This is a genomic window from Euzebya tangerina (genome assembly GCF_003074135.1).
Classification (GTDB): domain Bacteria; phylum Actinomycetota; class Nitriliruptoria; order Euzebyales; family Euzebyaceae; genus Euzebya; species Euzebya tangerina.
In genome coordinates this window covers 1-56,203 of sequence record NZ_PPDK01000003.1, presented here as the reverse complement: position 1 = coordinate 56,203, position 56,203 = coordinate 1, and the positions used below count along the sequence as shown (strand labels likewise).

Genomic DNA, 56,203 nt, shown 5'->3' with positions numbered 1-56,203 from the left:
CAACTCCACGCCCTTGAGGAACGAGCCGGTTGCGAACGTGGCCTGCAGCTGGTTGTCCGCGGCGGTCCAGCCCTCGGGGGCGGCAGCGCCGGCCTCCTCCTCGGTCATCGTGGCTCTGCTCATGATGTCTCCTGTTCGGCGGGTGTGGTGGTGCGCCGCGACCAATCCTCGAACACGGCGTCGTGGTCGAAACAGTAGGCCCAGTCATCATCGCGCTCCGCGCTCTTGATGATCGGATGATCCAGGTGCTCCGCGTGCGCTCGAGCATGTTGGCCGGGTGAGCTGTCACAGCACCCGGTGACGCCGCAGACCAGGCACTGGCGAAGCTCGACCCAGGCATCGCCCTTCTCCTCGCAGATCGTGCACACCGGCTCGCCGGCGAGCGGGTCCTCAGCCAGCAACAGGTCCTCACAGGCGTCGCCTGCCGTTGCGAGTTCCGCGTCCATGGTGCGTCTGATGGCCTTGTCGACCTTCTCGGCCACGATCACCTCCGCGGCGATCTGGACCAGCACGATCGCCGTTATCACACCGATCACCAGCGCGGCCGGCCCGGTGCCGAGCACCAACGGGACCGCGATCACGAGCGCCGCTCCAGCGAGTCGGGTCAGCGCCCGCTGGCGGCTGCCGACGGCGATGTGGGGACTGATCGTCACCCAGTCCAGCACGGCCGCTGCGATCAGGACGCCGGCGATGGATCCGACCAGCAACCAGACGTAATTCGCGGAGATGTCGCTGCCGAGCGAGTCCACCACGACGACCTTCTTCACGCCGACCCCCAAGGCAGTCAGTGCCATGGTCAAGGGCAGGTGGGCGTAGGCCCAGGTGAGGGCGCCGAATCGATACGTCGGGCGGATCGAGGAGTCCGCGATGTCGTCGAAGTAGGTCCACCACAGCGCGACGCTGAGGACCATTCCCATCGCACCCAGCACCTGACTGGTCACGCTGACACCCGTCTCGGACAGCTCGGTGAGGACCTTCACGAAGCTCTCGCCGAGCACGATGATGGTGAACAGTGCGTATCGTTCGCGGAAGTGCTCCGGGTGGGTGGGTGGCGGATCCGTCTTCTTCAGCGCCACGGCCGGAGCCGTCAACTCAACAGCCAGTGCTGCGCCCCAGACGACGTACCGCCACGGCTCCGGGACGGTGAGGGACAGCAGCCAGATCACCAGACTGGAACTGAACACCCGGATGTAGAGGCGTGAGAGGCCGGCCGAGGAGGGGATCTGCCGAGCGACCCGGGCGTACATCGCAAGGAGTGGCAGACGGGCGACGACGTAGGCGATGACGAGCCACGACGACCGGTTCTCCAAAGGTGCGACGGCGACCAGCGCCAAGTTGCCGACCGTGAACATCTGCGCGAAGACCAGCGCGCGATGGACCCCGTCGTCCACCGCAAACCGGTTCATGAAGGATGTCGTCCCGACCCACGTCCACCACAGCAGCACGAACATGCCGACAAACGCCAGCAAGCCGCCCCAACTGACGTCGTCGGACAATCCGTTGCCGAGCTGGATCAGCGCCGCGACGTAGATGAGGTCGAAGTACAGCTCCAACCACGACGCCTCGCCGGCATGGTCGACGCGGTGGCGGAGGATGAGCGGTTGCCGCTTCGTCAGGGCCATGGTCTTGATTCTTACATCTGGCGCAACCCCTCCGAATCCGTCCGGGCACGGCGAGCATCTACATTGCCGCCATGACGCCTGAGGAGTTCCGGAGCCACGGCAAGGATCTGATCGACTGGATCGCCGACTACTGGGACAGCGTCGGCCAGCGGCCGATCACGCCTGACATCACCCCGGGAGAGATCCGCGCGCTCCTGCCCGACCGGGCGCCGGAGCAGCCCGAGCCGTTCGACGCCGTCGTCGCCGACCTCGACCGTGTCGTCATGCCCGGACTCACGCACTGGCAGCATCCCGGGTGGTTCGCCTACTTCCCGGCGCAGGCCTCGTTCCCGGCGATCCTCGGTGAGCTGGCCGCCGCGGGGCTGGGACAGCAGGGGATGATGTGGTCCACCTCACCCGCAACCACCGAAGTCGAGGCACACGTCCTGGACTGGCTGGTCGACCTGCTCGGGTTGCCGCAGACCTGGAAGACGACCAGCACGGGCGGCGGCGCGCTGCAGATGAGCGCATCGGACTCCACCCACACGGCCCTCGTCGTCGCCCGTGAGCAGGCCGCACGGCGCGGCACTCCGATCGCGGAGATGGTGGTCTACACCTCGACCCAGGCGCACTCCTCGGTCGAGAAGGGCGCACGGGTGGCGGCGCTCCCGACGGTTCGGCTCGTCGACACCACCCCGGGCACCCACGCGATGTCCGCGGAGGCGTTCGAGGCCGCGGTCGAGAAGGACCTGGCCGCCGGGCTCACCCCGGTCGTGGTCTGCCCCAGCGTCGGCACCACCGGCACCACCGCGGTTGATCCGGTCCGCGACATCGCGACGGTGGCCAGGAGCCACGACATGTGGGTCCACGTCGACGCCGCCTACGCCGGCAGTGCGATGATCTGTCCCGAGTTCCGTCATCACCAGGACGGGCTCGAGCTGGTTGACTCCTACACCGTCAATCCGCACAAGTGGTTGCAGACCAACTTCGACTGCTCGGTCTTGTGGGTGGCTGACCGGCGGCCGTTGATCGAGACGATGTCGATCCTGCCGCCCTACCTGGTGGAGCAGGCCGCCTCCGGTGAGGGCGGTGCGGCGATCGACTACCGCGACTGGCACGTCCCGCTGGGCCGTCGGTTCCGGGCGCTCAAGCTCTGGTGGGTCCTTCGAAGCATCGGTGTCGAGGGGCTGAGGCGGCAGATCCGCGACCACTGCGAGTGGGCCGTCTGGCTGGCGAACCGGGTGGCGGATCACCCCGACCTCGAGCTGGTCGCCCCGACCCCGTTCGCCCTGGTCAGCTTCGCGCATCGCGGAGGGGACGAGGCCACCCAGGCCCTCGCCGACGCGGTGGTCGCGACCAGGGTCAACTACCTGGCGACCTCGGTGATCGACGGTCGTCGGTTCATCCGGGTCTCGATCGGCTCGACGACGACGCGGCGCGAGCACGTCGAGTCCCTCTGGGCGGTCATCGATGCAAGCTCCGGTAGCACGGCTGGCCGGGCTAGCCTTGGACCGTGATGATTCGTCGGCAGGGGCCGGTCAAGCGGCGCACACCTGGCAGGCAGCGTGGGCACGGGCGCCGATGGTGGCGACGGCTCATCGATGCTGTGGTCGACTTCGTGACGTTGCCGTTCTGAGGCGCCGTCACAGCGCCGCGCGCACCTCCCACAGCTCGTCGAACAGCACCACGTCCAAGCGACGCTTTAGGTACTGCACACCCGAGGTGCCACCGGTCCCCGTCTTGGACCCGATGATGCGCTCGACCGTTGTGACGTGGTTGAAGCGCCAGCGGCGGAAGTAGTCCTCCAGGTCGACCAGCTTCTCACCCAGCTCGTACACCGACCAGTGGGCCTGGGGGTCGGCGTACACGGCCTGCCAGGCCGCCAGCACCGCCGGGTCGCTGGACCGTGCCACCGTCCGGTCGGCCGACAGAACTTCCTCGGGGAGGTCGAAGCCGGCGTCGGACAGCACCTGGAGGGTGACGTCGTAGAGGCTGTCTGCGTGCAGGCGTCGCTCGAGCTCGGCGAGGACTGCAGGGTCGTGCTGATGGGCCCGCAGCATCTCGCGGTCCTTGTTGCCGCAGAGGAACTCGATCGCTCGGTACTGGTAGCTCTGGAAGCCCGAGGAGACACCCAGCTCATCCCGGAACCGTGCGTACTCCGACGGGGTCATCGTCCGCAGGACGTCCCAGGCGTTCTTGAGCTGTTCGAAGATCCGCGCCACGCGGGTGAGCATCTTGAAGGAGGGGCGGAGGCGACCCGCCGCGATCTCCACGATGGCCGCGTCCAGTTCGTGGATGGCCAGCTTCATCCACAGCTCCGAGGTCTGGTGCTGGATGATGAACAGCAACTCGTCATGGGCGTCGGTCAGCGGGTGGGCAGCCGAGAGGACCGGCGGCAGCCCCAGGTAGTCGCCGTAGGACATGGCGCTGGCGAAGTCCGTGTGGGCGTCGGCGGCATCGTGGGCGGCTGGGTCGGTAGACCGATCGTCTGCGTCCTCGACGTCGCTCACGTCACTGCCGCCCGCACCTTGAACGCGGCCCGGTCCCAGCGTCGCTCGTCCAGCACGGTGCGAAGCCGCTCGACCGCCTCCTCGACCTCGGCCAGACCCAGGTACAGCGGCGTGAACCCGAACCGCATGACGTCGGGGGCCCGGAAGTCACCGATGACATCGTCTGCGATCAGTGCCTGGACGACGGCGTAGGCGGCCGGGTGGGCGAAGGACACCTGGCTGCCCCGTCGGGCCGGATCTCGCGGGGTGACCAGCTGCAGATCATGGTCGCCGCACCGGTCCTCGACGCCCTCGATGAAGGCCGTCGTCAGCCCGACGGACGCCTCACGGACCGCCGCCATCTCGATGCCGTCCCAGACGTCGAGGGCGGCATCGAGCGCGCTGAGCGCCAGCACCGGAGGAGTCCCCACGCGCAGGCGCTCCACCCCCTCCGCGGGCTGGTAGTCCAGGTCGAAGGCGAAGGGGCTCGCGTGGCCCATCCAGCCGCTCAGCAACGGGGTCATCGTCGCGGCGTGCTGCGGAGCGGCGTAGGCGAAGCCGGGCGAGCCGGGACCACCGTTCAGGTACTTGTAGGTGCAGCCGACGGCGAAGTCGACGTCGTCGCCGGTCAGGTCGACCGGGACGGCACCAGCCGAGTGCGCCAGATCCCAGAGGCTCAGCGCACCGGCAGCGTGGGTGGCCGCCGTCACCGAGGGCATGTCGTGCATCCGTCCCGTGCGGTAGTCGACGTGGGTGAGCATGACCACGGCCAGGTCGTCTCCGGCATCGGTGATCGCCGCCTCCACCTCCTCCGGTGCCACGATCCGCAGCTCGTGGCCGGTCTTGCGTGCCCCCAGCAGCCCCTGGGCCATGTACAGGTCGGTGGGGAAGTTGCCCGAGTCGCTGAGCACCACCCGCCGCTGCGGCCGGAGATCGACCGCTGCGGAGAGGACCTTGGCGACGTTGAGTGAGGTTGAGTCGGTCACCATCACTGTGCCTAACCCGGCGCCGATCAGTCGGGCGATCCGGTCACCAACACGGCCCGGCATGCCGATCCAGCTGTGGTCGTTCCAGCCGCGGATGAGCGAGGCTCCCCACTCGGTCTGGATCACCTCGGCCATGCGCTGCGAAACCCCACGGGGAAGCGGGCCCAGCGAGTTCCCGTCCAGATAGATCAGATCGTCGGCCAACTCGAACCGGTCCCGGGCCAACGCCTCCATCGAGCGGATCGTAGCCGAGGTCAATGCCCTCAGGATCCCGCTGCGAGCAGATGACGCCGTCTCAGATCGTCCATGAAGGCTGCCATCGCGCTTTGACCCCCAGCCTCAAGCGTCTGGGCCGGTTCGGCCAAGGCGGGGTCCGCCGGGAGCCACGTCGATGCCCAGACGCCGACCGCCACCAGCGGCGGGACCAACTGGATCGACGCCTCGGTCAGCCGATAGTGGACCCTCTGCTTGTGGCGGGTATCATCGTGCTTGCTCAACAGGCCAGACGCGGTCAGTTTGTCGAGCCGCGCCGACAAGACGTTCGAGGCGATGCCCTCTTCGCAGCCGGCAAGCAACTCCCGGAACCCACTCCGGTCCGCGAACATGACGTCACGGATCACAACCAGACTCCAGCGGTCCCCGATCAACTCGGAGAACAGGTTGATCGGACAGCCCGATCGAGGCTCGTTAGCAAGCTGCAGAGAAACTGATTGCGACATGCAATCAGTGTACGGTACGGTGCAGACCGATCCCATTTAACAATCGGTTTGGAGGTCGTTGTGAGCAAGGCTGATTCGATCGGGCCGCAGCTCGTGCTCGTACCTGGTGCGTGGATGGGTTCCTGGATCTGGGACGAAACCGTCGCCCGGCTCAGGGTCGCGCGGGTTGGCGTGACCTCCGTCACGCTCCAGGGACTGGCCCACGACCTCCATGACGACGAGCGATCCTCCGTGACACTCCTCGACCACGTGCGACAACTCATGGACGTCGTTGTTGCCGACGGGCGAAGTGTCGTCTTGGTCGGGCACTCCTACTCCGGACTGGTGGTTGGCCAGGTCGCCGACCAGCTGGGCGAGTTGGTGCGTCGTTCCGTGCACGTCTCGTCCTTCCTACCCCGCGACGGTCGCTCGCTGATCGATGACTGGGGCCCCGATGAGCAAGCCCGTGAACAGGAGCGACAGGACATCCTGGCAGGCGACCTGCTCTGGGCACCCCCTCCACCCGGGGCGCTCGAGCACGAGGCTGCACTCTCCAGCCAGCAGCGACGGTGGCTGTCGCAGCGGTTCGTGCCTCATCCTGGTCGGACCGTCCTGGACCCGGCCGCGATGTCCGCCCCCATCACGGCCCAAGACGTCACGTTCGTCGCCTCGAGTGCCCCCGGGTCAGATCCGAGTGATGATCTCCCACCGGAGGTCGTCGACGGCCTCCCCGATGGCTGGGACGTCCGGACGATGAACGGCGGCCACTGGCCGATGCTGAGCGACCCCGATGGTCTGGCGCAGATCCTGATCGACTCGGCGACCCGTTCGGCCAACGCTGGAGCTTGATGACCCATGTCGAGTCGTTGGAGAGCAACCGCGTCCTGCAGCATGATATGCTGATGCTATGAGTACGCGCCTCCAGGTCGTGGTGTCGGAGCAGGAGCTGGCAGAGATGAAGGCCGTTGCCCGCAGCGCTCGGATGACTCTGTCGGAGTGGGTCCGCCAGGCGTTGCGTGAAGCGAGGGACGCAGGGCCTGCCGGACCGGACCGTCATGAGCTCGAGCGAGTGCTCGCGACGGCGGCCGGCCATGCGTTCCCGGCCCCCGACATCGGGCAGATCAACGCCGAGATCGAAGCCGGCTACCTCGAACGGTGATCCTGGTCGACAGCAACATCCCGATGTACCTCGTCGGCGCGGACGAGGCGCGCAAGTCCGCAGCGGCAGACGCAGTCCGACAAGCGGCCGCGGAAGGCCACGAGTTGGTCACCGATGCCGAGGTGTACCAAGAGATCCTGCATCGCTACCGGGCGATCCGACGGGACGATGCCATCGGACCGTGCACCGCCGTCCTGGACGGCCTGGTCAATCGGGTTCACCCGATCGACCGCGACACGGTCCGCGCCGCGACGTCGGTGCTTCGTGCGAACGCGGGTCTATCAGCCCGTGATGCGGTGCACATCGCCGTGATGCGCCATCATGACATCGGTGAGATCCTGAGCTTCGATCAGGGCTTTGGTCGGGTGCCGGGCGTGCGCCGCCGACCCTGACCGTCCTGGACGGCCGTGTCAGCGGTACCCGACGCCGGGATACCAACCCGCGGTGCTCGAGCACATCGATCACCGTGGTCAGGAGGGGGTGGACCGACAAGACTCGGCGAGCCAGCCCATCGCCGACCCACGAGAGTTGTCCAGGGGCAGCTTCAGGAGCGCGCCGAACTGCTGCGCCGTCAGGTCGTCGGCCTCCGCGGCCTGGATCCGGCCTCCCGCCGGTCGCTCTGGTCGGTGATGCGCGAGATCGTTTCGGATGGCACGACGCTGCTGCTCACCACGCAGTACCTGGAGGAGGCCGACGCGCTGGCGGATGAGATCCTCGTCATCGACCACGGTCGGGAGTTGGCACGCGGGACCGCCGACTCGTTGAAGAGCCGTGTCGGCGGTGAGCGGATCGAGTTGACGGTGTCCGATCCGAACCAAGGTCCGATTGCCGTTGACCTCGTGCGACCGTACGCCGTCGGGGAGGTCACCCTGGACGCGCCAAAGGGGGCCGTCTCCTTCCCGGTGGACGCCGATGCCGACCCGCTCCCAGCAACCGTCCGAGCTCTGGATGAGGCCGGTGTGCGACTGGCGGAGATGTCGCTGCGGCGAGCCTCGCTGGACGACGTGTTCCTCGCCCTCACCGGGCGGACCACCGAGGGCTCGGCCGAGCAGATGAAGGAGGCCACGTGACCGCGACGACCATCGAGCCCCCGACACCTGACATCCCCCGCTCCGGCGTGGTCGGGGGGTTGGTTGACGCCTGGGTGATCATGGGCCGCAACCTGCGCTTCTACGCCCGGCAACCGCAGATCGCGGTCTTCGTCATCATCCAACCGGTCATGTTCGTCCTGCTGTTCCGCTACGTCTTCGGTGGATCGATTCCAACTCCGGGTGTCGACTACGTGCAGTACCTGATGCCGGGCATCATCGTGCAGTCGATCGCCTTCTCGGTGGTCGGGACCGGGGTCGGGATCGCCCAGGACCTCAAGGCCGGCATGATGGATCGCTTCCGCTCGCTGCCGATGGCCAGATCGGCCGTCCTCGGTGGTCGGGTGCTGGCCGACACCGCCGTCTCACTGGTCACGCTGGTCGTGATGCTCGCCGTCGCCTACCTGGTTGGCTTCCGAATCACCACCTCGGCCGTCCAGGCGGTGGCAGCGCTGCTGTTGCTGCTGGCCTTCACCATGTCCTTCGCGTGGGTGGCGGCGTGGATCGGCCTGACCCTGCGCGAGCCGGAGGCAGTGCAGTCGGCGGGCTTCGTGTGGCTGTTCCCGGTCGCCTTCGCCTCGAGCATCTTCGTGCTGCCGGCCACCATGCCGTCGTGGTTGCAGGCCTTCGCGACGCACAACCCACTGTCGCGCCTGGCCAACGCCGCTCGGTCCCTCACCATCGGCGGCTACCCGTGTGGACCGACGCTTGAGCAGACCACGCTGTGCACCGGCGTGGCCGAGGACGCGCTCTGGTCACTGGCCTGGGCCGGGGCCCTGGTCTCGATCTTCCTCCCCCTGTCCGCCCGTGGATGGCAGCGACTGGACTGACCTGTGGCGGTCGCGTGGCTCCAGATGGACGCTGACGATTTCCAGGGTGTTGGATCGTCATCGTGGTGGAGGCGCAACCTGCGCACCACGACAACACAGGAGACGACCCATGCGCTACAGCCTGCTCATGCACCACCGGACGCCGGAGCCGGGAGAACTCGACGACGAACTCATCACGCAGACCCAGGAAGCGTTCGGCCGGTAAGGCCGGGCGTTGGCCGAAGCCGGAGTCGTCGTGGCCGGTTTGGTCCTGCAGGCCCCGACCGCGTCCACAGTCGTCTCGCGCCGTACCGGATCGCTCGAGGTCCAGGATGGACCCTTCGCCGAGACCCATGAAGCCCTTGCCGGTGTCTTCGTGGTCGATGTGACCGATCTGGACAGCGCCATCAGCGGGGCGGAGCGCTGCCCGGGCGCGGAGTTCGGCAGCATCGAGGTACGGCCCGCCGCAACGTCCCTGGTCGACGGAGGCTGGGTCCGCGCGTGACGGCTGCCCCGTCCGCTGCAGTTGCCGCCGAGCGGGCGGCCCGCGACAGCTACGGGCGACTGCTCGCGCTGCTGGCAGCTGGAACGGGAGACATCCAGCAGGCCGAGGATGCCCTTGGCGACGCGCTGGAACGTGCGCTGCGGCGCTGGCCCACTGACGGGGTCCCCGACTGCCCCGACGCGTGGCTCTTGGTAACGGCCCGCAATCGGCAGCGTGACGCGTGGCGATCAGCCGAGACTCAGCGGACGGTCGCCTTGGACGTTGTCGGACCATGGATCGACATCGACGCGCAAGCGAACCTGGATCGGAGCCCGAACCGTCGACTGGAACTGCTGTTCGTCTGTGCGCATCCCGCTATCGCAGCCACTGCGCGCAGTCCACTGATGCTTAACACGGTCCTTGGCTTCACTGCAGCCGTGATCGCCGGAGCGTGGGTGATTCCGACTCGAACCATGGCGACCCGACTCGTCCGGGCGAAGCGGCGGATCAAACAGGCTGGCATCCCGTTCCGAGCGCCGGACGCCGACGAGATCGAGGTTCGCATGGCGACGGTGCTCGAGGCGGTGTACGCCGCCAACACCATCGAGTGGGGGACTGCTGCCCCCGAGGCCAGACAGTTGCCGACGGAGGCCCAACACCTCGCCGAGGTGCTGGCGACCCTCGCCCCGGAGGACCCAGAGGTGCGTGGCCTCGCCGCCTTGGTGGCCCTGTCGGCCGCGCGACGATCCGCTCGGTGGGACGCCGCCGGTGGCTTCGTGGCCCTCGCAGACCAGGATCCTACCTCGTGGTCGGCAGATCTGATCCAGCAGGGCCACCGTCACCTGCGCGCCGCCCACCGAAAGCGAAGCCTCGGCCGGATGCAGTTGGAGGCTGCGATCCAGGCCCTTCACTGCGCTCGCCGGGCGGGGGGGCCGCCCGACTGGCCCACTCTCCTCGGGCTCCACGAGGACCTGCACGCCATCGCGCCGAGCCTGGCCAGTCAGGTGGCGTTGGCTGCCACCCGAGCCGAGGTGCAGGGGCCGGAGGTGGGCCTTGCGGCCCTTGACGATCTGCCGGAGAAGGCCAGCCGGTACCAGCCGGCCTGGGTGACCCGGGCGACCCTCCTCCGCCGGCTGGATGACCAGGAGGGCGCGGACGAGGCGTTCGCACGGGCCATCGCTCTCACACACGATCGGGCGCCCGGGATCACCTCGTCCGCCAGCGCGGAGCACGTGCGTGATGATCAGGTGAGCGGTCGCAGCTCGCGGAAGAAGGTGCGAACGTCGTCCACGAAGACATCCGGGACTTCCATGGCTGCGAAGTGACCGCCGACGTCGATGTCGCTCCAGTGGGTGATCGTGGGATTGGACCCCTCGGCGTAGCGGCGGATGGCGATGTCCTCGGCGAACACGGCAACGCCCAGCGGCACCGCACCTGCCTCACCGTCGCTGGCCTGATCGGCGTCGGCCTCCTCCCAACCGCTGTGGGCGTCCTCGTAGTAGGCGGCCGCCGAGGTGCCGCCGGTGTTCGTCAGCCAGTACAGCGTCACATGGGTCAGCAACGTGTCGCGCTCGATGGCCGCCTCCGGCAGGTCAGGTGCGGGGTGGGTCCAGGCTTGGAACTTCTCGATCATCCAGGCCAACTGCGCGACCGGTGAGTCGGCGAGGCCGTAGGACAACGTCTGCGGCTTGGTGTTCTGGAGGTGGAAGTAGCCCATGCCCTCGTCGGTCCAGCGTGCGAGTCGGTCCAGTCGTGCACGCTCCACCTCCGAGAGGGTGGCGCGTTCGTCGTCATCCACCGGCCCCCACGGGATGAACCCGTAGGTCGCTGCGTTGACGTGTGCGCCGACCACCCGGTCCGGGGCGGCCCGGCCGACAGCCGGAGCGATGAAGGCACCGAAGTCCCCGCCCTGCGTGCCGTAGTGGTCGTAGCCCAACCGGTCCATCAGGACCGCGTAGGCCGCGGCCATCCGATCGCTGGTCCATCCCGGCGTGGTCGGGGCGGGGGAGAACCCGAACCCCGGCATGGACGGGATCACCACGTCGAATGCGTCGGCCGGATTGCCGCCGTGGGACGCGGGATCGGTGAGCGGACCGATGACGTCGAGGAACTCGAGGAACGACCCCGGCCAGCCGTGGGTGAGCAGGAGCGGTAAGGCGTCCGGCTGATCGGAGCGGACGTGGACGAAGTGGATCGGCTGCGCCTCCACGGTGGTCGTGAAGTGCGGGAGCGCTGCGACCCGGGCCTCGTGGACGCGCCAGTCGTAGCCCGTGCGCCAGTACTCGGCGAGCTCGCGGAGGTAGGGCACGGGGACACCACGATCCCAGCCGTCCCCGGCGAGGGGCGTGGGCCAACGAGTCCGAGCCAGCCGGTCGGTCAGGTCGTCGAGGGCGGAGTCCGCGATGTCGATGGTGAATGGGGCGATGGAGTTGGGTTCTGTGTTCATGACGACAGCATCGAGATCATTGCGGCCAGATGCCGGCCGCAATGATGCGATGATGGTCGCGTGCCGGCCGACCCCACCGAACGAGCGCTGCGACTCCTGTCGCTCCTCCAGGCGCGCCGACATCGCACCGGTGCCGAGCTGACGTCGGCACTCGGCATCAGCGAGCGGACACTCCGGCGTGATGTGGACCGGCTCCGGGGCCTCGGGTATCCGGTCGTCTCCACCACCGGGGCAGCCGGTGGGTACCGCCTGGCCGCGGGGTCCTCCCTGCCGCCGCTGCTGCTGGACGATGACGAGGTCGTGGCGGTCGTCGTCGCTGTCCGCCTGTCCGCGCAGACGGCTGTCGCGGGGATCGAGGACATCGCTCCTGCCGCCCTGATCAAGCTGGAGCAGCTCCTGCCCGCCCGGCTGCGGCGTCGGGTCGATGCCCTCGGGGCGGTGACCGCCGGGCCGCTGTGGCACGACCCGTCAGCCGTGCCGGTCGATGTCGACCTGCTCTCGGTGTTGGCGCTGGCCAGCCGTGACGCGGAACGAGTGCGGTTCCGATACCGCCGCGCCGACGGCGCGATCGCGCGCCGGGACGTCGAGCCCCACGGGTTGGCCGCGATCGATCGCCGCTGGTACCTGGCCGCCTGGGATCTCGGCCGGTCTGCGTGGCGGACCTTCCGCCTCGACCGGATCGACCAGGTGCAGCCGCAGGGCCAGCGGTTCGTCCGTCGTCAGATGCCGGGCGGGGACGCCGCCGCGCTCGTCGAGCGTTCCATCGCCCGGATGCCTACTCCGCACGACATCGTCGTCGAGGTGGATGCCAGCCGGGCGGCCATCCAACAGGTCGTGAGCTGGGCTGAGATCGACGTCGTCCAGGAGGACCCAGGTGGGACCTGGACGCGCGTCCGGTTGCGCGAGGGCTCAGGGGACTGGCTTGCGCTCCAGCTCGCCGTCCTGGCCACGGTCGGTGAGGTGCGGCTGCAGGCCACAGCGTCCCAGAGCAGCATCGACGCGATCCGCAGGCTGTCGACTCGGCTGGCGGCGTCCGTCGGCGCCCTAGGCTGAGCGACATGAAGATCGAGGTCGTGCAGGGCGACATCACCACCCTCCAGGTCGATGCGATCGTCAACGCCGCCAACAGCTCGCTGCTGGGCGGCGGGGGCGTGGACGGCGCCATCCACCGGGCAGCCGGGCCGGACCTCCTCGCCGAGTGCCGGCTGCTGGGTGGCTGCGAGACGGGGGACGCGAAGGCAACCGGGGGCCACGACCTGCCAGCCGACCACGTCATCCACACCGTCGGACCCGTCTGGCGAGGCGGTGACGACGGGGAGCCTGAGTTGCTGTCCCGCTGCTACCGCCGCTCCCTGGAAGTGGCTGATGAGATCGGGGCACGCACGATCGCGTTTCCGGCCATCTCGACCGGCGTCTACGGCTACCCGAAGGACCAGGCCGCCCACGTCGCCATCGATACCCTGCGGGCTACCGACACCCGTGTCGACCGCGTGATTCTCTGCGCGTTCGACGCGGAGACGGCGGAGGGGTACACCGCCCTCCTGACCTGACCCGACCGCCTCAGGTTCCCCGCCGGACGGTCAGGTTCCCCACCGCGCGGTCAGGTTCCCCGCCGGACGGTCAGGTTCCCCACCGGGTCACCCGACCGCATCCGAACGTCAACAAACGGTCACGAGCGGAACGGCGGGGCGACACCCGCGTCAAGATGGTGGCGATGACCGCCCTGATCCCGACGTCGGCCGCCGCCACCCCGGCCACCAGTCGACGGATCACCGGGATCGACATGGCGCGGGCACTGGCCATCCTCGGCATGGTGATGGTCCACTTCGGACCGTTCAGCGCGCCGATCGACACGGTCGGCACGATGCTGTACCGCTTCAGCTACGGCCGGGCGTCCGTGCTGTTCGTCATGCTCGCCGGTGTCGGCATCAGCATGCTGTTCCGGACTCGAACGACCGACCAAGCCTGGCTGCAGGTGGTGTGGCGCGCGATCGTCTTCTTCCCCCTCGGCATGTTCCTCCAGGGCCTGGACACCCCCGTCGCCGTGATCCTGCAGTTCTACGCGGCGTACTACCTGGTGGGGGGCCTCGGGGCCATGCTGCCGACGCGGGTGCTGGCGGGGCTGACCGTGCTGTGGGCGGTACTCGGCCCGGTCCTGTTCACGGCGTTGGCCGACCCGTCACTGGCTGGCCGCGGGACCGCCACGGTCCTGACCGACCCGATCTCGGTCGTCTCCGACCTGGCGTGGAGTGGGTTCTACCCCCTGGTGACGTGGACGCCCCCACTGCTGGTCGGCCTCCTGATCGGTCGAGCCGACCTCCGCGACACCGCCACGCGGGTTGTGCTGGCGGTCGGCGGTGCGGGCGTGGCGGGCTTGGCCTACGGCGGTGCCGAGGTGGCCCGATCCAGCATCACGACGGCCGCGAACCAGGAGTGGCTGATCACCGAGGGGCACACGGGGACCCCGCTCAACGTCATCGGCGCGACCGCGGTCGCCGTGGCGGTCCTCGGCACCTGCCTGCTGCTGGCGGGCTGGCTGCCGCGGATCTGCTGGCCGCTGGTCGCCACCGGCCAGATGGCCCTGACGGTCTACGTCGGGCACCTCTTCCTGCTGGACTGGGCGCCCACCCTGTTCGAGGCGCGCTCCTCCTACGGCGAGGCCACGCTGAAGGTCGGCCGCTTCTACGTCGTGGCCGTGCTGTTCTGTGTCCTATGGCGCCACTGGTTCGCGCGTGGCCCCCTCGAGTATCTCCTCGGGCTACCCTTCTCACGGCGCACGCGTACGCGTGATGCCGGCCCGGCCGGGACAGGACCGCTCCATGGAGCACCCCCAGGACAGGGCCCGAGCCACCACACCACGCCGCAGACACCGACGACCGTCCAGGGAGAGGATCGATGGCAACCGGTCACACGCCCGCCGTCAGGGACGCCGCCGCCATCATCGAGACCTGCCCCGAGGCCTTCGTCGCCGTCGGCCCCGACCTCATCGTCCGCGTCTGGAACGAGGCCGCCGTCCAGCTGACGGGCTACACCAAGGAGCAGGCGATCGGCGGGCCCATCCCGACGCTCACCCCCGCCCAGATCGAGGGGATGGAGCGCTGGCTGGAGGACTGGGACTACTGGGCCTACAGCGTCCCCGTCATCCGTCCCGCACTCCACGCCGATGGGCGCCTGCGCCAGGTGCTGGTGAGCGAGGTGGTCCGCCTGGACGGGGCGCAGGAGGAGGGCCCCGGGCTGGGCATGTTCTTCCGGCAGGTCCGCCCCAGCGACATCCACACGCACGCCCGCAACGTCTTCTCGGGCCGGCTGGCTGCCAGTGTCCGGGTTGACGACGTCCTCGAGGCGCTGGACGCGGTGGTCGCGGACCTCTTCCCCGGCCATCGTGGCTTCTTCGTGCGGGGCTCGGCTGTCGGCTGGGAGGGGTGGCTCTCGGTCGGCGACTATCACGAGGTGGCGCAGAACCTGACCGTGGCCTCCCCGCAGGTGCTCGACTTCGTCGTGGACACCGGGGTGTGCGTCGACACGATGATCACGGTTGCCGGCCGCGAGTTGGACGCACTGGCCGTGCCAAGCGGTCCCACGAAGGCGAGGACCGTCCTGCTCCTCGCCCGTGACACCGAACTCGACGACCCCGATGAGGAGCAGTGGATCAGCGAGATCGACCACGAACTCGTCATGGCGCTCGCCAGTGAGGCGTGGGCCACCCTCGGCCGCGTGGAGGCTGTCGACGAACTGGAGGGCAAGGTCGAGATCCTCGAGGCGATCGCCGGCGTCGCCCAGACCGCCGGGCTGGACACGCAGGCCGTTGCAGATCACCTGGTCCGTCACACCTCCGTCGCCTTGTCCTGCGAGCGGGCCGCCCTGTACCTGTGGAACGACGACGGCAGTGATCTGGAGTTGGCGTCCTTCCACGCCACCGACATGCCACTGCCGCTCAGCGAGAAGGACCACAAGGCCGGCGTGTCGGCCGCCCATGACATGTTCGACTCGATCACGCCCTTCCTGACGCAGGACACCCGCACCTGTCCGTGGCTCGACGGTCCGTGGGATCACGACCGCGGCGCTCTCGCCGTCTACGCGATGCCACTGGGCATCGGCGACCAGAAGGTCGGTGTGCTCGTCGTGGCCCACACCACGGCGAACCCGCGCGGGTTCACCAGCCTCTGCACCCAGGTCGGAGAGGCCGTGTCCCGTCAGGCCTCGCTGGCACTGGCCAATGCCCAGCTGTTCAGCAAGCAGGAGGAGGCGACCGAGCGGTTCAAGCGCATGGACCGGCAGCGGGCCGACTGGATCGCCGGTGTCGTCCACGACCTGCGGTCACCGATGACGGCCATCAGCGGGTTCGTGGACACCATCATCCAGCGGGGGGACACCCTTCCGCCGGACAAGCGCGACGAGGCGCTCGACGCCATCAGCCGGCAGTCGACGCGGGTCAACCGCATGCTCGACGACATGATGGACTCGGCGATGGCCGAGGCGGGGGTCCTCAGTCCGGAACGGCAGGTGCCGCTGGTCTTGGCCGACGCCATCTCCGACGCGGTGGTCGTCGCGGCTCCCGATGATCAACATCGGATCTCGGTGGAGGCGAACCCGGACATCGAGGTGCTCGGGGATCTCGGGCAGATCACCCGCGTGGTCCAGAACCTGCTGGTCAACGCACTCCATCACACGCCCGCCGACACCGACGTGCGCATCACCCTGGCCGAGGAGGGCGACAACGCCGTTCTGAACGTCACCGACCGCGGTCCGGGGTTCCCCGAGGACGTCGACCCGTTCAGCCGGTTCGGACGGGGGAGCGGTGGTGGCACGGGACTGGGCCTGTACACCGTCAAGCGCATCGTCGAGCTGCACCGGGGGAGCATCGCCGTGCACGCCGCCGCCGGCGGGGGAACAACGCTCTCCGTGACCCTGCCCCTGCGACCCTAGGCGACACCCGCCTCCGCCCGTCGATGACCCAGACCCCCACGCCTGAGCACCTGCTCGACATCCCGGTCCCGCACGAGACGTTCGAGGCACCGCTGATGGACGGCCGTGTGCGCCGCTACGCCATCCCCTGGGAGTGGTTCGATGCCATCGGCATCTTCGTGATCTGGGCGGTCCTGCAGACGGTGGTCGGCGCCGTCCTGCTGGGCGTCAGCGACGGCGACGAGCCGCCGACGGAGCTCTCGATCCTCCTCGGGCTCCTGCTGCTGATCCTGACCACGCTGGGCTGGGTCGCCGTCCGATCGGCGGCCGCGGAGGTGCCTCGGGGCATCAGGCGCGCCTTCGGGGTCAAGCAGATCCGTCCGCGGGACTTCCTGGTCGGGATCGGCTACGGCCTGGCCGCCTTCGTGGTGATCCAGATCGGCTTCGGCACGCTGCTCACCGTGCTGATCGAGGCATCGGGTGGGGAGGTCCCCGAGGTGCAGCAGGAGGTCCAGACCTCGGTCGTCGGGGACGGGCTCCTGCCGTTGATCGTGGCGTTCAGCGTGGCGGTCCTGGCTCCGTTGGGCGAGGAGTTGTGGTTCCGCGGTGTGCTGTACCAGGCGCTGGCGAAGCGCGTGTCGGGGTGGCCGGCAATCGGACTGTCCGGCCTGGCGTTCGGCCTGACGCACGGCGAGCTGCTCGTGGTCGTGCTGACGTTCCCGCTGGGCATGCTGCTGGCCTGGATGCTGCGGCGGCACGGCACGCTGGTGGTCCCGATCATGGCGCACGCCGTGTTCAACCTCATCGGTGTGGCGCTGCTCCGGGCCGGGGTCGGGGCGGCATGACGGGCACCGTGACCGTCGATGCGGATCCCGGCTCGTTCGCCCAGATGATCGGGGGCCTGATCGATGCCAACCTGCGCGCCGATCCTGCCAAGGCGCGGGTCCTCACGCGCACGACCGGCCGTGTGGCCCTGGACATCACCGACCGCATGGAAGCTGTCGAGCTGCACGTCGACGGGATCGGCATCACCGTCAGCCACGCGGGCCGGCAGACCGAGGCTGCCGAGCTGCGGATCGTCGGCACGGCCGACGCGATCATGGGCCTGTCGACCGTGCCCCTGCGCTTCGGGCTGCCCGATCTGCTGTCCTCGAGCGGTCGCCGCGTCACCGGTCGCTGGGCCAGCGGGGGACTGGAGATCCACGGATTGCCGCAGGGCACGGCCCTCCTCCGAGTGGTGCTCGGCGTGATCAGTGTCGTAGCGTGACCGCCCGAGCCAGAGCGCGCCGGCCCCAGTAGAACAGGACGCGCACACCAGCAACGACAGGAACACACACGTGGAGCGGATCAACAACGTCGGCGTCGTCGGCTGCGGGACCATGGGTTCGGGAATCTGCGAGGTGGTTGCCCGTGGTGGCAAGGACATCACCTTCGTCGAGCTGACCGACGAGATGGTCGAGGGGGGCCTGAACCGGATCACCAACTCGCTCCAACGGGCCGTGGATCGGGAGCAGCTCACCCCGGAGGAGATGGATGAGATCCTCTCTCACATCGCCGGCAGCACCGACTTCGCCGCACTCGCCGACTGCGACCTGGTCGTCGAGGCCGTCCCCGAGGTCCTGTCGATCAAGCAGGACACGTTCCGCAAGCTGGATGGGGTGCTGCGCGACGACGCCATCGTCGCCACCAACACCTCCTCCCTCGGCGTGATCGACGTCGCCGTCCACACCAAGCGACCGGACCGGGTCCTCGGCTTCCACTTCTTCAACCCGGCTCCCGTGATGGAGCTGGTGGAGATGATCACCACGGTGGTGACCAACCCTGAGGTGGTCGCGCTGGCCACGACCTTCGCCGAGGAGCTCGGCAAGACCCCCGTCGTCGTCCGGGATCGAGCCGGGTTCATCGCCAACCTGCTGCTGTTCCCCTACCTCAACCAGGCCGTGGGCATGGTCGAGGAGGGCTACGCCACCCGCGAGGACATCGACGCGGCGATGAAGCTCGGGACCGGCCACCCGATCGGCCCCATCGGACTGGTCGACCTGATCGGGATCGACTCGACCAACTCGATCATGGAGCGGATGTACGAGCAGTTCGGCGACGTGCGCTACGCCCCCAAGCCGATCATCCGGCAGCTGAAGAGCGCCGGCTTCCTCGGGCGCAAGACCGGTCGTGGCTTCTACTCCTACATCAAGCGAAACACCTCCAAGGTGGCGCCGGGGGACGCCAGTGACGTCGAGCCGGTCGATGCCGGCGTCATCGACGGGTGGAGCACGATCGGGGTGCTCGGCTCGGGAACCATGGCAGCCGGGATCGCGGAGGTCTGTGCCAAGGCGGGGTACGACGTGGTCCTGCGTGGCCGGTCGGTGGAGAAGGCCCAGGCGGCCAAGGCATCCGTCGGGCGGTCCATGGCCAGGATGGTCGACAAGGGGCGGATGGAGCAGGCCGTCGCCGACGAGGCGCTGGCCCACATCACCCCCACCGACGGCATGGCCGCCTTCGCCGACTGCGACCTCGTCATCGAGGCGGTGGCCGAGCAGCTCGAGGTCAAGCAGCCGCTGTTCGAACAGCTCGACCAGATCACCGGGCCCGATTGTGTGCTGGCGACGACGACGTCGTCCCTGCCCGTGGTGGAGCTGGCCATGGCCACCGGCCGACCGGAGAAGGTCGTCGGACTCCACTTCTTCAACCCGGCGGCGATCATGAAGCTGGTCGAGGTGGTCCCGACGGTCCGCACCGACGACACCACGCTGATGCAGGCGAGGGCCATCACCGAAGCTCTCGGCAAGCACGCTGTGCTGTGTGGTGACCGGGCCGGCTTCATCGTCAACGCGCTGCTGTTCCCGTACCTCAACGACTCGATCCGGATGCTCGAGGACGGGTACGCGACGGTGACCGAGATCGACACCGCCATGAAGCTCGGCTGCGCACACCCGATGGGCCCCTTCGAGCTGATGGACATCGTCGGTCTCGACGTGACCCTGGAGATCTGTCGGGCCCTGCACGCCGAGTTCCGCGACCCCGGCTTCGCCCCCGTCGACCTGCTGGAGCAGATGGTCGGCGTCGGCTACCTGGGTCGCAAGGTCGGCCGAGGCTTCTACACCTACTGACGGTGCGGATGAGCGCGGACCACTAGAGTGGGGCCCGTTGATTGCAGACCCGCGGCGGGTGACGCCCATCTGATCGCCCCCCGCTCCGACGAGAGAAGTCGATGACATGAGCAAGGGTGCGCGTCGGAAGCGCAAGTCCCGGCCTTGGCAGAACCCCGAGGCCCTGCAGGACATGGCCGACATCCTGTCCCGGTCACAGGTCGACCACGACCTCCAACTGCCGGGGTATGAGGTCCAGCCGGTGCCCGAGCACCGCGCGGAGAAGAGCTACGTGTGCCCGGACTGCGGCAATACGATCCCCGAGGGGGAGAGCCACGTGGTGGTCTTCCCGACGGGTGACCCGGATCTGCGCCGGCACTGGCACACCTACTGCTGGCGGATCGAAGTCGGCCGCTCGGTCGACTCGGCTTGAGCGGCGACGACACTCGTCGCGTCGCACTGGTCACGGGGGCCTCACGGGGGATCGGCGCGGCAACCGCAGTCACGCTGGCGGCCGACGGACATGATGTTGCGCTGGCCGCGCGGACGGTCCCGGACCTCGAAGCGGTCGCCGCGCGCTGCGCCGACCACGGCGCGAGGACGTGGGTCGTCAAGACCGATGTGCTGGAGGAGGACCAGGTCCGCCACGCGGTGACCAGCACCGCAGAGGAGCTCGGTGGCCTCGACGTCCTCGTCAACAACGCAGGCTGGAACAGCTTCATGGCCCCGCTCGTCGACATGAAACCAGCCGGCTTCGCCAAGGGGCTCACGCTGAACCTCACCCAGGCGTTCTGGGCCATGCAGGAGGCTGGTCGGATCATGCTGGAGCAGGGCTCCGGCGCGGTGGTCAACGTGGCCTCGCTGGCGGGCGTCGCCTCCTCACCCGGCATGGTCCACTACGGTGCGGCCAAGGCCGGCCTGGTCAACCTCACCACCAATGCGGCCATCGAGTGGGGCAGCCGAGGTGTCCGCGTCAACGCGGTGGCGCCGGGCTGGGTGAAGACCGACCTCAACACCTTCGCGTGGACCGATCCGGAGAAGGAACAGGCCTTCATCGCCGGCGCCCCCCTTGGCCGTTGGGGTGAGCCCCAGGAGGTCGCGGACGCCATAGCCTTCCTTGCGTCGGACCGGTCCTCGTACATGACCGGCCAGACCCTGGTCATCGACGGCGGGCTCAGCCTCTAGCGGCTTCCCGCGCCCGCCTGCCGATAGGCCGTGCAGACCCGAGCCAAGGAACACACAGACCATTGAGTGGTAGTCAGAAGAAGAAGGCCGAGAAGGCACGCCGCAAGGCAGAGCGTGAGAAGGCGCGTCAGGAAGAGCGCCGTCGCAACGTCATGACCGGGATCGCCGCGGGCGTGGTGCTGCTGCTGGGCGGGATCATCGTCGCGGTCACCGTGCAAGGTGACAACGCCGAGCAGGAGCAGTTGGCCAGCGAGGCGGCGGCGTTGCAGTCCGAGGCCATCGCCAGCGCCTCGGAGGCCGCGGCCAGCGAGGCTGTGGACAGCCCGACCGACACCCCGACCGAGGTCACCGTCGACGATGACACCGTCGAGCCGGGGACCCCCGTGGACTCGGGGCTCGAGCCGGCGACCGATGACCGGCCGGTGGCCTGTGGCGCGGAGGAGCCGGCCAACGCCTTCGACACGCGCCCCCAGTTCCCCGGTGGTCCGGCAGACGTGCTGGAGGAGGGGGTCGACTACACCGCGGTCATCGAGACCTCGTGCGGAACGATCACCATGGACCTGCTCGAGGACGAAGCGCCGCTGACCGTCAACTCCTTCGTCTTCCTGGCCGAGGAGGGCTTCTTCGACGGCCTGGAGATCTTCCGCAATGCCACGGGCATCGGTGCGCTGCAGACGGGTGGCGGCGACCAGACCAACACCTGGCAGATCGGCTACAGCATCCCTGATGAGCTGGGCCTGGCCCGCGATCAGGGCTACCCCGTGGGGGCGGTGGCCATGGCGAACTCCGGGCCGAATAGCGCCGGCTCGCAGTTCTTCTTCGTCTACACCGACGCCTTCGACCAGGCCTTCACGGGCGACGCGATCACCTTCTCCGTGTTCGGTCAGATCACCGAGGGGCTCGATGTGGCCGAGGAGATCGGGGCGATCCCCGTCGATGGCGAGACCCCAACCGAACGTGTCTACATGGAATCCGTGACGATCCAGGAGAGCTGACAACCCATGGCAAGCATGCAATTCGACCGGCCCGACCAGGTACTCGACGACGCCACCACCCACGACGGGGTCATCACCACCTCGCTCGGGACCATCACCGTGCGGCTCTTCTCCAACGAAGCGCCGTTGGCGGCCAACAACTTCGCGTTCCTGGCCGGCAAGGAGTTCTGGGACGGCACGATCATCCACCGGGTCGTCCCGGGCTTCGTGATCCAGATGGGCGACCCGACCGGCACCGGAACGGGTGGGCCGGGCTATCGCTTCGAGGACGAGTTGGTCAGTGCCCGCAACCGCGGGTACAGCCGCGGCACGTTGGCGATGGCCAACGCCGGTCCGAACACCAACGGCAGCCAGTTCTTCATCTGCCTCGATGACGTCGGACTGCCGCCGAACTACACCGTCTTCGGGCAGGTCACCGACGGCATGGACGTCGTCGACGCCGTAGCTGCGGTCCCGCGTCGCGGCGAGAAGCCGACCGAGGACGTCGTCGTCGAGTCCGTCCGGATGGCGAGCTAGCGACGAATCGCTGCGCTACTGATCCCGTTCGGTGATGTTGTCGAGCGGGGGCAGGTCCTCGAGTGAGATGGCCTTGCGCTTGACGCCTCGCTCGTAGTCCTTCATGCGCTGCGGGTAGCCGACCTTCCGGGCCTCATAGAGCGGGATGCCATGCTCGTCGCAGAGCTTCGCGGCCTGCTTCTCGTGCTTGACGGGTCGTCGGAGGTACTCGCCGTCGCCTGCGACCAGCAGCAACGTCATGGCGTAGACGGCGGTCGGCGGCTCGATGAATCCCTCGACCCCGTCGCGGGCGGCCAGGAACGTCTTCAGGTCATCCATGGCCTGGGCGCTGGGGCCTCGGGCGGAAGACGGCTTGTCCGCGTCTGACTTGCGGCGGCGAAAGCGATCGAACAGGCCCACGAGGGCCGATACTACGACCGGCCGGAGTAGGGCGCACCGCGGAGCGCGGGATCCTCGACGAGTTCCACGAGCACACCCATCGCGTGCTTCGGGTGCAGGAAGGCCACGGTGCAGCCACGGCTGCCGGGTCGGGGATGGTCCTCCACCAGTCGGACGCCGAGCTCCTGCAGATCAGCGAAGGTCGCCTCGATGTCCGCCACGCCGTAGCCGACGTGATGCACCCCCTCGCCGTTCCGTTCGAGGAACCGCGCCACCGGTGAGTCGTCCCGCGTCGGGGTCAACAGCTGGATGAACGACGGGCCGACGGCCAGGAGCGCTTCGGCAACTCCGTCGGACTCGATGCGTTCGCGGTGAGCAACCTCGGCGCCGTACAGCCGCTCGTGGTAGCTGATCGCCGCCTCGAGATCTCCGACGGCGTACCCCACGTGGTCGATGCGCTGGAGGATCGGGGTTCGGTGAGTCAACGCTGGCGTTTTACCTCGTACAGGGCTTCATCAGCAAGCCGGTAGACGTCCGCGGTGCGCGCGGTCGAGGTCCCCACGCTCACATCTATCTCGAGGCCCTCGGCCAGCTGCGCCCAGTCGATGGTGCTGACCTCCGAGAGGATCCTGGTGGCGATTCGGTCCGCGAGTGCCTGTTCGGCGGTCGAGAGCACCACTGCGAACTCGTCTCCGCCGATCCGGCAGACCGTGTCTCGCTCCCTGGTCGCTGCGGTGATGGCGCTGGCGACCCGACGCAGGACCTCGTCGCCGACCTGGTGGCCGAAGCGGTCGTTCACCGTCTTGAAGCGGTCGATGTCGATCAGGAGCAGGGCGGTCTTCTTGCCAGCACGGAGGTCGAGGATCGCGTCGAACGCGCGTCGATTGGCCACGCCAGTCAGCGCATCCTCGGCCGACAGGCGCCGAAGCTCAGCCGTCTCCTCCTCCTGCTGCCGGGCTTCGATGCTGGCCAGCGCCATGGCCGAGAGGGCCTCGCGGATCTGCATGATCTCCTCGGACAGCTGGTTCACCTGGGTCATCACGCCATCGCGCGCAGACGGCTCGATGCCGTGTGCTGCGATCCGGGCCTCGAGCCAGCTGGCCAGCTTGGCAGCCATCGGCTCCTCGATCGGCACGGGGTAGCGGACGACGATGTCGAGCAGCGCCTCGGCCCGGTCCGGATCGTCGTTCTCGATGGCCATGGCACCCGTCAGCAGCGCGCCCAGGCGATGCCGGCTCGAGCCCAGGGCCTCCCAGGCGTCCACGTCGAACTCCGGCTCCGGCGGGTACACCAGCAAAGAGCGCAGAGCCCGCGGGATCCAGACGAGCTGGGGTTCCTCACCGGTCACGTGGGCCCTGCTGTGCAGTTGCTCCACCTCGAGCGCGACCCTGGCCCGCTCCTGAGCGTCCTTGAAGCTCCCGAGCCGGATGAGATCGGACGCCTCGTTGACGGCCAGTGAGAGCCGGTTCACCACCGTGCCGACCTGCATGGCCACGTCATCGATGGAATTGATGACCTGCTGGGTCCGGGCGAAGAACTCCTCCCCCAACTCCCACATCCGATCGGCCGAGTAGGCCAGCGCAACAGCGTTCAGCGCCCGTGCGTACGCCCGGCTCGGCCGCGCGTTGGCCATCAGGATGGCAACGGCCTCGGCGAGGGTTTCCAATCGGCCGGTGACGTGGGTGTGGTCGTGCCCGGAGACGGCGCTCAGCGCGAGCCCGGTCGCGTGCCACACTGGTCTGTTGAGCTCCAGGGTGCGACGGACCATGTGGTCCACGCGGTCCTGGACATCAGGCGAGCCGGTGAGGACGGATGCAACGACGTCGACGAACATCCAGGTGGCTTCGGCCTCGTCGTCCCCCGCGTCCTGCGCCAGCCGCAGCGAGCGGCTGATCTGGTCGGTGTAGTCGGCGGCATCATGGATCTGACAGGCGACCAGCACCTCGTACGCGGTGTCGGTCAGGGTGGAGTCAGCCACGGAGGACGAGTCTAGGTGTGGCCCGGTCATGGCCGGTGCCCGGTCCGTCGCAGCTCCACCGCTTCCACGAAGCCCGGATGGGCGTTGATCAGCCGCACACCGCCCTCCGGCGTGGGTCGACCGCGGGCGCCCAGCCTCCGGCTCACCCAGGCCATGCCGAGCGCCGCCGCATACAGCGCCAGCACCGCGCCCAGCACGACGACGCCGGCTGCGCGCGAGTCGAGCAGCCACAGGCCCACCGCGACCCAGGTCAGCAGCAGCGCGGTCAGGATCGTCCGCAGACGCCGTGACCGTAGTGACGCCTGCCGTTGCCTGAGCGTCGCATCCAGGGGGAGCCGGCCCCGGACACCGCGCGAGAACACCAAGGGCAAGACGACACCGCCCACGGCCCAGTAGGAGGTGAGGAGACGACCGTCACCCCGCCCGATCGCCAGCGCGATGACGGCGGCCAGTGGGATCCAGGTCCACCGTGCCGATCGGGCGAACCAGACGCCGACCATCCCGTCCGTCTGCTCCCCGGTTCGAGCGCAGACGAGTGGGAGATCCCCCTCCAGTTCGGTGGCCGTCAGCTCGAACTCCAACCGGGCTGGGTCCCCAGCAGTCGTCATCGGTGGACGTCAGGTCCCCGGTGCGGGGTCCACCGTGTCGGGTCGTCGGGGCGTGGATGCGGCCCGATCGGACAGCTCGTCGACCGTCTCCGGCAGGGCGAGCATGGGCTCCTGAGCGGGGCGGGACAGCCGCCGCTCGACCTCGGCCACGAAGGCAGCGCTGACCCGCGACAGCAGGATCCACTCGCCGGTGACGTCCTGTCTGACGTCGACGGTCAGCAGCAGGCCGAGACCAGCGGCGAGGAGGTGGACGGCGACGGCGGCCACGATCACCCAGTTGACCGCGGTGTTCACCAGGCCGTCCCCCGTGAGCAGCAGGACCAGCAGCGCGATCGGCAGCGTGGCGGCCGAGAGGTCCCGAGCGCGGCGCAGGAGCACATGCACCCGCTGCCAGCGCGGCAGCAGCGGCAGGACGATCCTCTCATGTGGCTGATCACGGTGAAGTGGCCACAGTCGGGTCCAGGCCAGCCACTCGAGCCACGCGGGCAGGAACGCCACATCGTGGGGGTACCGGCTGATCACGCGCCGCCCCGAACGGGCACAGCGAGCTGGGAGACTGCCGCGCTGCGCGTCATCACGTCGTATCCAGACGGCTGACATTGCTTCTGCATGGTATCCAGGGCAAGAATGAGTTTCTCGCTCGCGCCAACGGAAGTGGAGCCCTCATGCAGGACGTAGTGATCGTCGGATACGCACGGACGCCGATCGGCAAGTTCTTGGGAGGGTACGCCTCTCTCACCGCGATGGACCTGGGTGGTCGCGCCATCGCTGGCGCGCTGGACCGGGCCGGCGTCGACCCCGGACAGGTGGATCAGGTCTACATGGGTCACGTGCTGCAGGCTGGTCAGGGACAGATCACGGCGCGCCAGGCAGCCACCATCGGCGGGATCGGCATGGAGGTCCCCGCCGTCACGATCAACAAGGTGTGCCCGTCCGGCATGGCCGCGATCGGCCTGGCCCGGCAGACGCTGCTGCTCGGCGAGGCCGACGTGATCGTGGCCGGCGGCATGGAGTCCATGACGGGCGCCCCCTACGTCCTGCCCGCTGCTCGCCAGGGGGCGCGGATGGGGAACACCACGGCCGTGGACGCCATGATCCACGACGGGCTGTGGTGCGCCTTCGAGAACAGCCACATGGGGGAGGGGTCGGACGCCAAGAACGACGAGTACGGGATCTCGCGGGAAGCGCAGGACGAGTGGGCGGCGATGTCACACGAGCGGGCCGTGGAGGCGTGGAAGGACGGCCGCTTCGACGGCGAGGTGGTGCCGGTCGAGGTCCCGCAGCGCAAGGGCGACCCGGTCCTGGTCGAGCAGGACGAGGGCATGCGGCCGGGAACCACCGCTGAGTCCCTGGCGCGACTGCGCCCTGCCTTCACCAAGGAGGGGACGATCACCGCCGGCAACGCCTCGCAGGTGTCCGACGGCGGCGCGGCGGTGGTCATGACCACCGCGTTGAGGGCCGCCGAGTTGGGCGTGCAGCCGCTCGGCCGGATCCTGTCCTACGGCACGGTAGCCGGCCCCGATCCGTCCCTGCACCACCAGCCGGCCGAGGCCATCCGGGCGGCCGCCGCCAAGGTCGACGTCGAGCCGGGTGGCCTGGACCTGTACGAGATGAACGAGGCGTTCGCGTCGGTCGCCATCCACTCCGCCGAGCTCCTCGGCGTGGAGAAGGAGCGGGTCAACGTCAACGGCGGTGCGGTCGCGATCGGCCACCCGATCGGCTGCACCGGCGCCCGGATCACGGTGACGCTCTTGCACGAGTTGCGCAATCGCGGGGGCGGGCGTGGTGCGGCCTCGCTGTGTGGCGGTGGCGGCCAGGGAGATGCGCTGATCCTGGAGACGATGTAGGCCGTCCCGCCTGGGCGGAAATCGGGGCCTGCCCGGTCGGGTGGTGGGTGGACTTCCCACCCACGCCGGGTGGGAAGTCCACCCACATGGCCAGGCCGGCACCGACCTGGCGCCTGAGGTGCCCGTGACCCCCACCTCGGCTGGCCGGGCGCGATGAGGTCGTCCAGCCCCCACGACCGCGAGATCGCCCGACTGGCTGTCCCAGCACTGGGGGCGCTGGTCGCCGAACCCCTCTACGTCCTCGCTGACACGGCCGTGGTCGGGCGGATCTCCACGGAGGCCCTCGCCGGACTGGCCATCGCCTCCGCCGCCCTGCTGAGCGGCTTCGCCATCTTCATCTTCCTGGCGTACGGGACCACCGCGGCCGTCTCGCGCCTCCTCGGGGCGGACCGACCGGACGAGGCCGCCCACCAGGCGGTGCAGTCCTTGTGGCTGGCGGTCCTCATCGGCGTCGCGGTCACCGCCGTGGGCGCGGCCTTCGCCGGTCCGATCATCCGCGGGCTGGCCGGTGACGCCGCCCCCGCCGTCATCGACCAGGCGCTGACCTACTTCCGCGTCTCGTTGGCGGGTGTGCCGTTCCAGCTGCTGGTGTTCTCCGGGACCGGCTACCTCCGTGGCCTGCAGGACACCGTCACGCCGTTGGTGGTCGCGGTCGTTGCTGCAGTCGGCAATCTGGTGCTCGAACTGGTCCTCGTCGTGGGCCTGGACTTCGGGATCGGGGCGTCGGCGCTCTCGACCGTCATTGCGCAGGGCGGCAGCGCCGCGGTGTTCGTCGGACTGATCCTGCGCGCCACCGGTGCCCTCCACGTATCCCGGCGGCCCGATCCGCGCACCATCCTGCGGCTGGCGAGGGTTGGTGGCGACCTGCTGGTCCGCACCATCGCCCTGCGGGCTGCGGTCACCGTCAGCACCGCGGTGGCGGCACGGATCGGGACCGTCGAGGTCGCGGCCCACGAGGTCGTGTTCGCCATCTGGGCGTTGCTCGCGCTGGCGCTCGACGCCCTGGCGATCGCCGGTCAGGCCCTGGTCGGGCGCTTCCTGGGTGCGGGCGACGGGCGGGCAGCTCGCGAAGTCGGACAGCGGATGCTGGTGCTCGGCGCCGCGTTCGGGGTGCTCCTGGGTGGTGTGCTCGCCGTGGCCAGTCCGGTCCTCCCGCAGCTGTTCACCGAAGACGATGCGGTGGCTGCGACCGCGACGACGTTGTTGTTGGTGGCCGCCGTCAGCCAGCCGGTCAACGGTCTCGCCTTCGTCCTCGACGGGCTGCTGATCGGCGCGGGTGACCTGGCGTTCCTCGCCAAGGCCATGGTCGGGGCCGCTGCGATCATGGCCGTCCTGGCAGCGGTGGTCCTCGCTGCAGACGCGGGCATCGTGTGGCTGTGGGTCGCCATCGGCGCGTTCATGGCCGCCCGGGCCGCTCCGCTGTGGTTGCGGTGGCGCACCGGCGCCTGGGCCGTGACCGGGGCATGACCGGGACGTGACCGCGGCACGGCGCTACCGTGCGCCCTCGTCATGGACATCACCACGCTGATCGAGGGGGCCCGGCAGGGGAGCCGTCGTGACCTGGCGCGCGTGCTCTCCCTGGTCGAGGCAGGGCGCGACGAGGATGTCCGGGCCATCGTCGGGGCAACCCACACCTCCACCACCCAGGCACACACGATCGGCATCACCGGCGCCCCGGGGGTCGGCAAGTCCACGCTCACCGCGGCGTTGGTGACCGAGTGGCGGACGCGCGGTCGGACCGTCGCCGTGCTGGCCGTCGACCCCTCCTCGCCCTTCACGGGGGGTGCCCTGCTCGGCGACCGGGTCCGGATGGCGGATCACGCAACCGACGATGGGGTGTTCATCCGATCCATGGCCAGCCGCGGTCACCTGGGTGGCCTCTCCTGGGCTGCGCCTCCGGCCATCGGGGTCCTCGCCGCGGCCGGCTTCGACGTGATCCTCGTCGAGACGGTCGGCGTCGGTCAGGCCGAGGTCGAGGTCGCCGCGTTGGCCGAGACCACCCTGGTGGTTCTGGCTCCCGGCATGGGCGACACCATCCAGGCTGCCAAGGCCGGCATCTTGGAGGTGGCCGACGTCTTCGTGGTCAACAAGGCAGACCGCGAGGGCGCCGACCGGACGGTCCGAGAACTGCGCAGCGCACTCGAGTTGGCGCCGGTCGAGCGCGAGTGGTCACCCCCCGTGCTGTCCACCAGCGCCGATCGCGGCGTCGGCGTCGAGGCGCTGATCGACGCCGCGGAGGCGCATCGGACGTGGACTCGAGGGTCCGGTCACGACGCAGCCAGTCACCGGTTGGCCGCCACCGTGCAGATCAGGGAGATCGTCCTCGCGACCGTGCGTCGACGGCTGACCACCGACCCGCTGGCGGGCGAGCTAGCCGGGTTGGGTGAGGCCGTGGCCGACGGCCGCGTCGACCCCTACGACGCGGCCGACCGACTCCTCGGCGACCTGGGGACGTGAGGCATCACGATGCCGCTCGACCGGAGGTCCTGACGCCACCAGCTGCCCGGCCACGGACCTGAACAGCCAGGCGGACAGCGCCGTGGCCACACCGAGCAGCCACGGCGTGGCCACGCCGGCGACGTAGGGAAGCTGGATGCGGATCGTCGTCCTGGTCCAGTTGCCGCTGTCCTCGGCGAAGACCCCCCAGATCAGGGAGAGGTCGACGATCAGCAGCAGCCCTGCGACCACGGCTACGGCGACGCCGGACCACCGGGGCAGCGAGCTGAGCCAGACCACCGCAGCGATCACGACGACCGCGTGACCGGCCAGGACGTATCGACCGTGCAGCGAGCCACCGCTGGCGTGGAACAGCAGTGCCGCGACGGCCAGGCTGATCGGCACGGCCGACAGCAGCGCCCAGGTGGCACGCAGGACGTGTCGCGTGTGTCGCACGGACCCTGACCGGGGGGGCTGGTCATGCCGGGCCCGTAGGGTCAGCAGCAGCCACCACAGCCCGGCGCCGAAGAGCAACGTCAGGACGAGTTGGACCGTGTCGCGACGCAGCCCGACATTCCAGTGCCCGGTGGTCAGATCCGCCACCATCCGTGTGGCAAGACGAAGCCACGAGTCGCTGCTGACGAGGGTCTCGACGGCCCCGGCGTTGACGTCCCGTTCGAACTTGTCCAGCAGGTAGGAGGACGCGGTCACGCTGCCGTAGAGCGCCGCGTTGCGCAGCGCCCACACAGCCGCAGGGGTCAGAGCCACAGCGGCGACCAGCGCAGGCCCGATCAGACCGCGGAGATCGGGCCAGGTCCGCCTCCTCGATCTGTCTGCCAGCGCGTCCGTCTCGCCGCGCCGGGCCCCCCACCAGCCGTAGAGACCCAGCAACCCGGCGATCCCGGCGGCCGGCAGGCTGGTCGTCCGCACCGCCACGGCGAGGCCGATCGCGGGGCCGAGCAGGTACAGGCGCAGCGGCGTCGGCCCCTCCAGCGCGATCCTGGCACCGAGGAGCAGGCACAGGGTGGAGGTGGTGAAGGCGGGGACGTCCGTGAACGCTACGCCGGCCAGGTGGCTGAGGGTTGGCGTCACCGCCACGAGCAGCCCGGCAGCCAGGCCGATCTGATCAGGGCTCAGCCGTCGGCGATCTCTGGCAGGTGAGGCTCCGGCCAGGAGTGTGGCCAGTGCCATGGTGGCCCAGACGCCCACCGCCATCCACACCACCGAGGTGGCACGTGCCAGCGTGACGGCCAGCGTTCCACCTGCCAGCGCGCGCCCGGCGTGGAAGGCGACCCCCTGGATCAGGTAGGCAGCGGGTGGATGGTTGGAGAGCCAGATGTCCTGCCGGCCGTCCCGGTTCTGGTCCTGCTCCCAGCGGAGCCGTTCCGTCAGGCCGGGGATCGCCCGGGCGTCAACTCCCTGGGGGAGGGGGTCGTCGATGTGTGGCGGTGTACCGGTCCGCACCAGCGACTCGGCGTAGGCGATGTGTGCGGTCTCATCGACCGGCCACATCGACGGGGTGGCCAGGAGGTGGCCCAGCCCGAGGACCGTCGCCAAGGCCACAACGACCCACCGAGCGCGACGTCCCTCCACCCGCAAGATCGTATGGCGGACCTACGCTGGAAACCCGGGGCGGCCCTGACCGGTCGGGCAAGGGCCCCGGTGCCGCTAGAGCCGATGGCGGCCGTGGGTCACCTTGAGCAGTTGGTCGGCGACCGTGAACAGCCAGTCCGGCCGGGCGAAGCTCGCGAACTCCGGCGCGAAGCCCAGCCGCTTCCGGGTGATGGCCCGGGCCTGGACGAACTCCTTGAAGCCGTCCTCGCCGTGGATCCGGCCGAAGCCCGACTCGCCCCGCCCGCCGAAGGGAAGTGCCGGGACCGAGGCGAAGCGCAGGACGCTGTTCACGCTGACCATGCCGCTGTTCAGGGCTCGTGCCAGGGCCAGACCACGTCGCCGGGAGAAGACGGTGTTGCCCAGGCCGTAGGGCGAGGCGTTGGCCAGCCGGACTGCCTCGTCCATGTCCGGCACCCGGACCAGTGGGACGACCGGGCCGAAGGTCTCCTCGGTCATGATCGCGGCATCCGCCGGCACGTCGGTGAGGACGATCGGGTCGACGAAGGCCCCTCGGATCGAGTCGAGGCCGCCCACGATGGCGTGGGCACCACGATCGAGCGCCTCCCGGAGGTGCGAGGCGATGATCTCGATCTGGGACGGCATGGTGATGGGGCCGTAGTCGGCCTCGGCGTCCTGGCCGGCCCGGACCCCCTCGGCCTGTCGGGTTATCTCCGCCACGAACTCGTCGTAGACCTGGTCGTGGATGTAGACCCGTTCCACGCCGGCACAGGTCTGGCCGGCGTTGGCACAGCCGGCCCACAGCGTCGCCTCGGCCGCGGCTCGGATGTCGGCGTCGCTGTCGACCAGCAGCGCGTCCTTGCCGCCGCACTCCATCACGACCTTGGTGAGGTTCTGCGCGCACGCGGTCATGACCTTGCGGCCCGTTGCAGCCGAGCCGGTGAAGGCCAGGACGTCGATGCCAGGGCTCGAGCACAAGGCCGCACCCGTCTCACCGAAGCCGGTGATGAGCTGGAGCACGGGCTCCTCGTCGACGACCTCGGCGAAGAGCTCGACCATGCGGGTGCCGATGCCGGGCGTGTACTCCGACGGCTTGAAGACGACGGCGTTCCCGGCCGCGAGGGCGTAGGAGATCGAGCCCATCGGCGTGTGCACCGGGTAGTTCCACGGCCCGATCACCCCCACGACCCCCATGGGGTCGTACTGCAGGTAGCCGGCGTGGTCCTTGGTCAGCGGCGGCATCGAGACCCGTCGTGGCTTCATGATGCGCTGGGCATTCCGTGCGGCCCAGTCGAGGTGATCCACGCACAGCAGGATCTCGATGAAGGCATCGTCCAGCGGCTTGCCGTTCTCGACGTGGATCAGCTGGACCAGCTCGTCGGACTTGCGGGCGATCAGGCCCTTGTACGCCAGGAGCCGGTGCTTGCGTCCGTCGAAGCCGAGGTCCCGCCACCACGAGGCGGCCGCCCGCGCCCGGATCACGGCGTTCTCCACGTCTGCAGCGGTGTGAACCGGGTAGGTCGCCAGCGGCTCGTCGGTCGCGGGATTGAGGGACTGGAAGGTCTGCCCCTCAGCTACGCGGGACGTGTCGGTGCTGGACATGTGGCCTCCAAGGGCGGCAGGACGGTGGGTGGCTGGGCCGTCCCACCGTACTCCGAGCGGTCATCAGCCCGTCAGGTGGGCTCAGGCAGGCGAGGACAGCGGTTCGGGGGTCGGCTCCGGTGGCTCCAGCGGCTCGGGGGTCGCGGGGGAGGTGGGCTCCACGGTGGGTTGGGGGTCGGGCGCTGGCTCGGCCGGCTGCGTCGGGGCCGGCTCGCCGGTCGGCTGCGGCTGGGTGGCTGTGGGAACTGGCTGGACGGGGTCGGGCTCCGCCGTCGCGTCGGTGGTTGGTGCTGGTGCGGCGGGAGCCGCGTCGGTGGGCGGCTCGGACGTGGGTGTGGCTGTCGGGGAGACCGTCGGTGTGGCCGTCGGTGTGGCCGGCACGTCCGGCTCGGTGCCGGTGTCGACCAGGGTGGTGTAGGCGACCGCCGCGGCTGCGATGAGCAGGACCACCAGCAGGATGAGACCGGGGGCGTTCCGGCGGCGGGGTGGCCGCTGCGCGGCGCTCGGCCGGTCCCCCGACCTCGGGGGAGGGTTGCTGCCACCCGCACCGGGCGCCGCCGTCTGCTGCGGCTGCGGCATCGCCACGGTGGCCTGATCCGGGTCGACGGTGGGCGGCACGTCCGGGTCGACGATCGACACCCGGGGCAGGGCGGCCGTCGGTGCGGTGGCGGCAGCCAGCGCGACGGTGTCGCCGGACAGGCCGGCCTTGAGCAGCGCGGTGAACCCTGCGGCGTGGTCGGGTCGGTCGGTCGGCTCCTTGGCCAGTCCGGCTTCGATCGCGGCGATCAGGGCGGCAGGCAGGTCGGGGCGGCGCTCGCCCAGGGCGGGCAGATCGTCGGTCTGGTGCATCATCGCCAGGGCCAGCGCGTTGTCGTGCTCGAACGGCGGGGCGCCGGCCAGCATCTCCCACAGCACCACGGCGGTGGAGTACAGATCGGATTGGGGTGTGGCCGGGAAGCCCGTTGCGACCTCGGGTGCGGTGTACTTGGGGGTTCCCAGGAACTGGTTGGTCTGGGTCAGGTCGCCACCGCCCTGCAGGCTCTTGGCGATCCCGAAGTCGCTGAGCTGCGCCCGACCGTTGACCAAGACGTTGGAGGGCTTGATGTCCCGGTGGACGATGCCAGCCTCGTGGGCGGCACCCAGGCCGGCGAGGACCTGCTCGACCAGCTCCAAGGATCGTCCGACGGGCATCTGACCGGAGTCGGTCATCTCGTCACGCAGGGAGCGCCCCTCGACCAGTTCCATCGCCATCCACGGCACGTCCTCGTCGATGCCGGTGTCGTAGACGCGGACGATGTTCTCGTGGGTCAGGCGGGCGGCCAGCTTGGCCTCGCGGAGGAACCGCTCGCGCAGGACCTCGTCCTGTCCGATGTCGCTGCGGAGCAGCTTGAGGGCCACCTGGCGGTCGAGCACCTGGTCCCGGGCCAGGTGCACCTGCGCCATCCCTCCCTCGCCGAGCAGGCGAAGGAGCTCGTAGCGGCCGGCAATACGTTGCATCAGGCCAGTGTGACGTACCGGGGCTCCCTTGCCCCGTGGCCGTTCGACGCTCCGCGACAGGTGTGCGGTTCGATCCGACTCAGACGGCGGCGGCCAGGTCCCGTATGGCTTGCTCGTCCAGCAGGCCGGGGATGAGGGTCCGGCTGGCCAGGACGACGGGAACCCCGCCGACCCCCTCTCGCCGGTGGGTTCCCATCTCTCGACGACGGGACGCCAGGGCCACACGGTCGGCCAGCAGGTCGGCAACGGTGTCGGGGTTCGCACCCGCAGCGGCGGCCACCTCGGTCAGGACGGCGGCGTCGCCGATGTCGGCATCGTCCTCCCAGTAGGCCTGGTACACGGCGTGCCGGACCGGGTGAGCGACCGGGGTGCCCTCGGTCCGGTGCATGAGCACGTGGGCCAGCGCGCTCGGTGGACGTCCCGAGGGCCGGTTGAGCACGATGCCCTCGGCCGCGGCCTCCTCCTGCAGTCGGCCGATCAGCGCAAGCATCCCCAGGTCGACGGGCATGGCGAGGTCCAGCCCGAGGGCGTCGAACCCCTCGAACTCGATGGGGACCCCCTCCTCCGCCAAGCGGGTGCAGCGGGCCACGGCCACGGCGGAGGCCGGGTCCGTCGGGTCGTGGAACAGGGTCAGCACCCGCACACCGTAGCCAGGGTGGTGGTGCGGCGGTGCGGGACACGTGACGTCCTCCGCTGCGCCGGCGGTGTACTCGTCACTGAGGAGTGGATTGAGTGCAGGGCATGCCCGGGGAGGGCGACCGAGTCCTCAGTCGAGGATGATCTGGGCGACCCGCTCGCGGTGGAACGACGCGGTCCCGAACGCGCCCTCCAGCGCCTTGCCGCGCTTCAGCCACAGGTGCAGGTCGTGCTCCCAGGTGAAGCCGATCCCGCCGTGAGCCTGCAGCGAGTTGGTGTTGGCCAGCCGCTCGGCGTCTGAGGCGAAGGCCTTGGCGACACTCGCCGCCTCGACCCGATCCTCCAGATCGTGCTGCACCGCGTAGGCGGCGTACCAGGTCGCGGCCCGTGAGGTCTCGACGTCCAGGACGGTCTCGGCCAACAGGTGCTTGACCGCCTGGAAGGACCCGACCGGCCGGCCGAACTGCTCGCGCTCCTTGACGTAGGCCACGCTCATCTCGAGGACCTGCTGCCCGATGCCGTTCAGCCACGCGGCCGTCGCCACGGCGCCACGGTCGAAGGTGCGGGCGATGGCGTCGGCGTCGTCGGTCACCAGCGTGTCGGGGCCGGTGGTGACCTCCACCGTGAACATGCGCCGGGAGAGGTCGATCGAGCCCGTCGGTTTGGCGCTCACGCCGTCCGCCGGGACCAGGTGCAGGGCACCGTCGGTCTCGACCAGCAGGGCAGCCGCGACATCGGCGTCGGCCACGGCCGGGGCGTCGCCCAGCTTGACGGCGATGATGGCCTCCCCAGCGGCGACCAGCGGCAGCCACTCCTTCTGCATCGCCTCCGGCGCGTAGTCGGCCAGGGTCGGTGCGGCGACGGCGGCTGTCTCGAGGAGCGGCTCGGTCAGGTTGGCCCGGCCGGCCTCCTCGAGCAGCAGGGCCATCTCCACATCGCCCATGCCCAGGCCGCCGTGCTCCTCTGCGATGGCGACGCCGACGAAGCCCGTCTCGGCCAGCTGCTGCCACTTGGCCGGATCGCGAGGTTCGTCGGAGTCCCACACGCTGCGGACGTAGGAGGGGGAGTACTCGCCGGTCAGGAACTCCCGCGCGCCGGCGGCGAGGTCCTTGGCGTCATCGGTGAAGTCGAAGTACATGGTCTGATTCCTCTACTTCGCAGCCATCTTGGGCTCTTTGGGGAGCCCCAGGACTCGTTCGGAGATGATGTTCTTCTGGATCTGGCTGGTCCCCGCGTAGATGCAGGCGGCCCGCGAGTACCAGTAGGTCTTGTGCCAGGCCTTGGCGTCGACGCCGTCCAGACCCGGGTCCTCCAGCTCGGCGTACGGGCCGAGGACGTCCATGCCGGTCTCGAAGATGTCGCGTTCCATGGTCGACCAGAACAGCTTGTTGAGGCTGGCCTCGGGGCCGAGTTCGTTCCCGTTGGTCAGGGAGGTGAGCGTGCGGGCCCCGTTGTGGCGGAAGACCTGGTTGCGGATGTGCAGCTCGGCAACCTTGTCGCGCACCCGCGGGTCGTCGGCGACGCCGCGCGCCTTCACGAGCGTGGCCAGATCGTCCAGGTTCCTCTGGAACCGGACGTGTGAGCCGAGGCCGGTGCCCCGCTCGAACGACAGCGTGGTCATCGCGACCGACCAGCCGTCGTCCACTCCTCCCACGACGTTGGCGGCCGGGACCCGGACATCGTCGAAGAACACCTCGGCGAACCCGGCGTCGTTGTTGATCTGGACGATGTTGCGGACCTCGATGCCCGGGGAGGCCATGTCGATCATGATGAACGTGATCCCCTTGTGCTTGGGCACGTCGGGGTTGGTCCGCACGAGCGCGAACATCCAGTCGGCGTAGCGACCCTGCGAGGTCCAGATCTTCTGGCCGTTGATGATGTAGGTGTCGTCCTCGAGCACCGCCGTGGTGCGGATGGCGGCGAGGTCGGAGCCGGCGTCCGGCTCGCTGAACCCCTGGCACCAGATGTCGTCGCAGGAGAGGATGCCGGGCAACCACTGGGCCTGCTGCTCCTGCGTTCCGCGCGCCATGAGCGTTGGGCCGGCAAGTCCCAGACCGAGGACGTTGATGCGCGTGGGGGCGCCGGCGCGGGCGTACTCCTCGGCGAAGATGGCCTGGGTCATCAGGTCGGCGTCGCGCCCGCCGAACTCCTTCGGCCAGGAGATCGCGGCGTAGCCGGCCTCGTACAGCTTCCGCTCCCATGCTTGGTAGAGCGGCAGCTCCTCCTTGGATTCCAGGGGCGGCAGGTCGGTGGGCACGTTGGCCTCGAGCCACTCTCGGACCTCTTCTCTGAAGGTGACCTGTTCGGGTGTCGGGGTTAGGTCCATCGGCAGTCCTCAGGGTGGGGGGAGTGGTGCGGTGGCTGGCCGGCTTCGCGGCCGTGCGCAACATGACTCCAGTCAGTTTGTCCTCCGCACGTTCTAGCTTGCCCAGCTGCGCTACGCCAGTTGAGGCGTGCAAGCGCTGGCACACTGTCGGCCATGCCGGTCATGGTCACGGGGGTCGAGGACGTCGTCGGCCGACGGGCTGTCGACCAGTTGCTGGCCGGTGGCGGTGAGGTCCGTGTGTTCATCCAGGCAGCGGCTCCCGAGGCCGGCCCGGCCGAGCAGGCTCGGGTCCATGAGCTCCGCGAGGACCTGCGGGCGTCGCGCTGCAAGGTGGCCCACGGGTTCTTGGACGATGAGGCGCACGTCGAGACGGCGCTCGAGCAGGTCCACACGGTCCTGCACCTGCTGGGTCGGCCGGGGGACGACCCGGACACCTACGTCGAACAGACCGCGACGGTCGTCGGCGCGGCGATCGGCGCCGGCTGCAAGCGGCTGGTGCTGCTGAGCGACCTGGCCGTGACCGACCCGGCTGGCCACCCGTGGCTGGAGGCGCTGGCCGAGGCCGAGGACATGGCCGCCGATGCCCCACTGGAGAGCGTCATCCTGCGGGCGGCCCTCACCGTCGACCCCGCGGATCGGCTGACCAGGGCACTGGCCGGCACCGCGGAGGGGACCCTGCCCGAGGAGGGCGAGCACTGGCCGATTCCGGCGGGCGCTGTTGCCGCCACCGCGGTGATGGCTGACGCGGAGCGTGACGTCGACACCTCCCTGCACGTCGTGGTGCCGCTGGCCGGGCCTGATCAGGTGCGGACCCGTGATCTGTCGGTGTACGCCACGTCGGTCGTGGAGGGCGGGGCGGCTGGTAGCGAGGCGGAGGGCCTGCCCAACGTGGGGGCGGGGTCGCCGGCGCCGCACGCTGATCGGCTGCTCGACCCCGAGGTTCGGTCGCTGCTGGCGCGTGTGGTCGGCCGCCCCGAGGACGCCATCGGCACGCAGATCGCCGGGTCATCGTGAATGCGCCCCCTCGGCCTGCCGTGGTCAGTCGGCCTGGTGTGGTCAGTCGGCCTGGCGCGGTCAGTCGGCCTGCCGTGGTCAGTCGGCCTGGCGTGGTCTGTCGGCTTGGTGTGGTCAGTCGGCCTGGTGTGGTCAGTCGGCTTGGTGTGGTCAGTCGGCCTGGTGTGGTCAAACTGCCTCCGGCGAACCCAGATCGGCCGCGAGGCGGAGGCAGGATGGCCCACTGGGCCGCAGCAGCACCGAGAAGCCCGACAACGGGGGAGGCGAATTGACCGCGAGTGGAGGCAAGACGGCCCAGCAGTCAGGCGGACTCCAGCCCCGCCGCGGTCGAACCACAGGCGATGCAGGTCCACCACCCTCCGGGCGTCCCCGACCCTCGTGGCGGGTTCTCGGCCTGGCCGCGCTGATGGGCGGAGCCGGCATCACCCACTTCCTGGCTCCGGCGGCCTACGACATGGTCATGCCACGAGCCATCCCGGAGGAGCTGCACCGCCCGCTGACGTACGGCTCGGGCGTGGTCGAGGTCCTCTGTGCTGGTCTGTTGCTGAACCGCAGGACCCGTCGGTTCGGGGGGACCCTCACTGCGGCGACGCTGATCGCGGTCTTCCCGGCCAACATCGACACCGTGCTGTCGGGTGGCCTACCGGTCGACGGCTGGTTGGGATCTCGGACGGCGGCGATCCTGCGCCTCCCCCTCCAGCTCCCGCTGATCTGGTGGGCGCTGCGGATCCGGCGCGACGGCGGCTGATCCAGGGTCCCGAACGACTCTCGGTACACGCCGTCAGGGTCCGGCCGACTCTCAGTAGACGCCGTCGTGATCCCGAACGACTCTCGGTACACGATCTCGGCCTAACCGTGAAGACGAGTGTGCCGAGAGTTGTACCTGGCCAGGTGGGAGCCGACTCTCAGCACATGGTCGCGGCCAGCGCTGCCCGGCGTGCACCGAGAGTGGGAGGCCCGGCCGCGGTGTACCGAGAGTCGACGGCCTCGGACGGCACCGCTCCCAGGGCTGTAGGCGCGCCGCTATCGAAGCCAGAGGCCGAGGGCGGCCAGCGCCACCACCACCAGCACCACGAGGACCGCGAGCACGATCCGCCTCACCTGCCGGTCAGCTCCGGGGGAGGGGGCCGGGACGTTGGTCGGCGGCAGTTGACCGGCGTGCTCCTGAGGGGCCACGGGGCCTGACCTGGCGGCACCAGCATCTCCGGCTCCCGCGACAGGATCGGTCGTCGAGGGGTACGGCTGCCCCGGCGACACCGGATCGGCACCCAGCGGGACCGGAGGAAGGTCTGCCGGCGCGGACTGTGGAAGGTCACCCAGCGGCACCGGGGGGAGGTCCGCCAGCGATGGAGGGGTCACCGACCCATCGCGCCTGACCCCATCGCGCCTGGCCCGATCGTCATCCTGGTGCCGTCGCTCGAGCTCAGCCGTCGTGTTGACGGCCGCGAGCGGCGGAGCAGGCTCCACGCGCGGCGCGCTCGCGCCAAGCCCCAGGGCCCGCGTCGCGTGGTCCACGAACTCCGTACAGGTCGCAAAGCGCTCCGACGGGTCCTTCGCCAGTGCCCGCCGGAACACGGCGTCGGCTGCCGCAGGCAACATCCCGCCGGACTGTTGTGAGATGGAGGGCGGATCCGCGGTCAGGTGGGCCTTGATCAGCGACAGCACCGAGTTCCCGGTCGGCCGGAACGCGTAGTCGCCGGTCAGGCACTCCCACATGACACAGGCCAACGAGTACTGGTCACTCGCCGGGACGGCCGCGGAGTTGATCTGCTCCGGCGACATGTACAGCAGGGTGCCCACGAACTGGCCGGTCTTGGTCAGCGTCGCCTGCGCCGAGGACTTGAGCAGCCCGAAGTCGGTCAGGTACACGTGCGGGCGCCGTCGTCGGCCGCCGTACCGCTCGGGCTCCCAGCCCTCCAACATGATGTTCGCCGGCTTGACATCGCGATGGGCCAGGCCGACCGCGCCGGCAGCGTCGAGCGCCGCCGCGATGGCCGCACAGATCAGCACGGTCTCGGCCGGCTCCAGCTTGCCGCCACGGTCGAAGAGGACCTGCTCGAGGTCGGGTCCGGTCACGTACGTCATCACCAGGTACGGGGCGCCCTCGTGCTCACCGGCGTCGAAGACGTTGATGATGTTGGGGTGGTCGAAGCGGGCGGCACCCTCGGCCTCGCGGAGGAAGCGCGCCCGGTAGGTCTCCTCGCCGACCAGCTGCGAGTTCAGCGTCTTGATCGCGACGCGCCGGTCGAGCTGTTCGTGATCGGCGGCGTAGACCACGCCGACCGCACCGCGGCCGGCCACGCTGCGGATCACGTACGGGCCGATTCGTGCGCCGGGGGCCAGGTCACTCACGGGCAACCCCCGCGGCAGCTGGCCGCTTGCGGATCAGGCGCACTCCCGAGACGACCAGCAGGCCGGCGAAGGCGATCTGCAACTCCCGCGCCGGGAGCAGCTGTGCCAGGCCGGCGCCGGCCAACCCGCCGAGGACCCCTCCGGCGCCGACCAGGAGGCCGATGGACCACCGGGTGTAGCCACGACGGGTGTGGCGCCACGCCCCGATCACGGCGGTCGGCACGATGACGGCCAGGGAGGTGCCCTGGGCCAGGTGCTGATCGAAGCCGAAGCCGATCACCATTGCCGGCACCATCACGATGCCGCCCCCCACACCCATCAGCGCACTCAGCAGGCCGGTGACCAGCCCGGTGACCGCGAGACCGACGATGGCCCCCGTGGTCACCGCCAGCGCGGCCTCCTCTGCCGCGCCGGTTCCCGAGGCCGACGCCACCAGTCGCGCGGCGACCAGGAGCATGAACCCGCCGAAGATCCGGCGGAGCGTCCCGGCGGGGATCCGGCTCATCACACCGGCACCTCCCACGGCTCCGAGGACCGCGCCGGCTGCCAGCGCGGCCGCTGCCGGCCAGGCCACGTCCCCCTCGGCGGCGAACGGGGCGAGCGCAGCGGGCGCGGTGACGATGATCGCGGCCAGGCTGGTCGCATGGGCCTGGTGTTGGGGCAGCCGTGCCAGCCAGACCAGGCCGGGCACCAGGATGACGCCCCCACCCACGCCGAAGAGCCCGGCGAGGACCCCGGCCACCACGCCGAGCAGGAGGGAACGGCTGCGGGACAGCGGGTTGTCGTGCTGCGCCGATGAGTCCTGGCTGAGCTGCTCCACGGTTCCTCGGGATCGTCCACCACTGCCGTCCAGGGGCCATGCTTGCACGCGGGCGCGTCTGCCCCAACCACCGCGGGATCGGCTGGCTGGGCCGTCGTCCTACACTGCACCCCCAACCAGCAGGGTCCCACCCACCAGATCTCGAGGAGTCGACCATGGGTGAGTTCGTTTCCGTCACGACCGACGACCACGGCGTCGCCACCATCCGCCTCGACCGTCCGCCGGTCAACGCCCTCAACTTCGAGGCCTGGGACGAGTTCGCCCAGGCCGGGACGCAGGTCACCGACGACGACGCCGTCAAGGCGGTTGTGATCTGGGGCGGTCCGAAGGTGTTCGCGGCGGGGGCCGACATCAAGGCGATGCGGCAGATGAGCTACCAGGTCGCGATCTCCCAGGCCCGCAAGCTGCAGGACGCCTTCGAGATCCTGTCGAGCATCCCCAAGGTCACCATCGCCGCGGTCAACGGCTATGCCCTTGGCGGCGGGTGTGAGCTGGCCATGACGGCCGACTTCCGCTACGCCGCCGATAACGCGAAGTTCGGGCAGCCCGAGATCAATCTGGGGCTGATACCTGGCGCTGGCGGCACCCAGCGGCTCACGCGACTCATCGGCCTGTCCGCAGCCAAGGAGTGGGTCTACGGCGGCGAGATGTACGACGCCCAGACCTGCGCCGAGCTGGGCCTGGTCGACCGGGTCTACCCCGCCGATGAGGTGTACGACCGAGCCATCGAGGCTGCCCGCCGGTACGCCGCCGGGCCCTTCGCCCTCCGCCTGGCCAAGAAGGCCATCGACGAGGGGTACGCCCTGGACCTCTCTGCCGCCTTGCGCCTGGAGACCGAGCTCTTCGCCTCCTGCTTCGCCACCGAGGATCAGAAGATCGGGATGGACGCCTTCATCGAGAAGGGGACGGCGACGTTCACCCAGCAGTGACGTCCACCCAGCAGTGACGTCCACCCAGCAGTAGGGCCACCCCAGCTGCACCGGCCATCACGCCGCACCACACCCCACCGCAGGAGCCGAATCCATGTCCGCCCACGTCATCCCGCAGGACCGCGAGCCACTCGACCCGAAGCTGGCCAACATCGTCTACCACGACTGGGAGGCCGATTCCTACGACGAGAAGTGGTCGATCAGCTACGACGACCGCTGCGTCGAGTACGCGGTGGGCCGATTTGCGAAGGCGCTGGGCGGTACGCCACGACACTTCGAGATGGTGCTCGAGGTTGGCGCGGGCACCGGCTTCTTCCTGCTCAACGTCGCCCAGGCCGGCTACATCGGCCAAGCATTCGCAACCGACATCTCCGAGCAGATGGTCAAGACCTGCGTCGCCAACGGCCGCCGGCTGGGCATCGACGTCATCGGGGAGGCCTGCGAAGCCGAGTCGCTCCCGTTCCCGGACAACTCCTTCGACCTGGTCATGGGCCACGCGTTCATCCATCACGTCCCTGACCTCGAGACGGCCTTCAGCGAGTTCCACCGGGTCCTCAAGCCCGGCGGTCGGCTGATCATCGCCGGCGAGCCGACGCTCCTGGGTGATGCGATCGCGAGCCACTTCAAGCGCCTCACGCGCCTCGGGATCAAGGCGGCCGCGGCCACGTTGGGGCGCGAGCGGGTCCTGGCCACCGCGCACCACGCCCCCGAGGACGCCGAGGCGGCGGCGCTCGAGGCCCACGTCGACCTCCACATCTTCACCCCGGTCGAGCTCGAGCGGTTGGCTCTCGGCTGCAACTTCACGGAGGTCGAGACCTTCACGGAGGAGTTGACGGCCAACTGGTTCGGTTGGGTCACCCGGACGGCTGAGGCCATGCTGGCCGAGGGGATCGTGCCCGATGGCTACCGCCTGGTCGCCTACCGGATCTGGAAGTCGCTGTTCTGGCTGGACAACGCCGTCCTGACCCGCCTGCTGCCGAAGGACATCTTCTACAACGCGATCCTCACCGCGGTTCGTCCGCTCCGCTAGCGCCGACCTGCACAACCGACCAGACAGGCCCGATGAGCACACCGCCCGACACGACACCAGAGCAGGTACTGGCTACCGTGCAGGAGGCCGCCCGGGCTCACGCCGAGGTGGCCGCCAAGCGCGACGTGGCCCGGGCCGTGACCCAGCGAGCTGCCCTGCTCGGTGCGGACCACCAGGTGCCGGGAGCGGTCGTCCCGGCCCTGCCACGACCGCAGCGGTGGGGCATCCGTCGCACCATCGAGTTCGCCCGGGCCCGACGCATGTACACCCCCGAGTACCTGGCGCTGTACGCCCGCTATCTGTGGCAACGCGCCCGAAACCCCCACGTCGTCATGCCCGGCATGGTCTTCTTCGGCCGTGGGGTCGAGTTGAAGGCCCGCCGCGGCCACGGGAACCTGGAGCTGGGCCCCTGGTGCTGGATCGGCAACACCAACAAGCTGCGGGCCCACGAGGGCAACCTCCGCCTGGGGCCGAAGGTCGTCATGGGACGCGACAACGTCATCAACACCTACCTCGACATCGAGATCGGGACCAACGCGCTGCTGGGTGACTGGATCTACGTCTGCGACTTCGACCACGTCTACGAGCGGCTGGACATCCCCATCAAGTCCCAGGGCCTGGTCAAGACCCCCGTCCGCATCGGCGCCGATGTCTGGGTCGGTGAGAAGGCATCGATCCTCCGGGGCGCCGACGTCGGCTCCGGGTCGGTCATCGCCAGTCAGGCGCTGGTCAAGGGGCCGATCCCACCCTTCTCGATCGTGGTCGGCACACCAGCCCGGGTGATCCGCTCCCGGCTGCCTGCCGGCATGACCGTGGAGGAGGGGTTGGCCCTCCAACGTGCCGGACATCCCATTCCCGGCGATCCGCTGGACGTCTGAGTCTGCTCGCCCGTCCATCAGCGCAGTGCCTCTTGTGGTGCGATCCGCAGAGCCTGTACCGTGGTGGACCTTCCCCCGACACCTCCGAGCTATTCGGTAGGCTCATACGGGTTGTCCTGTGCCCACACACCTGAGGTGTGCGAGTGGCAGCCAGCGCCAGACCAGCCAGACTGGATCCGATCATGAAGAAGCTCCTGCTCGTCGTCGCCGTCGCTGCTCTTGCGGTGCTGATGGCCGTGCCGGCCAGCGCGCAGTACCCACCGCCCGTGGGCGTTCCCGGCGACATCGATGGTGACGGCATCCCGGACACCGAGGACGACGATGCGGACGGCGACGGCATCCCCAACGCCCAGGACCCTGACGCGGACGGCAACGGCGTACCGGACACCGAGCAGCCGGACAGCGACGGAGACGGCCTGATCGACGTGCTCGATGGCACCGACGACAACGACACCGGTGGCGACGTCGACGGTGACGATGACGGTGACGGTGCGGCTGGTGGCGATGACGGTGCGGCTGGTGGCGACACTGGATCGCCGCAGCCGGGTGACAGCGGGTTGGCCACGACGGGTATCGACTCCGCGACGATCGCCATGGTCGCAGCCACGCTGCTGCTGATCGGTACCGTCCTCGTGGTCGGCTACCGCCGCCGCGGGACAGCGGCCGCAGCATGACGTGAAGCGACGGACTCCGAAGGACGTCACCGAGCTCACCGCGAAGGGCGACCAACGGATCTGGGTGCGTCCGATCCGTGAGGATGATCGTGCCCAACTGCTGGACGGCTGGAGTCGGCTGTCGGAGCGCTCCCGCTACATGCGGTTCCACAGCCCCGTCAAGACGCTGTCAGAGGCGACGCTCGACTATCTGCTGAACATCGACCACCACGACCACGAGGCGCTGGTCGCGCTGGACCCCGACGCGCCGGATGAGCCGGGGGTCGGCGTGGCTCGCTACATCCGCCTGGAGGAGGACCCGACGATCGCCGAGGCTGCGATCACCGTCATCGACGAGTACCAGGGACGTGGTATCGGGACCGCGCTGATCGGCATGTTGGAGCAGTTGGCCCACGCGCGCGGCATCCGCACGTTCCGCAACTACGTCCTGGCGGAGAACCGGACCATGCTGGAGATCTTCCGCCAGCTGGACGGTGAGATCCAGCCTGAGGGCTCCACTGTGTTCCGCGTCGACGTGCCCGTGCGAGGCCCGGAGGAGGCGCAGCCTGACACGCCGGCCGGCCGCTGGGTCGCCTCGGTTGGACGTCAGACGGAGTCCGAGGCCGACGAGTGGGCCTACCCGTTGCTGTGGCTGTATCGGAAGGTGGCGGACATCGGTGAGGTGGTCGCCGATGCCAGTCCCTCACGGTTGCTGAAGGGCTGGGCGGAGGATCAACTGCGGCAACGGGGGTCCGACGAGGAGGAGTAGCTCACCGGGTGACGAGCCGCGTCTCGGGGCGGAACGCGAACTGCACGAACCAGAAGGTGTCGTCGCTGGGCAGGCGCGTGAGTTGTGACCCGGCGAGGCTGCCGCTCGTCGCCTGACCCAGCACGTTCCAGGTCGAGCCCGTCTCGACGTCGGTGAAGTCCTGATCGTCACCTGGTTCGAACGTGAGCGTCCGGCCGTCCACGACGCGGACGAACACACCGGTGGCTCCGACATCGGTGCCCTCGGCGATGGCCCGACTGTCGAGCGCGCTGCTCGTTCCCGGTGTCCACCACGCCACCACTGGTTGACCGGCGATGTCGGTGTTGATGGCCAGCTCGGAGCGGAGTGCGTCCAGTGGCACAGCCGTGGGGTCCTCCGCGCCTCCGGTGGCGACGACCCGGGCCATCTGGGGCAGCGTGTCGTCGGTGGGACCGGAGAACAGGAACGGGTCGGCGGAGCTGTCATACCCGACGTACGGGTTGGTCCCGTAGTCACGTGAGTGGCCCGTGTCGCGGCTCAACACATCTCCGTCGGGATGTGCCGCGATGAAGTCCTGCCACGCGACGAGGCCGAGGGGGAGCCGCTCCAACTCCTCCTCGATCAGTGGTCCGGTGACGGCCTGACCGGTGAACTGGGACCACAGCGATTGGGTCTGGCGGTCGTACATGATCAGGTTGGACTGGAAGAGCCGGCCGGAGGTGCCGAAGTCGAGGGTCTCGCCTCGGATCGTCGGGTCGAAGGCCAACCCGGAGTTGCACAGCGGGCAGTACGTCACCAGGACGGGTTGACCGGCCAGCACGTCGTTGACGATCTCGTGGAAGGTCAGGATCTGGATGGGATAGGCGCGAGCGGTCCCGTCGATCTCGAGGACGAGGACGGGTTCCTGATCTTCCAACCACTCATCGGCCTCGGCGATGCTGGTGTACTGCGGCTGGTCGATCGGCGGGATGCCATCCGGTGGAGGTCCGCCGGGGATGATCTCGTCCAGACTGATGAGCGACGGCGCATCCGGGTTCCCGTCAGGCTCCCAGAAGAACGGCTCGGCCGGGGGCAGTCCATCCGGCTGCGGAGTCGCCTCGTCAGCCGCGGTCTCGCCGCCCGTCGACCCATCGTCCTCAGCTGGGACGCCGGCTTGCTCGGCCTCGCCCTCACCATCCGCGGTGCCGCAAGCGGCGACGACGAGGGCGAGGGCCATCAGCAGGGGGACGAGGTGGCGAGCACGATGGAGTGAGGAGATGGTCACACCCGCCCGAACGGACGGCCTCGACCTACAGTTCCGCCAGGCTGATCGAGTACCGGCCGTACCGGGTCCCGAAGGAGGTCACCACCACGGTGTAGGTGCCGTCGGCCGGGATGGTGAACTCGAGCAGCGAGTCGAGTCCATCTCCGCCGTCATCGTCACGGGCGATCTCGTTCCCCGCGTCGTCCTCGATGAAGACGATCGGGTCCATCATGTCGTCCACGCTGCGGACGTTGATGACGATCTGTTGTCCGGCGGTGCCGACGTAGTCATAGGCGATCTCCTGCACGGACTCGGTGATCTCATCCGTCGCAGTCAGCACCGAGGGGAACTCGAGCGTGATCTCGAATGGGCCGGTGCTGGTCGAGAAGCCGGCCGCCTCGACCCGGTACTCACCGGTCGTGGGGAGGGCGCTCATGATCTGGGCATCTCGAACGGACGGCAGCGCGTCGTTGCGGGCGTCGTCGTTGCGGGCGAGTTCTGAGCCATCCGGAGCGAACAGCGTCAGGACCGGGTCCAGACCGTCCAGGCCGATCATGGTCAGCAGGATCTCCTGGCCCGACTCGCCGTCGAAGAAGAAGTCGACGGTGTCGCCGCCGGCTGCGATCTCACCGGTCGCCGCCTCGTTCATCGCCATGGACTGGCCGCCCCCAGGGGGTGGCGGCGGTGGCGGTGGCGGTGGTGGGGGAGGAGGTGGCGGTAGTGGAGGTGGAGGAGGTGGTGACGAGTCAGCGCCACCACCGGGCTCCGGTGGGGCCGCCGGCATGGTTCCGGCCGGGTCGGGACCGCCGGTGGCCGGTGTCTCGCTGCCCGGTCCGTCCGATGTCGCGGGGGTTGGTGTTGCGGCCGGTGTCGCGGGGTCGGTCGGTTCGTCTGAGGGCGGTGCGATCGTCGTGGGCGTGGCCTGGATCGCAACGGCGCCGTCATCGTCGCCGCTGATCAGCAGGAACCCACCGACGGCACCGCCGAGGATGAGCACTCCCGCGATGATCCCGACGATCAGCGGTGCCTTGCTCTTCTTCGGGGGACCGCCGAAGCCGCCGGGGGGAGGTCCGCCGTAGCCCGGTGGACCGCCGTAGCCGCCGGGGGGTGGGCCGCCGTAGCCGCCCGGGGGTTGGCCGCCGTAGCCGCCCGGGGGTGGGCCGCCGTAGCCGCCGGGTGGTTGGCCGCCTTGCGGGGGGAAGGGTTGTGTCGGGTTCGGCTGCTGGTACCCCCCGGGGCCGCCCAGAGGTGGAGGTGGCTGGTCTGACACTGACGACGTCCTGTCTGTCGCGGATGGCCTGCTCGGGCGGCAGGCCGCATCTCATCGGCCGGTCAGACCCTCATCTGACCGGTGCCAACCCTGCACGACGACGATCATGACGGCAAGCCACCTCGCCGATCTGTACGCAATTCGTCAGTCCCGGATGCATCAGGCGGGCCGTGTGTGAGAGGCGGGGGGTGTGTGGGCCGCCGCCAGGTCCGTATCAGGGTCCAGCGTCCCACGGCAGGCCTGCTCGAAGCGGGCCAGGTGGGTCTTCACGCGCTCGACGGCGTACTGTGCCGACTGCTCTCGGGCGATCATGAACGGCCAGTCCGACGCCTGGAGCAAGGTCAGTTGCCGCCACGCCGCCCGCCGGCTGGGTCCACCCGGGAGCATGGAGAAGCGCTCCTCCGCCCGCCGGATCTCCCGCCAGATCCAGCGAGTCTCCTCCGTCACCCAGGCGGCGTGGCCCTTGCCCCAGCCCCAGGAGGACTCGGGCAGCGCCAGGGATGTGGACGGCGGATGCTGACGAAGGGAGGACGCCAGGGTGGTCGTGCCGACATCGGCCTGCGCCGCCAACCCGCGGACCACGGCATCCAGCCACTGCGGTCCCTCATACCACCAGTGGCCGAAGAGCTCGGTGTCGTAGGCGGCCACCACACAGGTGTCGTCCGGCCGGGGCGCGATGTGCTCGCTGAGCAGTCCGATGAAGTCGGCGGCGTGGTCAGCCACCCGGGCGGTCGCGGCAGCAGGGTCGTAGGGCTCCTTGATCAGGCTCGTGGTGTCGGTGACCCGCCAGGACTTGTAGCCGCCCTCCATGTCGATGGCGTGGAAGTCCCGGTACCAGACGTCGGCGGGGTAGCCACCGGTCGGGTTCCACACGGCGTAGGCCACCGCCAGATTCCGGCCGAAGGCCGCGACGTCGGAGTCGCCGATCAGCACGGGCCGGTCCAGCACGTCCATGGGTGTCCCGACGCGGGGCAGGTCACGAGCGGTGGACCCCCAGTCAGTGGGCGGTGCGCCGGCTGCCCGTGCCAGCGTCGGCCCGTCCAGTACCAGGTGGGAGACCCCCGCCTCGGCCCAGAAGGCCTCGATCCCTGGCAGGTCGGTGGTGCTGACCGGCAGCGTGGGCGTTCCGTCGTCGGCGACGTGGAGCGGGATCTCCGACGGATCGGCGACCCGGCCGGCGGGCCGATAGCCACACTCGGGTGTCCAGACACCCGTCGGGCGGATCCCGGTGAGGGACTGCGTGATGGCCAGACCGTCGGCGATCTGGCCACGGATGAGCGCCGGGTCGGTCATCAACGGCAGGTACGGGTGCGTCGCCGGTCCGCCGAGCAGTTGGATGACACCCCGCCGGGCCAGACGCGCGAACGGCTCCACCAGACCCGTGTCGAGCAGTCCGCCCTCCAGCTGCTCGAGCAGCTGCGCCTGTCGCTGCCAGTGGTGTTCCCAGACGGGGCCCAGGGTCGCCTTGTCGCTGGCTGGTGCGGCCGACATGGTCCAGCGCAGGTCGAGCTGCCGTCGGCCCAGCCAGCCGTGGAACTCCTCCATGAGGTACGGGTCGGCCATCTGCTCGGCCAGCACCGGGGTGATCCCCAACGTCACCACGTCGGTGAAGCCGTCGTCGGCCAACCCGTCGAGCACTCGGATCAGGGGCAGGTAGGACTCCGACCACGATTGGAACAGCCACTCCTCCCCGACGGGGAAGACGCCGTGCTGCCGCAGCCAGGGCAGGTGGCTGTGCAGCACGAAGGCGAGTGATCCCGGCATCCAGGTCAGCCGTTCCTGGCCACGACGAGCAGGTCGAGCGAGGCGTCGATGTGGGTCCGCCGCAGGACGAAGCTGCGTGGGGTGATCCGCCGCACCGTGGCGTGGAGCCACGCCGGCCACTGCTCGACGGGTGTCACGAGCCGGTCGACGAAGGGACTGGCCGTGTCGGGCGTGCGGTCGTCACCCGCGATGCGCAGGAGCCGGTCGAGGGCGCGCAGGCGGGCGCCGTGATGGACGCCGAGGACCTGCTCGACGGTGAACGCACCCAGCGTCCGCAGGCGATCGATGAGTTCTGCGGCCGTGAACTCCTCGACGTGGAAGACGTTGGTCGGATCGGCACCGTGGTCATCGTGCGGGCTGAAGGTCAGGCGGTTGGGCGTGGCGACGATCAGCTCCCCGCCAGGCCGCAGGATCCGGCTGACCTCCCCCAGGAATCGCGGGACGTCGGGGAGGTGCTCGATGACCTGCAGGTTGACGACGATGTCGACGCTGGACGAGGGGAGCCCGGTGTCACAGATGTCGGCTTCGAGGACGGGCTGGTCGGGGTAGGCCCGGCGGACGTGGTCGACCACAGGTGCGACCAACTCGATCCCGGTGACGGAGGCGGCCCGTCGGGCCAGGATCGGGAGGCCGTAGCCCTCGCCGCACCCTGCGTCGACGACGACCCGGTCTCGGCACCGTGTGGCGGCCCACTCGTAGGCGATGACGTGACGCTGGAACCAGTAGTTCTCGGCCTCGACCCCAGGCACGGTTCGTTCACCGGTGATCGGGAGGTGCGGCGCCGAGGTCATGGTCGCCCGAGCGTAGTGGGCCACGGGGCCGTGTCGTGGCCCCCTCGCCGTGGGGAGGGTTGGCGCGTGCCTGGGGAGGGATTCGCGGATGGGACGGTCAGGCTCTCCGCTGGGGCGCTCAGGCTCCCCGCTGGCCGGCCAGGGCACGGCGGACCCCCGCGACCAGGTCGTGGACCTGGCCCGCGCGCGAGAGCGCGAGCGCGGCCGGCTCCACGCTGATCGGTCCACCACGCTCCTGCTGCCCCAGCGTCTGCTCGGCCACCACCTCGGCCAGTTGGGCTCGACCCTCCTCATCCATCCCCCTGATCGCCTGGCGCAGGGCGGTCACACACGCGTCGGCCGTTGCCAGCTCCCGCTGCCGGGCCGGTGACCCGTTTCCGAACTCGACCGAGACCCGAGCTCGGAACGGCCCGTGCTCCCAGGGCACGAGTCCTCCGGTGGTTGCCGCAACCAGACGTCGGATGGACTCCCACGCCTGGACGGCCGTCTCCGTCGCAACGTCCTCGGCAGCCGCCACGACCGGATCAGCCTCGCGGATGGCGGCGAGCGGCCCCTCCGTAGGTGCCGCGGAGGGGGCCGCAACCTCCTCCATGCGGCGGCGGGCAGCGTGGCGCAGCGAGGCCCGCTGCACCGGGCAGACCAGCGACGCCGCTCGAGGGGCGGCGACCGAGGACACGCTGCTCGAGCCCGGCTTCGAGGAGTCGGAGTCCGCCGTCGAGCGGCTGGTGCCGGACCACCTGACCGATGAGGCCCTCTCAGCGGTCCCGTAGGAGCGGCCGGCGCCCCGGTCGGGTGCGCGATCGTAGACTTCCTCGCCCCGGGCCGAACAACTCCACGATCGCACACCACACACGAACCGGATAGGCCCTTCGGGACGTACCCCAGACGAGGTCGTCAGAGCCCACCCGACAGACGAACCGCCACGGAGAAGGGAACGTCATGCCACAGCTCACCATGGGGACCGAGAGCGTCAGCGAGGAGGTCAACCGCTACACCAACCAGGCCGGGTCGGTCGCCGGCACCCGCGCCGAGGTCCAAGCCATCATCGAGGAGGTCGAGGGGCTGCTGGCCCAGGCCCAGGCCACCGAGCCGCGCTTGAACGCCGCCCTCGACACACTGGGCCAGGACACCGCCAGCACCCTCACGGCAACCGACGGGGCCGAGTGGACCGGGGCCAGCTCCGACCGCTTCCGCGGCGCCACCGGCGAGTTGGTCGGCTCCATCGACCGCACCCGCGCCGCCATGGCCGAGGCCTACGCCGAGTTCCGCGGCGCCGCCGACAACCTCAACGCCTCACTGCAGGAAGTCGGGCGGCAGTTCGACACCACGTCGGCCCAGGCCGAGGAGGCGACTCGCGAGTACGGGCAGGTGCTCCTGGGGCACTTGGGCGACACCGAAGCACTGTTCGGCAGCGGCATCTCCTGATCCGCCGACCCGACGCCACCGGCACACGCCGACCGAAGGTCAATTCCAGCGCGCCGCCGCACTCTTGGACGACGCCAGCGTCCGCAGCCGGTCCATCATGGGGCCGGTCAGCGCCGCCATGGGTCCAGAGGTGCTCAGCGGCGGCGCGCTGACTGCCTCGGTGGAGCAGGTCATCGACGACAGCGACGCCGACGCCAGCGCCCTCTCCCGGGAGCTGGCCGTTGCTGCCGCCGCCGCAGCAGATCACGCGGCAGCGGGCTCACAGCAGGACGCACCGGGTTGTTGCTGCGTCCTCAGCCGGACGCTGGTGACGTGTTCAGGATGCGCGTGAAGGCCAACGGGCCGTTGCCTCCGGGCCGAGGCTTCATGGTGAACGGCGGCGTCGCCGAGCTGGCTCACGTGGCCTCGACCGATGAAGCGCTCACTCCGTCGTCGACGTTAGCTGCCCCAAGAACAGGATCGCCCCACTGGGCTGATGTCTGACCGCGTACAGGAATGGTCGGTCTGCCCGGACCGTGATCTCGGGCTCGGGGGGACCGGACTCCTCGAACATCAACGCCGTGGCCGCCGCGGCGACGGTTCCGGCTTCGTCTACCTGGATGTCGGCTGTGTGGATCGCCCCGGTGAGCGCGATGCCGTCTGCGATGCCCGGGTAGTCGCCGGAGAAGATGTTGGAGAATCCGAGGTCCTCGCTGATCATCGTCGCCAGGTTGACCGGTGTTGTTGTGGAGAAGACGGGCAGGTACAGATCAATGGCCCGCGGAGTGCCACCGGCGTCTATCTCCTCCAGCAGGCCCTCGGCAAGCCGGTCCCGGACCGCGCCGAACGCGCCGTCATCGGGCACGATCAGCAACATCGACAGCTCCCCGCCGGCGTAGGGCACCTCGGCTGCGACATAGTCGCCACCATCGACTGCAGGCCCGAACGCCTCGGCGTCGTGCATGAGCTGTACCGGCGACTCGGTCCCCGCCAGGTCTGTGAACGGCTGAGCGGTGGTTGCGTACTTGCCACCGAAGGGGCGCTCCCACGCCGCCTCGAGGTACAGCGCATTAACGAGGACCAGGATGCTCTGCCGGGTGATGGCGCCGCGCGGGAGCAGCTCCGGGATCACGTCTCGGGTGCGCTCTCCCACATAGCGGTTGATCACCTGGCGTGACCCGTCTGGGTCCGCTTGTAGGGGGAGCGGTTGTGCGAGGGCGCCGAACCAGGTGGCGATGGCGTCGCTGAAGGTGGGGATCGGGTCGAAGGACTCGTCGGGGAACTGCCGATTGGCAATCACCACCACGGGGTCGGGCGGCGGCCCCTCGCTCGGCCCGTTGAGTATGCCTTCCCCGTCGGCGGTGATGTCCTGCAGGAGGGTGTTGAAGGCTGACAGTTGCGCGTCGTCGGTGAGGCCGCCTGAGGCATCAGGGCCGAAGCCGAACAGCCTCGCGAGATCACCCCCGGACATCTCTCCGGCTCCGACATCAGCCATGCCGAAGGCCACGCCGATGGACAGGGGTGAGATGACTCCCGAATCCTGGTAATCCAAGGACAGGAACATGCTGATTCCCGCCTGGTTGAGCCCTCTCGCTAGCGTTGCTGCGCTCTGTGAGTCCGGATCTGGGCGGGTGTTACCTGGTTCCTCAGCGACGGTCGGTTGCGCTCCTGTGCCCGAGTCGCTGGTCGGCCGGCCTGCCCCCGACTCCGTCGCCGCACAGGCGCTGATCATCAGTAGGGTCACAAGAAGGCCAGCCAGATGTCGCATGCCAGGTCCGACGTCGCCGGGAGCGGGATGGTTCCGGTCCTTGTCGTTCCCTCCGGCGTCAGGACAGGACGTCGTGAAGGTGTCTCAGACGCTCAGCCAGCCGCCGGTGCGCCCGGTGCGTCCGTGACTTGACCGTTCCCAGCGGGATCTCCAGTCGTGTGGCGATCTCGCCGTGCGTCAGCTGCTCGAAGTGGGACAGGTACAGGGCCACTCGCTCGTCGTCGGGGAGATCGGCCAGGGCCCGTCTCACCTCCCACGCCATCCAGGCATCCTCCACGCCCGGCGGCTCGATGGCCACGTCGGTCTCGGGCGCGTGATCCCCGCGCGTAGGCCGGAACTCGCGTCGGTGGACGTCGATGGCGGTGCGGCGGGCGATCGTGAACAGCCAGGGAGCCAGTGCTCGGTCCTGGTTGAAGGAGTCGGCGCTGCGCCAGGCCCGGACGAAGGTCTCGGTGGTCGCGTCCTCGGTCAGCATCCGGTCGCGCAGCACCCGCATGATGACGGTCCAGACCGCTCGGGCGTAGTGGCGGTAGATCTCAGCCAAGGCATCCGGGTCGCCCCGGCGGAATCGGCGGATGGTCCCCGGATCGACGTCGCAGGCGTGTGGCCGTTGGCGGACGTGGGTCGTCACACCCCTCCCTACGCACGGCGCGGGGAATCGGTTCGCGATTGATCGGAACCGGCCCCGACGACGGGCGGACGCGGTCCCTGCACCAGCAGTGCCGTCCAGCGTAGTGGCAGGTGGCGGACGGACCCTGGGTCCTGACCCCCGGCGGGGGACCGGGCTGAGGGCTACACGCTGTTGGTGACCAGCTCCATGAGCCGGTCCACCTCGGGTGTGTTGAACGCCCGGCGCAGCTCCTCGACCTCGTCACGCAGCAGACGTCCATCACGTGGGGCGTACGGCGAGTTGCGCAGGTACTCAGCCCAGGCGCCGACCGTCGCGGCAAGGCGGAACGAGACCGGGGCGTCGCGCCAGTCCCGGGTGATGTTGGCCGCGGTCACGTCGTGGGCGCGCTCCCGAGCGGCGCCGTCGGCCGGGTCCAGCCACCGCAGTTGCACGGTGGCGAGCGGGTTGCCGGTGTTGCGGCCGGCGAGCTGCAGCTCGTACAGCGCCGTCACGGTGTGCCCGGCCACGAGCTCACCGGCGTCGATGTCGTCGTTGCGGAAGTCCTCGTCCGCGATGTCCCGGTTCTCGTAGCCGAGCAGCCGATACGCCACGACCTGGTCCCGGTCGAAGACCACCTGGGCGCGGGCCTCCCGGGCGATGGCGGGCTGGGTGGCGACCAGGTCGGTCCGGAACAACGTGTCGGCCTCCTGCAGGCTGTCGACGTAGGCGTAGAACCCATCGCCCTGGTCAGCCAGCTGCTCCATCAGCGGGTCGTTGAAGCCATCGAGCCCGAACCCGACCGTCACCAACTCGATGCCCTCCGAGGCGGCCTGCTGCGCCGTGTCGAGGATCCGCTCCGGAGAGGTGTTGCCCACATTGGCGATGCCGTCGGAGGTCAGGATCACGCGGGTCGTCCGGTCGTCCCCAGCCAGACCACGCGCGATCTGGTAGCCCAGGTCCAGGCCCGCCTCGAGATTCGTCGACCCCCCGATCTGCAGGGACGAGATGCCCTCCAGGATGCTCGCGCGGTTGCTCGCGTCCGTGGCGTCGAGGACCGCTCGGGCGCCGGTGGAGTACGTCACGATGGCCACGTCGTCACCGGGTTCCAGTTCGACGGCCAGAGTGCGCAGCGCGTCCTGCACCAGCGGCAGGTGGTCGGCCATGCTGCCCGAGGTGTCCACCACGAAGACCAGGCTGGCGGGGCCTCGCTCGTCGACCTGGGGTGTGGACAGGCCGATGCGCAGCAGGGCGTTGTCCGGATCGCTCGTGAACGGCGACGGCGCCAGGTCGGTGCTGACCGTGAACGTCTCGCTGGCGTCGGCGTCGTAGCCGTAGTCCTGCGCGTTGACGAACTCCTCCACGCGGACCTGATCAGCCTGCGGGAACCGGCCCGACTCGATGGCCGCCGCGGCCAGGTCGAAGGAGCCCGAGTCGACGTCCAAGCCGAACGTCGAGAGGTCGTCCTCGGCCGTGTCGACGAAGGGGTTGATGCCGTCGGGCGGTCGGATCGGCTCCGGCTCGGGTTCGGGGAGCGGCGGGACGTAGGCGTCCAGTGGCGAGTCGGCCTGCGCGACTGCGTCGGCGCCCGCGACTGCGTCGGCG

General features: G+C 69.5%; 59 protein-coding genes (1 of these 59 cut by a window edge). 32 read left to right on the top strand and 27 right to left on the bottom strand.

Going from position 1 to position 56,203, the window contains the following annotated elements; translation table 11 throughout:
• Both C1746_RS18650 and C1746_RS18645 read right to left on the bottom strand, forming a co-directional pair.
• Positions 1-123 carry the 5' portion of a 4a-hydroxytetrahydrobiopterin dehydratase gene (locus tag C1746_RS18650; RefSeq protein WP_162867946.1) on the bottom strand. The gene continues 180 nt to the left of window position 1, outside the view, so only the first 123 of its 303 coding nucleotides appear in the window; its start codon is at positions 121-123; the stop codon falls past the left edge of the window.
• Complete coding sequence (locus C1746_RS18645; RefSeq protein ID WP_116716283.1) at positions 120-1,622, bottom strand: low temperature requirement protein A; 1,503 nt, start codon at positions 1,620-1,622, stop codon at positions 120-122. Before C1746_RS18645 ends, C1746_RS18650 begins: the two co-directional genes overlap by 4 nt.
• A gap of 71 nt (positions 1,623-1,693) precedes the next feature.
• On the opposite strand from C1746_RS18645, the gene C1746_RS18640 reads away from it, so the two are divergent.
• Positions 1,694-3,118 carry an aminotransferase class I/II-fold pyridoxal phosphate-dependent enzyme gene (locus C1746_RS18640; RefSeq protein WP_116716282.1) on the top strand — a complete coding sequence of 475 codons (1,425 nt, stop codon included), beginning with the start codon at positions 1,694-1,696 and terminating at the stop codon, positions 3,116-3,118.
• 126 nt (positions 3,119-3,244) lie between these two features.
• On the opposite strand, the gene kynA is transcribed toward C1746_RS18640, so the two are convergent.
• Genes kynA through C1746_RS18625 form a run of 3 tightly spaced genes read right to left on the bottom strand, consistent with a single transcriptional unit; the run spans position 3,245 to position 5,795 of the window.
• Complete coding sequence (kynA, locus tag C1746_RS18635) at positions 3,245-4,111, bottom strand: tryptophan 2,3-dioxygenase (RefSeq protein ID WP_205711994.1); 867 nt, start codon at positions 4,109-4,111, stop codon at positions 3,245-3,247.
• Positions 4,108-5,310, bottom strand: a complete 1,203-nt coding sequence (gene kynU, locus C1746_RS18630) for a kynureninase (protein ID WP_116716280.1) — start codon at positions 5,308-5,310, stop codon at positions 4,108-4,110. Before kynU ends, kynA begins: the two co-directional genes overlap by 4 nt.
• A 29-nt stretch (positions 5,311-5,339) precedes the next feature.
• The gene (locus C1746_RS18625; protein WP_116716654.1) at positions 5,340-5,795 is read right to left on the bottom strand and encodes a winged helix-turn-helix transcriptional regulator; all 456 of its coding nucleotides are present in this window, start codon (positions 5,793-5,795) and stop codon (positions 5,340-5,342) included.
• Between the two features lie 60 nt (positions 5,796-5,855).
• Between C1746_RS18625 and C1746_RS18620 the strand changes: the two genes are divergently transcribed.
• The 7 genes from C1746_RS18620 (at position 5,856) to C1746_RS18590 (ending at position 10,639) form a co-directional block, all read left to right on the top strand.
• Positions 5,856-6,623: an alpha/beta fold hydrolase gene (locus C1746_RS18620; RefSeq protein WP_162867944.1), complete on the top strand. Its 768-nt coding sequence runs from the start codon at positions 5,856-5,858 to the stop codon at positions 6,621-6,623.
• Positions 6,624-6,681: 58 nt separating this feature from the next.
• Positions 6,682-6,933, top strand: coding sequence for an antitoxin (locus C1746_RS18615; RefSeq protein WP_116716278.1), 252 nt, complete (start codon positions 6,682-6,684; stop codon positions 6,931-6,933).
• Complete coding sequence (locus tag C1746_RS18610) at positions 6,930-7,325, top strand: type II toxin-antitoxin system VapC family toxin (protein ID WP_116716277.1); 396 nt, start codon at positions 6,930-6,932, stop codon at positions 7,323-7,325. The genes C1746_RS18615 and C1746_RS18610 overlap by 4 nt, the downstream gene beginning before the upstream one ends.
• Before the next feature lie 237 nt (positions 7,326-7,562).
• Complete coding sequence (locus C1746_RS18605) at positions 7,563-8,003, top strand: ATP-binding protein DrrA1-3 family domain-containing protein (protein WP_116716276.1); 441 nt, start codon at positions 7,563-7,565, stop codon at positions 8,001-8,003.
• Positions 8,000-8,851 (top strand): ABC transporter permease, encoded by an 852-nt coding sequence (locus tag C1746_RS18600; protein ID WP_205711993.1) that lies wholly within the window; start codon positions 8,000-8,002, stop codon positions 8,849-8,851. Before C1746_RS18605 ends, C1746_RS18600 begins: the two co-directional genes overlap by 4 nt.
• Before the next feature lie 214 nt (positions 8,852-9,065).
• Positions 9,066-9,335 carry a YciI family protein gene (locus C1746_RS18595; protein WP_205711992.1) on the top strand — a complete coding sequence of 90 codons (270 nt, stop codon included), beginning with the start codon at positions 9,066-9,068 and terminating at the stop codon, positions 9,333-9,335.
• Positions 9,332-10,639 carry an RNA polymerase sigma factor gene (locus C1746_RS18590; protein ID WP_116716275.1) on the top strand — a complete coding sequence of 436 codons (1,308 nt, stop codon included), beginning with the start codon at positions 9,332-9,334 and terminating at the stop codon, positions 10,637-10,639. Before C1746_RS18595 ends, C1746_RS18590 begins: the two co-directional genes overlap by 4 nt.
• Here the strand turns inward: C1746_RS18590 and C1746_RS18585 are convergent.
• Positions 10,558-11,760, bottom strand: coding sequence for an epoxide hydrolase family protein (locus tag C1746_RS18585; protein WP_116716274.1), 1,203 nt, complete (start codon positions 11,758-11,760; stop codon positions 10,558-10,560). The two genes, C1746_RS18590 and C1746_RS18585, sit on opposite strands and share 82 nt — an antisense overlap.
• 60 nt (positions 11,761-11,820) lie before the next feature.
• Between C1746_RS18585 and C1746_RS18580 the strand changes: the two genes are divergently transcribed.
• The 11 genes from C1746_RS18580 to C1746_RS18530 all read left to right on the top strand — a co-directional run bounded on the left by C1746_RS18580 (position 11,821) and on the right by C1746_RS18530 (position 22,447).
• The gene (locus C1746_RS18580; protein ID WP_116716273.1) at positions 11,821-12,813 is read left to right on the top strand and encodes a helix-turn-helix transcriptional regulator; all 993 of its coding nucleotides are present in this window, start codon (positions 11,821-11,823) and stop codon (positions 12,811-12,813) included.
• Positions 12,814-12,818: 5 nt separating this feature from the next.
• Positions 12,819-13,310: an O-acetyl-ADP-ribose deacetylase gene (locus C1746_RS18575; protein ID WP_116716272.1), complete on the top strand. Its 492-nt coding sequence runs from the start codon at positions 12,819-12,821 to the stop codon at positions 13,308-13,310.
• Positions 13,311-13,474: 164 nt separating this feature from the next.
• Positions 13,475-14,782, top strand: a complete 1,308-nt coding sequence (locus C1746_RS22620) for a DUF418 domain-containing protein (RefSeq protein ID WP_162867943.1) — start codon at positions 13,475-13,477, stop codon at positions 14,780-14,782.
• The gene (locus C1746_RS22845; protein ID WP_240599070.1) at positions 14,698-16,686 is read left to right on the top strand and encodes a sensor histidine kinase; all 1,989 of its coding nucleotides are present in this window, start codon (positions 14,698-14,700) and stop codon (positions 16,684-16,686) included. The genes C1746_RS22620 and C1746_RS22845 overlap by 85 nt, the downstream gene beginning before the upstream one ends.
• 23 nt (positions 16,687-16,709) lie before the next feature.
• Complete coding sequence (locus tag C1746_RS18560; protein ID WP_116716269.1) at positions 16,710-17,510, top strand: CPBP family intramembrane glutamic endopeptidase; 801 nt, start codon at positions 16,710-16,712, stop codon at positions 17,508-17,510.
• Complete coding sequence (locus C1746_RS18555) at positions 17,507-17,932, top strand: hypothetical protein (RefSeq protein ID WP_116716268.1); 426 nt, start codon at positions 17,507-17,509, stop codon at positions 17,930-17,932. Before C1746_RS18560 ends, C1746_RS18555 begins: the two co-directional genes overlap by 4 nt.
• 70 nt (positions 17,933-18,002) lie before the next feature.
• Positions 18,003-19,772, top strand: coding sequence for a 3-hydroxyacyl-CoA dehydrogenase family protein (locus C1746_RS18550; RefSeq protein ID WP_205711991.1), 1,770 nt, complete (start codon positions 18,003-18,005; stop codon positions 19,770-19,772).
• Positions 19,773-19,878: 106 nt separating this feature from the next.
• On the top strand, positions 19,879-20,184 hold the full coding sequence (locus C1746_RS18545; protein ID WP_205711990.1) for a hypothetical protein: 306 nt from the start codon (positions 19,879-19,881) through the stop codon (positions 20,182-20,184).
• Entirely contained in the window at positions 20,181-20,936 is a 756-nt protein-coding gene (locus tag C1746_RS18540) for an SDR family NAD(P)-dependent oxidoreductase (protein ID WP_116716267.1), read from the top strand. Before C1746_RS18545 ends, C1746_RS18540 begins: the two co-directional genes overlap by 4 nt.
• A gap of 62 nt (positions 20,937-20,998) precedes the next feature.
• A complete protein-coding gene (locus C1746_RS18535; RefSeq protein ID WP_162867942.1) occupies positions 20,999-21,931 on the top strand; it encodes a peptidylprolyl isomerase in 933 nt (310 codons plus the stop codon).
• Between the two features lie 6 nt (positions 21,932-21,937).
• Positions 21,938-22,447: a peptidylprolyl isomerase gene (locus tag C1746_RS18530; RefSeq protein ID WP_276310005.1), complete on the top strand. Its 510-nt coding sequence runs from the start codon at positions 21,938-21,940 to the stop codon at positions 22,445-22,447.
• 15 nt (positions 22,448-22,462) lie between these two features.
• Here the strand turns inward: C1746_RS18530 and C1746_RS18525 are convergent, their stop codons facing one another.
• The 5 genes from C1746_RS18525 to C1746_RS18505 are packed head-to-tail and all read right to left on the bottom strand — an operon-like array spanning position 22,463 to position 26,011.
• Positions 22,463-22,846, bottom strand: a complete 384-nt coding sequence (locus C1746_RS18525) for a hypothetical protein (protein WP_205711989.1) — start codon at positions 22,844-22,846, stop codon at positions 22,463-22,465.
• A gap of 11 nt (positions 22,847-22,857) precedes the next feature.
• Positions 22,858-23,310 carry a methylmalonyl-CoA epimerase gene (gene mce / locus C1746_RS18520; protein WP_240599060.1) on the bottom strand — a complete coding sequence of 151 codons (453 nt, stop codon included), beginning with the start codon at positions 23,308-23,310 and terminating at the stop codon, positions 22,858-22,860.
• Positions 23,307-24,803 (bottom strand): GGDEF domain-containing protein, encoded by a 1,497-nt coding sequence (locus C1746_RS18515; protein ID WP_162867941.1) that lies wholly within the window; start codon positions 24,801-24,803, stop codon positions 23,307-23,309. The genes mce and C1746_RS18515 overlap by 4 nt, the downstream gene beginning before the upstream one ends.
• Positions 24,804-24,829: 26 nt before the next feature.
• The gene (locus C1746_RS18510) at positions 24,830-25,411 is read right to left on the bottom strand and encodes a hypothetical protein (protein WP_116716263.1); all 582 of its coding nucleotides are present in this window, start codon (positions 25,409-25,411) and stop codon (positions 24,830-24,832) included.
• Between the two features lie 9 nt (positions 25,412-25,420).
• Positions 25,421-26,011 carry a hypothetical protein gene (locus tag C1746_RS18505; RefSeq protein WP_162867940.1) on the bottom strand — a complete coding sequence of 197 codons (591 nt, stop codon included), beginning with the start codon at positions 26,009-26,011 and terminating at the stop codon, positions 25,421-25,423.
• A gap of 65 nt (positions 26,012-26,076) precedes the next feature.
• Here C1746_RS18505 and C1746_RS18500 point away from each other — a divergent pair, with 65 nt between their 5' ends.
• The 3 genes from C1746_RS18500 to meaB all read left to right on the top strand — a co-directional run bounded on the left by C1746_RS18500 (position 26,077) and on the right by meaB (position 29,715).
• Complete coding sequence (locus C1746_RS18500; RefSeq protein WP_116716261.1) at positions 26,077-27,258, top strand: acetyl-CoA C-acetyltransferase; 1,182 nt, start codon at positions 26,077-26,079, stop codon at positions 27,256-27,258.
• 153 nt (positions 27,259-27,411) lie between these two features.
• A complete protein-coding gene (locus C1746_RS18495; RefSeq protein ID WP_116716260.1) occupies positions 27,412-28,725 on the top strand; it encodes an MATE family efflux transporter in 1,314 nt (437 codons plus the stop codon).
• Between the two features lie 42 nt (positions 28,726-28,767).
• Complete coding sequence (meaB, locus tag C1746_RS18490) at positions 28,768-29,715, top strand: methylmalonyl Co-A mutase-associated GTPase MeaB (protein ID WP_116716259.1); 948 nt, start codon at positions 28,768-28,770, stop codon at positions 29,713-29,715.
• Here meaB and C1746_RS18485 read toward each other — a convergent pair.
• The 6 genes from C1746_RS18485 to C1746_RS18460 all read right to left on the bottom strand — a co-directional run bounded on the left by C1746_RS18485 (position 29,629) and on the right by C1746_RS18460 (position 37,327).
• Complete coding sequence (locus tag C1746_RS18485; RefSeq protein ID WP_116716258.1) at positions 29,629-31,287, bottom strand: hypothetical protein; 1,659 nt, start codon at positions 31,285-31,287, stop codon at positions 29,629-29,631. The genes meaB and C1746_RS18485 overlap by 87 nt on opposite strands.
• A 75-nt stretch (positions 31,288-31,362) precedes the next feature.
• Positions 31,363-32,868 (bottom strand): aldehyde dehydrogenase family protein, encoded by a 1,506-nt coding sequence (locus C1746_RS18480; protein WP_116716257.1) that lies wholly within the window; start codon positions 32,866-32,868, stop codon positions 31,363-31,365.
• Positions 32,869-32,949: 81 nt separating this feature from the next.
• Positions 32,950-34,365 (bottom strand): serine/threonine-protein kinase, encoded by a 1,416-nt coding sequence (locus C1746_RS18475; RefSeq protein WP_116716256.1) that lies wholly within the window; start codon positions 34,363-34,365, stop codon positions 32,950-32,952.
• 79 nt (positions 34,366-34,444) lie between these two features.
• The gene (locus tag C1746_RS18470; RefSeq protein WP_116716255.1) at positions 34,445-35,002 is read right to left on the bottom strand and encodes a DsbA family oxidoreductase; all 558 of its coding nucleotides are present in this window, start codon (positions 35,000-35,002) and stop codon (positions 34,445-34,447) included.
• Positions 35,003-35,131: 129 nt separating this feature from the next.
• Positions 35,132-36,139, bottom strand: coding sequence for an acyl-CoA dehydrogenase family protein (locus C1746_RS18465; RefSeq protein ID WP_116716254.1), 1,008 nt, complete (start codon positions 36,137-36,139; stop codon positions 35,132-35,134).
• A gap of 12 nt (positions 36,140-36,151) precedes the next feature.
• Positions 36,152-37,327, bottom strand: a complete 1,176-nt coding sequence (locus C1746_RS18460; protein ID WP_116716253.1) for an acyl-CoA dehydrogenase — start codon at positions 37,325-37,327, stop codon at positions 36,152-36,154.
• A gap of 153 nt (positions 37,328-37,480) precedes the next feature.
• On the opposite strand from C1746_RS18460, the gene C1746_RS18455 reads away from it, so the two are divergent.
• Both C1746_RS18455 and C1746_RS18450 read left to right on the top strand, forming a co-directional pair.
• On the top strand, positions 37,481-38,341 hold the full coding sequence (locus C1746_RS18455; protein ID WP_116716252.1) for an SDR family oxidoreductase: 861 nt from the start codon (positions 37,481-37,483) through the stop codon (positions 38,339-38,341).
• 268 nt (positions 38,342-38,609) lie between these two features.
• The gene (locus C1746_RS18450; RefSeq protein ID WP_205711988.1) at positions 38,610-39,089 is read left to right on the top strand and encodes a DoxX family protein; all 480 of its coding nucleotides are present in this window, start codon (positions 38,610-38,612) and stop codon (positions 39,087-39,089) included.
• Positions 39,090-39,364: 275 nt separating this feature from the next.
• Here C1746_RS18450 and C1746_RS18445 read toward each other — a convergent pair whose 3' ends face one another.
• Together C1746_RS18445 and C1746_RS22230 are read right to left on the bottom strand one after the other, a co-directional pair.
• Entirely contained in the window at positions 39,365-40,693 is a 1,329-nt protein-coding gene (locus tag C1746_RS18445) for a serine/threonine-protein kinase (protein ID WP_162867939.1), read from the bottom strand.
• On the bottom strand, positions 40,686-41,513 hold the full coding sequence (locus tag C1746_RS22230) for a sulfite exporter TauE/SafE family protein (RefSeq protein ID WP_162867938.1): 828 nt from the start codon (positions 41,511-41,513) through the stop codon (positions 40,686-40,688). Before C1746_RS22230 ends, C1746_RS18445 begins: the two co-directional genes overlap by 8 nt.
• 155 nt (positions 41,514-41,668) lie before the next feature.
• On the opposite strand from C1746_RS22230, the gene C1746_RS18435 reads away from it, so the two are divergent.
• From C1746_RS18435 to C1746_RS18415, 5 genes are all read left to right on the top strand, one after another.
• Positions 41,669-42,442, top strand: a complete 774-nt coding sequence (locus C1746_RS18435; protein WP_116716249.1) for an enoyl-CoA hydratase/isomerase family protein — start codon at positions 41,669-41,671, stop codon at positions 42,440-42,442.
• A gap of 94 nt (positions 42,443-42,536) precedes the next feature.
• Positions 42,537-43,472, top strand: coding sequence for a class I SAM-dependent methyltransferase (locus tag C1746_RS18430; protein ID WP_116716248.1), 936 nt, complete (start codon positions 42,537-42,539; stop codon positions 43,470-43,472).
• Positions 43,473-43,504: 32 nt separating this feature from the next.
• The gene (locus tag C1746_RS18425) at positions 43,505-44,350 is read left to right on the top strand and encodes an acyltransferase (protein ID WP_116716247.1); all 846 of its coding nucleotides are present in this window, start codon (positions 43,505-43,507) and stop codon (positions 44,348-44,350) included.
• Positions 44,351-44,532: 182 nt separating this feature from the next.
• The gene (locus C1746_RS18420) at positions 44,533-45,024 is read left to right on the top strand and encodes an LPXTG cell wall anchor domain-containing protein (RefSeq protein ID WP_162867937.1); all 492 of its coding nucleotides are present in this window, start codon (positions 44,533-44,535) and stop codon (positions 45,022-45,024) included.
• 1 nt (position 45,025) lies between these two features.
• Positions 45,026-45,772 carry a GNAT family N-acetyltransferase gene (locus C1746_RS18415; protein WP_116716245.1) on the top strand — a complete coding sequence of 249 codons (747 nt, stop codon included), beginning with the start codon at positions 45,026-45,028 and terminating at the stop codon, positions 45,770-45,772.
• Between the two features lies 1 nt (position 45,773).
• Here C1746_RS18415 and C1746_RS18410 read toward each other — a convergent pair whose 3' ends face one another.
• From C1746_RS18410 to C1746_RS22220, 5 genes are all read right to left on the bottom strand, one after another.
• Positions 45,774-47,015, bottom strand: a complete 1,242-nt coding sequence (locus C1746_RS18410) for a DUF3179 domain-containing protein (RefSeq protein WP_205711987.1) — start codon at positions 47,013-47,015, stop codon at positions 45,774-45,776.
• A 25-nt stretch (positions 47,016-47,040) separates the two neighbouring features.
• On the bottom strand, positions 47,041-48,264 hold the full coding sequence (locus tag C1746_RS22225) for a pre-peptidase C-terminal domain-containing protein (RefSeq protein ID WP_162867936.1): 1,224 nt from the start codon (positions 48,262-48,264) through the stop codon (positions 47,041-47,043).
• A gap of 159 nt (positions 48,265-48,423) precedes the next feature.
• On the bottom strand, positions 48,424-50,028 hold the full coding sequence (locus C1746_RS18395; RefSeq protein WP_116716242.1) for a 1,4-alpha-glucan branching protein domain-containing protein: 1,605 nt from the start codon (positions 50,026-50,028) through the stop codon (positions 48,424-48,426).
• Between the two features lie 5 nt (positions 50,029-50,033).
• Positions 50,034-50,819, bottom strand: coding sequence for a class I SAM-dependent methyltransferase (locus tag C1746_RS18390; RefSeq protein ID WP_162867935.1), 786 nt, complete (start codon positions 50,817-50,819; stop codon positions 50,034-50,036).
• Between the two features lie 118 nt (positions 50,820-50,937).
• Positions 50,938-51,411 carry a hypothetical protein gene (locus C1746_RS22220; RefSeq protein WP_162867934.1) on the bottom strand — a complete coding sequence of 158 codons (474 nt, stop codon included), beginning with the start codon at positions 51,409-51,411 and terminating at the stop codon, positions 50,938-50,940.
• Here C1746_RS22220 and C1746_RS22215 point away from each other — a divergent pair.
• The 3 genes from C1746_RS22215 (at position 51,410) to C1746_RS18375 (ending at position 52,575) form a co-directional block, all read left to right on the top strand.
• On the top strand, positions 51,410-51,589 hold the full coding sequence (locus C1746_RS22215) for a hypothetical protein (RefSeq protein WP_162867933.1): 180 nt from the start codon (positions 51,410-51,412) through the stop codon (positions 51,587-51,589). The two genes, C1746_RS22220 and C1746_RS22215, sit on opposite strands and share 2 nt — an antisense overlap.
• A gap of 169 nt (positions 51,590-51,758) precedes the next feature.
• Complete coding sequence (locus tag C1746_RS18380; RefSeq protein WP_116716239.1) at positions 51,759-52,244, top strand: hypothetical protein; 486 nt, start codon at positions 51,759-51,761, stop codon at positions 52,242-52,244.
• A gap of 64 nt (positions 52,245-52,308) precedes the next feature.
• Positions 52,309-52,575: a hypothetical protein gene (locus C1746_RS18375; protein ID WP_116716238.1), complete on the top strand. Its 267-nt coding sequence runs from the start codon at positions 52,309-52,311 to the stop codon at positions 52,573-52,575.
• Between the two features lie 90 nt (positions 52,576-52,665).
• Here the strand turns inward: C1746_RS18375 and C1746_RS18370 are convergent, their stop codons facing one another.
• The 3 genes from C1746_RS18370 to C1746_RS18360 all read right to left on the bottom strand — a co-directional run.
• Entirely contained in the window at positions 52,666-53,787 is a 1,122-nt protein-coding gene (locus C1746_RS18370) for a serpin family protein (protein WP_162867932.1), read from the bottom strand.
• A 262-nt stretch (positions 53,788-54,049) separates the two neighbouring features.
• Positions 54,050-54,622, bottom strand: coding sequence for an RNA polymerase sigma factor (locus C1746_RS18365; protein ID WP_162867931.1), 573 nt, complete (start codon positions 54,620-54,622; stop codon positions 54,050-54,052).
• A gap of 161 nt (positions 54,623-54,783) precedes the next feature.
• Positions 54,784-56,203, bottom strand: a 1,420-nt coding sequence (locus C1746_RS18360) for a vWA domain-containing protein (protein WP_116716235.1), incomplete at its 5' end; no start/stop codon positions are given.

Bases quoted from the DNA above. Each gene is read 5' to 3' on its own strand.
- C1746_RS18645 (WP_116716283.1), bottom strand. From the start codon at position 1,622: ATGGCCCTGACGAAGCGGCAACCGCTCATCCTCCGCCACCGCGTCGAC.
- C1746_RS18640 (WP_116716282.1), top strand. From the start codon at position 1,694: ATGACGCCTGAGGAGTTCCGGAGCCACGGCAAGGATCTGATCGACTGG.
- kynU (WP_116716280.1), bottom strand. From the start codon at position 5,310: ATGGAGGCGTTGGCCCGGGACCGGTTCGAGTTGGCCGACGATCTGATC.
- C1746_RS18625 (WP_116716654.1), bottom strand. From the start codon at position 5,795: ATGTCGCAATCAGTTTCTCTGCAGCTTGCTAACGAGCCTCGATCGGGC.
- C1746_RS18615 (WP_116716278.1), top strand. From the start codon at position 6,682: ATGAGTACGCGCCTCCAGGTCGTGGTGTCGGAGCAGGAGCTGGCAGAG.
- C1746_RS18605 (WP_116716276.1), top strand. From the start codon at position 7,563: ATGCGCGAGATCGTTTCGGATGGCACGACGCTGCTGCTCACCACGCAG.
- C1746_RS18585 (WP_116716274.1), bottom strand. From the start codon at position 11,760: ATGAACACAGAACCCAACTCCATCGCCCCATTCACCATCGACATCGCG.
- C1746_RS18575 (WP_116716272.1), top strand. From the start codon at position 12,819: ATGAAGATCGAGGTCGTGCAGGGCGACATCACCACCCTCCAGGTCGAT.
- C1746_RS22620 (WP_162867943.1), top strand. From the start codon at position 13,475: ATGACCGCCCTGATCCCGACGTCGGCCGCCGCCACCCCGGCCACCAGT.
- C1746_RS18560 (WP_116716269.1), top strand. From the start codon at position 16,710: ATGACCCAGACCCCCACGCCTGAGCACCTGCTCGACATCCCGGTCCCG.
- C1746_RS18555 (WP_116716268.1), top strand. From the start codon at position 17,507: ATGACGGGCACCGTGACCGTCGATGCGGATCCCGGCTCGTTCGCCCAG.
- C1746_RS18545 (WP_205711990.1), top strand. From the start codon at position 19,879: ATGAGCAAGGGTGCGCGTCGGAAGCGCAAGTCCCGGCCTTGGCAGAAC.
- C1746_RS18530 (WP_276310005.1), top strand. From the start codon at position 21,938: ATGGCAAGCATGCAATTCGACCGGCCCGACCAGGTACTCGACGACGCC.
- C1746_RS18510 (WP_116716263.1), bottom strand. From the start codon at position 25,411: ATGACGACTGCTGGGGACCCAGCCCGGTTGGAGTTCGAGCTGACGGCC.
- C1746_RS18505 (WP_162867940.1), bottom strand. From the start codon at position 26,011: ATGTCAGCCGTCTGGATACGACGTGATGACGCGCAGCGCGGCAGTCTC.
- C1746_RS18500 (WP_116716261.1), top strand. From the start codon at position 26,077: ATGCAGGACGTAGTGATCGTCGGATACGCACGGACGCCGATCGGCAAG.
- C1746_RS18495 (WP_116716260.1), top strand. From the start codon at position 27,412: ATGAGGTCGTCCAGCCCCCACGACCGCGAGATCGCCCGACTGGCTGTC.
- meaB (WP_116716259.1), top strand. From the start codon at position 28,768: ATGGACATCACCACGCTGATCGAGGGGGCCCGGCAGGGGAGCCGTCGT.
- C1746_RS18480 (WP_116716257.1), bottom strand. From the start codon at position 32,868: ATGTCCAGCACCGACACGTCCCGCGTAGCTGAGGGGCAGACCTTCCAG.
- C1746_RS18475 (WP_116716256.1), bottom strand. From the start codon at position 34,365: ATGCAACGTATTGCCGGCCGCTACGAGCTCCTTCGCCTGCTCGGCGAG.
- C1746_RS18465 (WP_116716254.1), bottom strand. From the start codon at position 36,139: ATGTACTTCGACTTCACCGATGACGCCAAGGACCTCGCCGCCGGCGCG.
- C1746_RS18460 (WP_116716253.1), bottom strand. From the start codon at position 37,327: ATGGACCTAACCCCGACACCCGAACAGGTCACCTTCAGAGAAGAGGTC.
- C1746_RS18455 (WP_116716252.1), top strand. From the start codon at position 37,481: ATGCCGGTCATGGTCACGGGGGTCGAGGACGTCGTCGGCCGACGGGCT.
- C1746_RS18435 (WP_116716249.1), top strand. From the start codon at position 41,669: ATGGGTGAGTTCGTTTCCGTCACGACCGACGACCACGGCGTCGCCACC.
- C1746_RS18430 (WP_116716248.1), top strand. From the start codon at position 42,537: ATGTCCGCCCACGTCATCCCGCAGGACCGCGAGCCACTCGACCCGAAG.
- C1746_RS18425 (WP_116716247.1), top strand. From the start codon at position 43,505: ATGAGCACACCGCCCGACACGACACCAGAGCAGGTACTGGCTACCGTG.
- C1746_RS18420 (WP_162867937.1), top strand. From the start codon at position 44,533: ATGAAGAAGCTCCTGCTCGTCGTCGCCGTCGCTGCTCTTGCGGTGCTG.
- C1746_RS18395 (WP_116716242.1), bottom strand. From the start codon at position 50,028: ATGCCGGGATCACTCGCCTTCGTGCTGCACAGCCACCTGCCCTGGCTG.
- C1746_RS18390 (WP_162867935.1), bottom strand. From the start codon at position 50,819: ATGACCTCGGCGCCGCACCTCCCGATCACCGGTGAACGAACCGTGCCT.
- C1746_RS22215 (WP_162867933.1), top strand. From the start codon at position 51,410: ATGCGGCGGCGGGCAGCGTGGCGCAGCGAGGCCCGCTGCACCGGGCAG.
- C1746_RS22220 (WP_162867934.1), bottom strand. From the start codon at position 51,411: ATGGAGGAGGTTGCGGCCCCCTCCGCGGCACCTACGGAGGGGCCGCTC.
- C1746_RS18380 (WP_116716239.1), top strand. From the start codon at position 51,759: ATGCCACAGCTCACCATGGGGACCGAGAGCGTCAGCGAGGAGGTCAAC.
- C1746_RS18370 (WP_162867932.1), bottom strand. From the start codon at position 53,787: ATGTTCCTGTCCTTGGATTACCAGGATTCGGGAGTCATCTCACCCCTG.